The following is a 57,671-nucleotide window of genomic DNA, read 5'->3' on the forward strand; positions in this document are numbered from 1 at the left end:
CATGCCGACGAACAACGACACCTCGCCGATGAACACCCCGCCGGACCACCCACGGCGGGGTGTTCTCATCCCAGATCATCGGCATCCTCAGCGCCTACCTCGTCGGCAATTTCGGCGCCGGGCAACAATCCTGGCGAGGATGGCTGCTCGCTTGGTCATGTCCTGTTCCCTCCGGCTTCGTCGTTGTTGATCCCATTCTACCGAAAAGAACTGTCATATCCCATGGTCGGGTAAGACCACCACGATGCGAGCCCTGCTCGGCCTGAGCGCCCCCACCTCCGGCCGCGCGCTGATCGGCGGGCGGCCGTACGCCTCCCTGAGCCGGCCGATGCGCCAGGTCGGCGCCCTGCTCGACGCCGGGGCGGTGCAGGGAGGCCGCCGGGCCCTCGACCATCTCGGGGCGCTCGCCCGCGCCAACGGCATCGGCCGGGCCCGGGTCACGGAGGTGCTGGAGCAGGCCGGCCTCGCCGGCGTCGCCCGCCACAGGGTCGGCCGCTTCTCCCTCGGCATGCGGCAGCGCCTCGGCATCGCCGCCGCCCTGCTCGGCGACCCCGGCGTGCTGGTGTTCGACGAGCCGGTGAACGGCCTCGACACCGACGGCGTCCGGTGGATCCGCGGGCTCATGCGCGACCTCGCCAGGGGCGGGCGCACCGTCCTGCTCTCCAGCCACCTGATGAGCGAGATGGAGCTCACCGCCGACCGGCTCATCGTCATCGGCCGCGGCCGCCTCATCGCCGACACCTCCGTGCGCGAGCTGGCCGAGCGGTACGGGCGCGGCGTGCTGGTGCGCTCGCCCCGCGCCGCCGAGCTGGCCGCAGTGCTGACCGGTGCCGGGGCCGAGGTGACCGGCGATCCCGGCGGCGGGCTGTCGGTGAGCGGCATGGAGGTGGCCCGCATCGGGGACCTGGCCGTCCGGCATGGCATGGCGGTCCACGAGGTCACCCCGCGCGGCGCTTCCCTGGAGGAGGCGTACCTGGCGCTGACCTCCGGCGAGATGGAGTACCGGCCGGGGCTCGGCGTCCACGGGGGAGACGGGCGATGAGCGGCGAGGGACTCACGCAAGCCGTCCCGGCGGGGGAGGGCGCGGGCCGTTCGGCGGCCGATGTCGTCGCGTCCGAGTGGATCAAGCTGCGGTCGGTGCGCTCGACGTCCTACGTTCTCGGCGCCGCCGCGCTGATCGTGGTGCTGACCGCCCTGCTCACCTGGCAGGCGGTGAGCGCGTGGGACGGCCTCCCGGCGGCGACCCGGGCACGGTGGAAGGGCATCGCGGTCGAGGAGTACTTCCTGCCGTTCGTCCAGCTCGTGATCGGGGTGCTCGGCGTGATCGCGATCACGGGCGAGTACTCGAGCGGAATGATCAGGACCAGCCTCGTCGCCGTTCCCCGCCGGGGACGGCTGCTCGTCGGCAAGGCGGTCGCGCTTGCGGCCGTCTCGCTCGTCGCGGGCACGGCGGTGCTGTTCGCCGTCGTCGCCGTCGAGGCGTGGATCGTGGGGGACCGGGCGTTCCCGGGGCACCCGGTTTCCCTGGCGGCGAAGGCGCCCCTCCTGGTGTGCATGGGACTGTCGGTGATGGTCGTGGCCCTGGTCGGCTTCGGCCTGGGTACTCTGACGCGGTCCACCGCGGCGGCGATCGTGGCGGTGGCGGGCCTGACGTTCGTCCTGCCGGCCCTCGCCCTTGGCGTCCTCCCTGAACCGTGGGGCGTGCGGGTCGCCATGTTCATGCCGGCCAACCTGCCGGACCAGCTCGCCGGATGGACGCCGGACGAGGACATCACGCAGGGCCCCTTCGCGCGAAGCGCCGGGCTGCCCCCGCTCGCCGCGCTGGCCGCGCTCGCCGCCTACGTCGTCGTGTTCGTGGGGACGGCGGCGCTCCGGTTCTCCCGCTCGGACGCCTGACCGGCCTCTCCCGCTCGGAGCCGGACAGGGGGGCGTGGCGTCGCGGGCGCCGGCATGGTGTCCAGGTGCGGACGTGGGTCAGGTGTCGTGGCGGGGAATCCCGGACACCTCGTGGTCGGCGTGGAAGAGGGCCTCGGCGATCAGACGGCGGACATGCGCGTCGCGGGCGCGGTACAGGACGCGGCGCCCCTCCCTGCGGGTGTCGACCAGCCCCGCGAGCCGGAGCTTGGCGAGGTGCTGGGAGACGGAGGGCCTGGCCGTGCCGACGGCCTCGGCCAGTGAGGTCACGTCGTACTCGCCCGAGGCGAGCAGCCACATCAGCCGCAGCCGGGTGGCGTCGCCGAGCATGCGGAAGGCGTCGACGGCGGTCTCGACCTGGGCGGCACTGGGTTGCTCCTGCAACGGATGCGCACCTGATCCGTTGTCGCGTGCGTACATGACTACATATAATGCGCGCGAAGGTCGATCCCCGCAAACGGCCGCGGAAGAGGTGTCCATGTCCGACCACCCGAGGCACGTCTCTCCACCTCCCGACGGCCCTTCGCCCACCGCCCGGGATCACGAGGCCGGGCAGGGAGGAAGCGACGGCCACGGCCACCAAATCGCCGACGGAACCGGCCATGTCGATGCGCATGGACACGGGCACGGGCACGGGCACGGGCACGGACACGGGCATGGGCACGGGCGCAAGGCCGAAGCGGGGGAAGGTGCCCACGGGCCGAGGCCGAAGGTCACGAGGATGCGGGCGGCGGCCGTGCACCTCTTCGCGCCGCACAGTCACGACAGTGCCGCCCGCTCCGACGCCGCCATGGAGTCGAGCCGCCGGGGCATGCGCGTCCTCGCCCTGTCGTTCGCCGTCCTGGTCGCGACCGCCCTGGTCCAGGCCGTGATCGTCGCCTACTCCGGCTCGGTCGCGCTGCTCGGCGACACCCTGCACAACTTCGCCGACGCGCTGACCGCCGTCCCGCTGGCCGTGGCCTTCTCCCTGGGACGGCGCGCGGCGACCCGCCGCTTCACCTACGGCTACGGCAAGGCCGAGGACCTGGCGGGCCTGGCGATCGTCGCCGTGATCACCGCCTCGGCCGTGATGGCCGGCTACGAGGCCGTCCAGCGGCTGCTCGCCCCGCAGGACGTCCGCGCGCTCGGCTGGGTGGCCGCCGCGGGCGTGGCGGGGTTCCTCGGCAACGAGTGGGTGGCCCGCTACCGCATCAGGGTGGGCCGCGAGATCGGCTCGGCGGCGCTGGTCGCCGACGGCCTGCACGCGCGCGCCGACGGCCTGACCTCCCTGGCGGTGCTGCTGGGGGCGGGCGGTTCCGCGCTCGGGTTCCGCGCCGCCGACCCGCTGGTGGGCCTGCTGATCACCGTCGCGATCTGCTTCGTCCTGCGGGACGCCGCGCGGCAGATCTACCACCGGCTGATGGACGCCGTCGACCCGGACCTGCTCGACTCGGCCGAGCAGGTGCTCGCCGCCACGCCCGGCGTCCGGAGCGTCGGCTCCGTCCGCATGCGCTGGATCGGCCACGCCCTGCACGCCGAGGTCGACATCACCGTGGACCACCGCGTGTCGGTGATCGAGGCGCACGCCGTGGCCGTGGAGGCCGAGCACCGGCTCATCCACCGCGTACCGTGCCTGCGCGCGGCCACCGTCCACGCCGATCCCGACGGCCCCCACGCCGCCGACCACCACGCCTCCCTCCTCGGCCACCGCATCCCGAGCCCCCGCTGACCCGGCGCCCGTCCGGCCCGGGACAGGCCGGACGGCGCCGATCGGTCACGTGCGTCGCCGTGGGCGGCCCGCGTGTCCGAAGTCGATCCGCATGACGACCCGCCGTACTGTGGGGGGCCGACCTCCGCGAACCCCGCCTCCTCGAAGACCTGACGGCTCCCACGCGCATCTCGCCCCAGGCGATCTCCCTGCCCGGAGGGGTGGTCATCGACGAGTCCGCGTGGCCGACTCTCTGAACCTGATACGTCGCTCGCCGCGGGGTGAGCAGGAGAGACCTGTCTCACCTGCGCGTATGCCGGTCGTGGGATCCCAAAGCGCTGTCCATGATCGGTCAAAATCCCCTTTTCCTACGCATTAAGTGGGTATGCTGGCCGATGTTGCCGTTCTTCACCGAGGGGATCGGATGGCCCTACCGGACTTCCTGGTGATCGGAGCGCCGAAGGCGGGGACCACCGCCCTGCACGCGGCGCTCGCACGACACCCCGCGCTGTTCATGTCGGCGGTCAAGGAACCGAAGTTCTTCCTCACCGACGGGCCGCCGCCCACGCGGGGAGGGCCGGGCGACGCCCAGACCTTCCGCGAGCACGTCTGGCGCCGCGAGGACTACGAGGCGCTGTTCGAGAAGGCGCCGCCGGGGACGCTGAGGGGCGAGTCCACCCCGTTCTACCTGTACGACCGGGGGGCCCAGCGCCGGATCCACGCGACGATCCCGGACGCCAGGCTGATCGTCGTGCTGCGCGACCCGGTCGAGCGGGCGCACTCGAACTGGACGCACCTGTGGTCGGCGGGGCTGGAGCCGATCGGCGACGTGGTGCGCGCCTGCGCCGAGGAGGAGCGCCGCGTCGCCGCCGGCTGGTCGGCCTTCTGGCACTACGTCGGGCTCGGCCGGTACGGCGAGCAGCTTCGGGACCTGTTCAAGCTGTTCCCCCCGGCCAACGTCCTGGTGCTCCGCTACCGCGACCTCGTGGACGCGCCACGGGCGACCCTGGACCGCATCTGCGGGTTCCTCGGCGTGGAGACCGGGGTGATCGCCGAGGTGCCCCGGGAGAACGTCACCGCCCACCCCGAGCGGACGCTGCGGCACCAGGCGCTGTCACGTGTGATGCGCGCGGGCGCGGCCGTCGGGCGTCACCTGCCGGGCGCGCTGGCGGGCCGCCTCACCGAGTCGCTGGAGGTCGCCCTCCAGGACAACGGCCGCCCGCGCCGCCCCCTGAGCTGGGACGAACGGCAGGCCCTGATCCCCCGGTTCGAAAGGGACGTCGCCCTGCTGCACCAGGTGACGGGCGAGGACTTCAGCGACTGGCTGCGGCCCCGGGAGAGGTCCGGAGGGCTGATGGGCGACCGGCCCCCCGGCCAGCGTCAGGCCCGCAACGGCCGCCCGCGCCTCTCCTGACCGGAAGGCCCGGTCGTCGCCCGGGGCGTCGCCGGGCACCGCCGGCCCGCCGACGCCCACCGCCGCCTCCGGGAGTGGTTCAGCGCAGTTCGGTGCGCAGTTCGTGCGCGCCGTCCTGACGGGTCAGCTCGTAGTACAGCCGCTTGCGGCCGTCCGGGAGCTCCAGGACGTCCAGATAGCGCAGGCCGCCGTACGGGGACTCGGCCAGCGGCTCCTCACCGACGGGCGTGAGCGTCGCGGGGTCGGTGCCCGTGGCCAGGCCCGTGCGCTCCTCGTAGTTCTCCTCGGCCGTCGCCCGCCCGTCGTAGGCGACGTACAGCGTGCCGTCGTGGCGGACGGCCGCGGTGACCCGGGCGCCCCGCGAGTCCCAGCAGCCGGGACGGCCGCTGAGCGCGGTGCCGTGCCACGTCCAGTGCAGCCCGTCGGGGCTGGTGGCGTAGTCGCTGACCATCTGGTCCTCCTCGCCGGGGTCGGCGAGCGGGTGGCAGGAGGCCCACAGGTGCCACATGCCGTCGTGGCGGACGATCACCGGGTCCTTCACCCCGGTCTTGGGGTCGCCGGGGAGGACGACGCGCCGGGTCGAGGCGTCGAACCGCGCGGGGTCGTCCGCCTCGATCAGCTCGACCCGCCAGTGCTTGGAGTCGTGGGTGGCGCAGCTGATGTACAGCCGCCATACGCCCTCCGGCGTGCGGACGAGGGCGGGCCGCTCCAGGGATTCGGTGTCGACCTCCTCGCGGTGGAGGGTGTAGATCGTCTCGAAGCGCTCGCCGTCCAGGGAGCGCGCGACGACGACGGCGTAGCCGCGTCCCTGGCCGATGGGGCGCCTGAGGCGGTAGGCGAGGTGGACGACGCCGTCGGCCAGGACGGCGCTCGGCGCGCCGGCCCAGTGGCCGGGCGCGTCCTCGGGCGGCGCCACGACGAGCACGGAGCGGTCCGGCCGGGGCCGCGGCAACGCCGGACCGGCGTCGTTCTGAGGGTCGTTCGTATTCATCGGCACGTCGAAACAATAGACAACATTCACCCCTGCCGAGGGAAGACGTGGCCGGTCAGGGGCCTTATCGCACCCCTGACCTCCGCCCTTCGCACCCGGGATCGGGACGAAACCCGGCATCGCGCCACCGGCGTGCCCCCCGTCCGGGGTACGCGGCGGCATCATGACCGATCACCCCTGGGAAGGAGGAGGCGCGGCGCCTCAGGTGATCGCCGTGCCCACCAGGCTGCCGATCCCGTACGTGACGGCGGCCGCCGCCGACCCCAGCAGGAGCTGCCTGGCCCCGCCGTACAGCGGCGAACGGCCGGTCAGCCGCGCCACCATCGCGCCGGTCGCCGCGAGCCCCGCCGCCGTCAGCAGCACGGCGGCGAGCACCGAGCCGAAGCCCAGCAGGAAGGGCAGCAGCGGGACGAGCGCGCCGATCGCGAAGGCCAGGAAGGACGACCCGGCCGCCACCCACGGCGAGGGCAGGTCGTCGGGGTCGACGCCGAGCTCCTCGCGGGCGTGCACGCGCCAGGCGACGTCGGTCTGGCGGTGGAGCTGGCGGGCGACCTCGCGGGCCAGCTCGGGGGTGAGCCCGCGCGACTCGTAGAGCTGCGCCAGCTCGTCCTCCTCGGCCTGCGGGTTGCGGGCGATCTCGCGGCGCTCGACGTCGATCTCGGCCATGGTCATCTCCGACTGCGAGCGCACCGAGGTGTACTCGCCCGTGGCCATGGAGAAGGCGCCGGCGGCCAGGCCCGCGAGCCCGGCGATGGTGACCGCGGTGTTGTTCGCGCCTCCGCCGACCACGCCCGCGATGAGCGAGGCGTTGGACACGAGGCCGTCCATCACGCCGAAGACGGCGGGACGCAGCCACCCGCCGGTCACGTCCCGGTGGCTGTGGTGCACTTCGGCGCGCGTGGTGGTCATAGAAGAACTGTACAAATACCCATATTTCCTTGGTGTACGACGGGTAGGGCTTCAGTCCTCGCCCGCGTCCTCAGGCGTGCGCCGGGCGAGGGCCGCGAGGGTGTCCAGCGCCCGGGTCAGGACCGCGATCGTCGGCGACGCGAGCCCGACGCGGACCGCCGGCGGGGCGCTGCGCGCGGCCACGGCGAACGACGCGGCGGGCGTGACCGCGATGCCCCGGCGCGCCGCCGCCGCGACGAAGGTCTCCGCGCGCCAGGGCTCGGGCAGCTCCCACCAGCGGAAGTAGGACTGCGGGTCGGCCCGGGTGGCGAACCCGGCCAGGCACGCGGCGGCGACCCGCTGGCGTTCGCCGGCGTCGCGGCGCTTGGCACGCTCGACGGCGGCCACGGTGCCGCCGGCCATCCAGTGGGTCGCCGCCTCCAGGGCGAACCCGGTGGCCGTCCACGCCCCGGACCGCAGGGCGGCGGCGACCGAGGCGGCCTGCTCGGGCGGGGTGAGCGCGAACCCCACGGTCAGGCCGGGGGCCAGCCGCTTGGACAGGCTGTCGACCAGGACGGTCCGCTCGGGGGCGAGGGCGGCGATCGGCGGCCAGTCGCCCTCGCGCAGGAACGCCCAGACCGCGTCCTCGACGGCGTACAGGCCGAGGTCGCGCAGTGTGTCCGCGATCTCGGCGCGCCGCCGGGCGGGCATGGTGACGGCCATCGGGTTGTGCACGGCGCTCTGCAGGTAGACCGCGCGCAGGGGAGCGCCGCGGTGGGCGGCGGCGAGCGCGTCGGGGCGAACCCCGGCCTCGTCGGTGGCAAGGGGGACGAGCGTGACGCCGAGCCGCGCGGCGATGGCCTTGACCATCGGGTAGGTCAGCGCCTCGACGCCGAGCCGTCCTCCCGCCGGGACCAGCGCGGCGAGGGCGCCCGCGATGGCCTGGCGTCCGTTTCCGGCGAACAGGACACGGGCGGGATCGGGCTCCCAGCCGCCCCGCGCGAGCAGCCGAGCCGCGACTTCGCGCGCCTCGGCGGTGCCGGACGGGCCGACGGGCAGCAGGGAGGCGGCCAGCACGTCGGGGCGCGTCAGGCGGCCGAGGCCCTCGGCGAGCAGAGCGGGCTGCTCGGCCACGACCGGGTAGTTGAGCTCCAGGTCCACGCGGGCGCCGCCGGGCTCGACCAGCGCGTGCCCGGTGGGCCGCTCGCCCGCCCGGACGAACGTGCCCCGCCCGACCTCGCCGACCACCAGCCCGCGCCGGGCGAGCTCGCGGTACACGCGGGCGGCGGTGGAGCCGGCGATGCCCCGGCGGCGGGCGAACGCGCGCTGCGGCGGCAGCCGGTCTCCCGGGCGCAGCCTTCCGGTGGCGATCTCGGCCGCCACGGTGTCGGCGATCCGGCGGTAGTCGTCCATGAACCTCACGCTCACCAGCAAACCCGGCATTGCACCGAGTGCAAAGAGAATATTGCACCGACCGGGGCCGCGCTCCTAGCATCGCGATCAGGACGGCCGCCGCGCCGCGCGAGCGGGCGGCGAAGACAACGGGGGGCACGTGGTGAGCAGGGCCTTCGTCAACGGGATCACGGTCGGGTACGACGACGCGGGCGAGGGGGAGCCGCTGGTGCTGGTGCACGGGCACCCCTTCGACCGCTCGATGTGGGCCCCGCAGCTCGCCGCCCTCGCCGGGCCGGGCCTGCGGGTGATAGCCCCGGACCTGCGCGGCTACGGGGAGAGCACCGTCGTCCCCGGCGTCACGCCGCTGGAGACCTTCGCGCGGGACATCGCGGCGCTGCTCGACCACCTCGGCCTCGGCGAGGTGGTGATCGGCGGCCTCTCCATGGGCGGCCAGATCGTGATGGAGTTCGCCCGCCTGTTCCCCGGCCGGGTGCGCGGCCTGCTGCTCGCCGACACCTTCGCCCAGGCCGAGACTTCGGACGGCAGGACCGCCCGGCACGCTCAGGCCGCTCGCCTGCTGCGCGAGGGCATGGGCCCCTACGCCGAGGAGGTGCTGGCCAAGATGATCGCCCCGTACAATGTCGAGGCGCTGCCCGAAGTCGCCGCGCACGTGCTCGGCATGATGCGCGCGGCCCCGCCCGAGGGCGCCGCCGCCGCGCTGCTCGGCCGGGCCGAGCGCCTCGACTACAGCGACCCGCTCACCGAGGTCACCGTGCCCACGCTGGTCGTCGTCGGCCGAGACGACGCGTTCACGCCCGTCGCCGACGCCGAGTATCTGCGCGACCGCGTGCCCGGGGCGGCGCTCGTGGTGGTCGAGGGCGCCGCCCACATGCCGAACCTCGAACGCCCCGAGCGGTTCGACGCCGCGGTGCGCGCCCTGCTGGCCGCCGTCGGGGCCGTCAGAGCGGCTGGATGAGGAAACCCGGCCCCCGCGTCCCCGTATGCCCCCGGGAGACGGTTCCCTGCCGCCTCCGGCCACGCCGTCCCCGCCGCCCACGGGCCCCGCGGCCGGTCAGACCTGGGCCGGCTCCGGTGTGCGCGTCTCGGCGTCCGCGGTGGCGCGGTTCTCGCGCAGCACCGTGAAGGCCAGGACGAGGGACACGAGCAGCAGACCCGCTCCGACGGCGAAGGCGAGGTGGAAGCCGCCGGTCAGCGCGGCCTCACGCCCGCTACCCGAGGCGGAGAGGGCGTCGGCGCGGGAGGCGGCGAGCGTGGTCAGGACGGCGAGGCCGATCGCGCCGCCGACCTGCTGGGTGGTGTTGAACAGGCCCGAGGCGAGTCCGGCGTCGTCGGGGCGGGCGGCGGACATGCCGAGGGTCGTCAGCGCGGTGATCGAAAGGCCGAACCCGGCGCCGCAGAGCATCGTGGGCAGCAGGTCGGTGACATAGTTCGCGTCCGCGACGGGCAGCCGGGTCAGCAGGCCGATGCCGGCGCTCAGGAGGGCGAGGCCGGCCAGCAGCACCCGGCGCTCGCCGAAGCGGGCGATCACGCGGGCCGCGACCAGCAGCGACACCAGGCCGATCGCCACCGCGCAGGGCAGCATCGCGAGGCCGGTCCGGGCGGCGTCGTAGTGCAGGACGTTCTGCAGGTACAGGGCGATGAGCACCTGGAACCCGAACAGCGCGGAGACCATCAGCATCTGGATGAGGTTGGCGCCGGAGACGTTGCGCGAGGCGAACACGCGCAGCGGCAGCAGGGGCTTGGCGGCCCTGGCCTGGCGCAGGACGAACGCGGCGAGCAGGGCGATCGCCAGGGCGCCGAAGCCGAGGGTGTGCGCGGAGGCCCAGCCGTGGCCCTCGGCCTCGACGATCGTGTAGACGCCCAGCATGAGCCCCGAGGTGACCAGGGCGGCACCGAGGACGTCGGCGCCCTGGCGCAGGCCGAGGCCCCGGTCGGAGGCCAGCACGCGCAGGGCCATCACGATGGCGACCAGGCCGATGGGCACGTTGATGAAGAAGATCCAGTGCCAGCTCAGGCCCTGGGTGAGCACGCCTCCGAGCACCTGGCCGATCGAGGCGCCCCCGGCGCCGACGAAGCTGAACGCGCCGAACGCCTTGGCCCGCTCGGCGGGCTCGGGGAACAGCGTCACGATCATCCCGAGGCTGACGGCCGAGGCCATCGCCCCGCCCGTTCCCTGGAGGAAGCGGGCCACGATCAGCATCTCGGGGCCGGTCGCCAGGCCGCAGAGCACGGAGGCGGCGGTGAAGGCGGTGAGCCCGGCGACGAACACGCGCCTGCGGCCGATCAGGTCGCCGAGCCGCCCGGCCAGCAGCAGGAACCCGCCGAAGGCGATCATGTACGCGTTCATGGTCCACGTGAGGCCCGAGGGGGTGAAGCCGAGGTCGCGCTGCATGGCCGGAAGCGCGACGGTGACGATCACCCCGTCGAGGATGATCATCAACATCCCGGCGCAGAGGATCGCGAGCGCGAGCCGGCGTGAACGAAGGGTGTTCGGCATGGTCTCTCCTGTCCGCAAGAACGACAGAAAAGACCGTAGCAGATACTCTGCTAACAGACTATCTTTCAGAGGATTACTTGCGGGCCTGGCGCGGCCTCCGTACCGGCTTGTCACACTCGATCGGCTTGGCGAGCTCGCCCGCGACCAGGCTCGTCAGCGCCTCGACGAACACCTCGCGCTGCTCCTCCGGCAGGGCCGCCAGCACCTCGCCGTGCACGCGGTCGACGATCTCCTGGCCCCGCCGGACGTTCTCCTCGCCGAGGGGCGTGACGGCGACGATGCGCGCGCGGCGGTCGGTGCTGGACGGGCGCCGCTCGGCCAGTCCCTCGCGCTCCAGTTCGTCCACGGTGACGACCATGGTCGTCTTGTCCAGGTCGGTCATCTCGGCGATCTGGATCTGCGTCCGCTCGGCCTCCATGGCGTGGTAGAGGACGCAGTGCGCGCGCGGGGAGCTGTCGATCTCGGCAAGCGCGGCCGTCAGCCGGGTCGTCAGCACGTGGGCGGCGTGGGCCAGCAGGCCGGTGAGGTCGCGGACGTTCCTGGAGGGTGCTTGCGTGCTCATACCCTCGAGAATACGTTAGGTAGCGGATTGTTTCGTAGCGGAACTAATTCGGCTCCGTACCCCTCCGGTCACCGTCCACCGTCCCCGGTGCGGGGGGCGCGGGCCGATATGATGGGGCCCGAGCCCCGGCCGGGGCCGCGGCGGTGGGGCCCGCCGCCCTCTGCGGAGGCGAACCGCGGATCGACCGCCAACGGTCCCTACCAGATGCGTCGTCACCATGCTGGTAGGAGGACCTATGACCGAGCCCCGCACCGTCGCGGGCGCCGGCACCGGCACGCCGGGCACGGCGCGACCCCGGTCGATCGCGCTCCCGGTGCCGCTGGCCGTCTCCGCCGGAGGCGTGCTCGGGGCGCTGGCCCGGTACGGCCTGTCGGTCGCGCTCCCGCACCCTCGCGGCGCCTTCCCGTGGGCGACCCTCCTCACCAACGTGTCGGGATGCCTGCTGATCGGCGTCCTCATGGTGCTCGTCGGCGAGGTGTGGGCCGGGCGCCGCCTGCTGCGGCCGTTCCTCGGCGTCGGCGTGCTCGGCGGCTACACCACCTTCTCCACCTCGGTCGTGGACGTCCACCAGGCGCTCGCCGCCGGCGCGGCCGGGACGGCGCTCGCGTACCTCGGGGCCACCGTCGCCGGCGCGCTGGCCGGGGTGTGGGCGGGGTCGGCGCTCACCGCCCGTCTGCTCGCCTCGCGGGGGAGGCGGCCATGAGGCACGAGATGCCGGCGCTGCGCCTGACCGTCATCGTCGGCGAGGACGACCAGTGGCGCCACCGTCCGCTCTACCACGAGATCGTCCACCGCGCCCGCGCGGCGGGGCTGGCCGGCGCCACCGTGACGCGTGGCATCGAGGGGTACGGGACGCACGGCCGCATCCACACCACCCGCATCCTGTCGCTGTCGGAGGACCTGCCGGTGGTGGTCGTCATCGTGGACGAGGAAGAGAAGATCCGCGCCTTCCTGCCGCAGATCGACGAGCTGATCGGCGAGGGCCTCGCCGTCCTCGACCCCGTCCACGCGATCCGCTACACCCGGGAGGCGCGATGACGGTCCTGCTCGTCGCGCTGGGGGCGGCGATCGGAGCGCCGCTGCGCTACCTGGTCGACCGGTTCGTCCAGGCCCGTCATGACTCGGTGTTCCCCTGGGGCACCCTCACCGTCAACGTGGCCGGGTCGTTCCTCGCGGGCCTGCTGGCAGGCCTCCCCGCCGGGCAGGTCGTGACCGCGCTGGCCCTGACCGGCTTGTGCGGCGCGCTGACGACCTACTCGACGTTCGGCTACGAGACCCTGCGCCTGGCCCAGGACGGCTCGCGCCTCTACGCCGCCCTCAACGTCGCCGCGAGCCTGCTCGCCGGCCTCGGCGCGGCCTACGCCGGCCTGGCCCTCGCCCGCGTCCTCACCGGCTGAAATTCGTGGGCCCGGCGGGTCTCACGGCCGTCGGGTGAGGCCGGCGGGCGGCCTCTTGCCGAACGCGCCGGCCGAGCCGCGCACCCGCGGCCTGTCGAACTGACATGTTCGACGCATTTCGTCAAGTTGACCACAGGCCCAGGGGATCGCGGACCCGCCCGCCCGCGCTGAGAGACTGGCCGCCATGACCAAGCTCGACCAGTTCGCGGCCAGCCGTCCCCGGTTGCTCGGGCTGGCCTACCGCATGCTCGGCGAGGCGGCCGAGGCCGAGGACGTCGTGCAGGACGCCTACCTGCGCTGGCGCGACAGCGGCGAGGTCGACGTGCCGGAGGCGTGGCTGACCAAGGTCGTCACCAACCTGTGCCTGAACCGGCTCACCTCGGCCCGCGCCCGCCGCGAGCGCTACGTCGGCGTGTGGCTGCCCGAGCCGGTCCTCACCGGCGACGGCGCCCTCGGCCCGCTGGAGACCGTCGAACAGCGCGAGTCCCTCTCCTTCGGCATGCTCCTGCTGCTGGAACGGCTCACCCCGCCGGAGCGGGCCGCCTTCGTTCTGCGCGAGGCGTTCGGGTACGGCCACCGCGAGATCGCCGGCATCCTGGACGTCCAGGAGGCCCACGCCCGCCAGCTCTACCGCAGGGCCCGCGCGCACGTCGGCGACCCGCGCCGGCGGTTCACCGCGACGCCCGAGGAGGCCACGAAGCTGTTCGAACGCTTCCTGGCCGCCGCCTCCCGGGGCGACGTCGCGGGCCTGGAGCGGCTGCTCGCCGAGGACGTCGTCTCCTGGGCCGACGGCGGCGGCAAGGGCCCGGCGGCGTCGCGTCCGATCACCGGCCGCCTGCAGGTGCTGCGGTTCGTGAACGGCCTGGCCCGGCGGTTCCTCAAGGAGGAGGCCGAGGCCGTGATCGGCACGGTCAACGGCGGCCCCGCGATGATCGTCCGGCACCGTGGGGCGCTGATCGCCGTCACCGTGCCGGAGTTCGCCGACGGCCGGATCACCGTCCTGCGCACGATCACCAACCCCGACAAGCTCGCCCTCATGGCGGCGCGGCCGCTGTGACGTGGTTCACACCGGCCCGTTGTCACAGATCGTCCCTCTCGCCGGTTCAAGGGGCGACGAAGGGAGAGAGGAAATGTCACCTCACATCGTGGTCCTGGGCGCGGGCTACTCCGGGCTGGTCACCGCCAAGCTCGTCGCGGGGCACGGGACCAGGGTCACCCTGGTGAACGCACGGGACCGGTTCACCGAGCGCGTGCGGCTGCACCAGCTCGCCGCGGGGGAGAACCTGCGCGACCTGCCGCTGAGGGACCTGCTCGCCGGCACCGGCGTGGAGCTCGTCGTCGGCCGGGTGACCGGCATCGACGCGGGCGACCGCGTCGTGCGGCTCGCGGACGGGTCTGCGGACCTCCGGTACGACGTGCTGGTCTACGCCCTCGGCAGCCGGACCGACCTCGACTCGGTCCCCGGCGCCGCCGAGCACGCCCACGCCGTCAGCGCCCCCGACCAGGCCGAACGCCTGAGGGCCCGCCTGGCGGGGGCCAAGGTCGCCGCGGTGGTCGGCGGCGGGCTGACCGGCATCGAATCCGCCGCCGAGATGGCCGAGGCCCACCCGGGGGTGAAGGTGCGGCTCGTCACCGGGGGCGTCCTCGGCGAGGCCCTGTCCGGGCGCGCCCGGCGGCACCTGTGGCGGGTGTTCACCCGGCTCGGCGTGGACGTCCGCGAGAACGCGCGCGTGCGCGAGGTCCGCGGGGACGGGCTGCTGCTGGAGGACGGCGAGCACGTCGCCGCCGACACCGTCGTCTGGACCACCGGCTTCCGCGTCCCCGGGCTGGCCCGCGAGGCCGGGTTCGCCGTGGACGGCCACGGCCGCATGATCGTCGACAGCACCCTGCGCTCGGAGTCGCACCCGGAGGTGTACGCGGTCGGGGACGCGGCGGCGGCGCGCATGCCCGGCGGCCAGGAGCTGCGCATGGCGTGCGCGACCGGTATCCCCGCCGGGCACCGCGCCGCCCGGGCGATCGCCGCCCGGCTGGCAGGGCGCGAGCCCCGGACGCTGCGCTTCCGCTACTTCAACCAGTGCGTCAGCCTCGGCCGCCACGACGGGCTCGTCCAGTTCGTGCACGCCGACGACCGGCCGCGCGAGGTCGTGCTCACCGGCAGGGCGGCGGCGCTCTACAAGGAGGGCATCGTGCGCGGCACGATCCTGGCGATGCGCCGCCCGTCCATCCTCGGCTCCTGACCCGCGCCGAAGCACACCCGGCACCCGTGGGTGAACGGGGCCACGTTGACCTGGGGCGGATCGCGGCCGTCCGCGCGCCCCTGGAGGACGACGCGGCGAAGGCGTGGGATCGGGCGCCCTCGCAGCGGGGCCCGTGCGCTCAGGCCAGGCCGAAGGCGTCGGCGAGGGTGGTGGTCTCGGCCTCCAGCAGCGTGCCCGGGTCGTGACCCATGGTGGCGAACTGCCCGACGACCTCCAGGCTCACCACCCCGTGCACGCGCGTCCACGTCAGCACCGCCCCGGCCAGCGCCGTCCCCGCGCGGACGCCCGTTCCCGCTCCGGCGGTGCACCGCTCCACCCACTCCGCGGCCTCCGGATCGCCGGCCGTCCAGGTCTCCATCTGCCGGACGACCGGCAGCACCGCCTCCGACGGCCGGGCGTCCCGGAAGACCTCCACGAACGGGGCGAGGGCGTCTCGCGCCCGCACCAGTGTGTCGGGCGGCGCGGCGTACCCCGGCAGCGGCGAGCCCATGATCAGCATGTAGCGGCGCGGCTCGGCGACGGCCCAGTCGCGGTACTCGCGGGCCAGCGCGTGCAGCCGCTCGCGCGGGGTGAGATTCGCCGAGGCCTCCGCGATCCGGGCGAACGTCGCCGCCGCGTCGTCGTAGGCGTCGCGGATCAGCGCGCTCAGCAGATCGTCCCTGCCGGCGAAGTAGCGGTACAGGGCGGGGCCGGAGAGGCCGAGCTCCTTGGCGATGCGCGTGAACGCGACGGCGTCGACGCCGCCCTCGGCGAGCTGCCGCATGGCGATCTGCTTGATCTCGCCGCGGGTCTGCTCGCGGTAGCGGGCCCGCGGTCCCCCCTCCGCCTGCGTCACCACTGCCTCCCTCCGCCGGGCGTCCACGACCCGTGCGTTAATAACTCTAGCAACAGTGACGACCGATAACGTGAATGAGAGGCCGTAGGTGTCAGGTGACGGGTTCGGACGCGGACGCGGGCCCGACCGGCGCCCTGCCGCGCGCGAGCGCCCCGGCCAGCAGCAGCACCGCGACCATGAGGGCGGTCACCACGCCGAACGACACCGACAGGGTGCTCTGGGCGGCGATTCCGCCGATCACGCTCGGCGCGACGAACCCGGAGGTGTAGCTGATCGTCGCCACCCCGGCCACGCCTTCGCTCGGCGTCCGGGCGACATTACCCGCCGCGGTGAACGCCAGCGGCACGACCACTGCCACGCCCACCCCGAGCAGCATGAACCCGGCGATGGCCGGCAGCGGCGTGCGGGCGGCCACCACGAGCACGCCCCCCAGCGTCGCCAGCAGCCCGCTGATCCGCACGGTGAGCACGGGTCCCAGGCGGCGGACCACCATGTCGCCGCACAACCGCCCGGCCGCCATCGTGAACGCGAACGCCGTGTAACTCGCCGCCGCCACACCTGGGGAGGCCTCCGTCACCTGCTTGAGGTAGACGGCGCACCAGTCCGCGCTGGCCGCCTCGCCGAAGACCGCGCAGAAGCCGATGAGGCCGAAGACCAGGATCCGCCGGGACGGCAGCACGAAGTGCGCGGGGGCCTCCTCGTCCTCCTCCGGGCGGATGTCCAGCAGGTTGCGGCCGACCACGATGCCCACCACGAGCAGTAACGCCGCCATGACGGCCAGATGGATCCGCGCGTCGACCTCGAAGTGCGCGGCCAGCGCCCCGAGCCCTCCGCCGGCCAGGCCGCCGACGCTCCACATGCCGTGCAGCCCCGACATGATCGAGCGTCCCATCCGCTGCTCGACCACGATGCCCTGGGCGTTCATCCCGACGTCGCCCATGCCCGCCACCGCCCCGAACACCAGCAGCGTCACCCACAGCACGCCGAGGTTGGGCGCCACGGCGGGGAACGCCAGCATCAGGCACCACAGCGCGAGCAGTACCCGGGTGGAGGGGCGGTTCCCGAACCGGTGGCTGACCCGGCCGGCCATCGGCATCGCGATGAGGGAGCCGACCGCGGGGGCCAGCAGCGCGAGCCCCAGTTCGCCCGGCCCCGCGTGCACGTGGTCCTGGATCCACGGGATGCGGGTGGCGAAGGCGCCGCTGACCGCTCCATGGATGGCGAAGGTCAGCGCGACGGCCACGCGGGCTCGCCCCAGCACGCGTGAGTCCACGGGGAGAACCTAACAGAATTCCCTATTTGGATCACTTGGTTATTGGATCACCTGTTCGTGCTGCCGGACGCCGTCGCGCCGGTGGGATCGCCTCGCGGCCGGGATACGCTCCGTTCCACCGAGATCCGTCCGGCGGGAGGTCTGGCGCATGCCCGAGACGATGGGTGGGCACGGGGGGCTCGTCACCGCGCTGGTGCGGTCCTCGTTCCTTGTGAGCTCCGTGTACGCCGAGGTGGCCCGCGAGTACAAGCTGACCCCGCAACAGGGGCAGCTTCTGTGCGTGCTGATGGGGCAGCCGTACGGCATGGGGGAGCTGAGCGCGACGCTGCGGCTGGCCAAGTCCAGCCTCACCGAGCTCGTCGACCGCACCACCATGCGCGGCCTGGTGCGACGCGAGCCGGACCCGCGGGACGGCCGCGCGATCCGGGTCGTGCTCACCAGGCGGGGCGGCGAGCTGGCCGGGGCGTTCTACACCGCCGCCCGCCACCGGCTCGACGCGCTCACCGAGGACCTCACCCCCGATCAGCGCGCCGCGCTGGCGGACCTGCTCGGCCTGCTGGTGACCCACAACGACGTGCCGATGGTCTTCATGGAGCCGGACGCCCCCACCGCGGCCAGGCAGGCAGGTCCCCGGTGAAGTTGACTCTCCCAGCATGGGAGACCCGAGGGTGGGCGGTGTGCGCGCCGAGGAGACCGGGATGCTGACCATCGGAGAGCTGGCCAGGCGGACCGGCCTGTCGGTGAAGCTGATCCGTCACTGGTCCGACCTCGGCGTGGTGCCTCCCGCCGCCCGTACGGCGGCCGGGTACCGGCTGTACGACGACGAGGCCGTGGCCCGCCTCGAACTCGCGCGGACGCTGCGCGAGCTGGGGCTGGGCATGGCGGCGATCCGCGACGTCGTCACCCGCGAGCGCGGGCTGCCGGAGGTCGCGGCCGTCCACGCCGACGCGCTGGAGGCGCTGATCCGCACGCTCCGATTGCGGCAGGCCGTGCTGCGATCGGCCCATGCCCGAAGGTCGACCACCGAGGAACTCACCCAGATGACCAGACTGGCGCGGCTGTCCGCCGCCGAACGCAACACGATCGTCGAGGAGTTCCTCGCGGAGGCGATGGGGGACCTCGAACCCTCCGCCTACCGTGAGGGAATCCTCGCCGTCATGCCCGACATGCCGGACGAGCCGACGGCCGAGCAGGTCGACGCCTGGATACAGCTCGCCGGGCTCGTCCGCGACCCTGCCCTGCGCGCCGCGATGCGCCGCATGGCCGCCTACGCCGCCGAGCACGCCGCCGGCGGCCCCGGCGACGCCGAGGCGAACGCACGGGGGGAGGCAGAGGCGCGCCGGGTCGCCGAGCTGTGGGTGCGGCTGGCCGGCGAGGCCATGGCCGCCGGCGTCCCCGCCGACTCCCCGGCGGCCGACCCGGTCGTCGCCGAGATCGTGGCGGCGTGGCTGCCCGGCCAGGCGGCAGGCGGCTTCGCGCCGGGCGGCGACGGCGCCGAGGCGCGCCTGCGGCTCCTGGAGCAGTTGGAGATGGCCGCCGACGCCGCCGCCGAGCGGTACTGGCGGCTCATGTGCGTGATCAACGGCAGCCCCGAGCCGCCGAGCATCGCGGCCGAGGGCCGGTGGCTGACGACCGCGCTGCGCGCCAACCCCGAGCCCCGCGCCCGCGCCGCGAGCATCGAGGCCACGCTGGCCCAGGACGCGGCGATCGACCCGTCCCTTATGCCGGAGGTCTGCGCCCGGGTGCTGGCCGAGGTGGACGTTCTCGTCGCCGCAGTGAGCCCCGGGCGGTTCGGCGATCTCACGCCGTGCGACGGCTGGGACGTCCGCAAGCTGCTCGACCACATCGTGTACGAGAACCTGATGTGGGCGAGCCTGGCCGTGGGGACGCCGCGCGCCGACCACGACGCCGACCACCTCGGCGACGACCACGTGGAGGCCTTCCGCGCGGCGGCGCGGGAGTCACTGGCGGCGTTCCGGCGGCCGGGCATGACCGAGCGGATGTACGGGCCCGCGCCGGGCTGGCGGCTGATCGAGCAGCTCGTCATCGAGATGCTCGTGCACGGCTGGGATCTGGCCGTGGCGACCGGGCGGTCCGCCGACCTCGCTCCGGACGTCGCCGAGGCGATCCTGCCCTCGGTGCGCGCCATCTACGGTGACCTGCCGCGCACCCCGGGCGGCTCCTTCGCCCCGGAGCGGCCCGTTCCGCCGGGGGCGTCGCCTGCCGACCGCCTCGCCGCCTACCTGGGGCGAGACGCCTGGAATCTCCGGCGTCTCGAGTGATCGGCCGCGCCCGCCATCCCCGAAGGGTACGGCCTGGCCGGACATCCGGTTCCGGTAGGTTGCGAGGACCGAGGGGATCGCAGGTCGAGCTCGCGGCATGCCCCTCTCCGTGAACCGCCCGGCGAGCCGGGCGCCGGAACCGTGAGGAACGACACGTGAAGTACATGCTGCTGATCTACAACAACCCGGCCACCCTGGACGCCATGTCCGACGAGGAGCGCGACGGCGTCTTCGGCCAGGTCGACACCGTCATCAAGCAGCTGACCGAGTCCGGTGAGTGGGTCGGCGGCGCCGCCCTGGCCGGGCCCGGCGGGGCCAGGACGGTACGCGTGCGCGGCGGCGTGCCCGCCACCACCGACGGGCCGTTCGCCGAGGCCAAGGAACAGCTCGCGGGCTACCTGGTCGTCGACTGCGACAGCGTCGAGCGGGCCACCGAGATCGCCCTGAGCTGGCCGGACGCCCGCTTCGGCGCGATGGAGGTACGCCAGGTCGTCGAAGCGGTCGACACCGAGGTGTGACCCGGGCCCGTAGGGCGGTCAGCGGACGGCGGTGGCCGGCGGCGGGGTGGGGCGCCATTCCTCGGCGAGGAGGCCGTAGAGGAGGTCGTCGGTCCACTCGCCCTTGAACCACATGTTCGTGCGGCGCAGGCCCTCGCGGCGGAAGCCGAGCCGCTCCAGCAGCCGCGCCGAGCGCAGGTTGCGGGCGTCGCATTCGGCCGACACGCGCCGCACGCCGTGGTCGAACAGGTCCTCGATGACGCGTCGCACCGCCTCGGTGGCGTAGCCCTGTCCCTGGTGGGCGGTGGCGAGGGTGTATCCGAGGTCGGCCTGCATCCGGTTGTCGTGCAGCTTGACGCCGACGTCGCCGATCAGCACGCCTTCGCGCTCGATCGCGTACTGGAACCAGCCGGGCAGCCGCGGGTCGCCCGCGGCGTAGATCGCGATCAGCGACCGGGCGCGGTCCAGCGGCACCGGCGCGTCCCAGGACTGGTAACGGGCCACGTCGGGGTCGGAGCGGTAGGCGGAGAGGGTGTCGGCGTCATCGGGGCGGAAATGGCGCAGGATCAGCCGGGAGGTCGACAGCAGCACGGGGCAAGTATGGCCCCGATTCAGCCGATCGGGGTGCTCACATCCCGGAGGATGGAGGTGTGCGCGGAGCGCGGCGCGGCTGCCCAGGTCGCGCGCGCGCCGGGAGGCATGGACGGCAGGTGGATCACCGCCTGGGGGCTGCCGTTGAGGTTGAGCGCGTCCAGCACCAGCAGCGCGGCGCGTCCGAGGGCGGCGTTCCTGGTGACGACCATGATCCAGCCGTTGCCCTCGCCGAGGCCCCGGGCGACGAAGACCGGGAGGTCGGCCGTCCAGCCGGGCGCGAGCTCCCTCACCTGGGCGCTGTTGGCCGCGAGGTCGTGGGCGGCCAGGGCGCGGCCCCCCACGGTGACGCCGAACAGCAACTGGTGCCTTCGGCCGGCTCGGCGCGCGTCCACGGTGGCCGCCGACAGTCCGTCGGCCAGGGGCCGCTCGGCCGCCTGCCCGGTGGCGGGGGCGAGCGTCCACCGGTGCACCGCCGCGTGCGCCTGGCCGGTGCCGGTCATGCCCCCGGCGTAGGCCCGGTCGTGGCGCACGGCCTCGACGACCACGCGCTCGCCGTCGTCGTAGGCGTTCACCACCCGCGAGACGTGGCACGCGCCGATGGTGAACCACAGCGGCTCCGCGCCGGGCCGCCGGGGCAGCAGGCCGATGCGCGCCGGGCGGTCCTGCCGCCACCGGTAGGGGAACCGGACACCGACCAGGGCGGCGGCGCGGTCGTGGACGACCGGCAGGTCGAACACCACGACGTACCGTTCGGTCAGCGCGACCGCGCTCATCAGCGGCGCGCCTTCGAGCGCGAGCGGGCGCGCGGCGCGGACGTCGCCCTCCGGGCCCAGGACCACGTGCACGGCGTGGTCGTAGCCGGGGTAGGTGGCCACCGTGTGCCACTCGCCGGAGACGCGGTCCTCCACCGGCGGGGCGACGCTCGCCCGTCCCGCCCCTCGCCACCCCTTCCCGGCCTGGGAGATCAGCATGGCGGGCGCGGGCGGGCGGGGAGGCGCGTCCTCGCCGGAGGTCCTGAGACGCCGGGCCGTGCCGCCGGAGAACCGCACGCCCGACAGCACGGCGTCGCCGCCGGGCCTGGCCGGGTGCGGGGAGGCCTGCACGAAGGCGCCGTCCAGCTCGGCGGGGACGACCCCGTCGACGCGCAGCGGCTCGTCGTGCGGGAGCCGGGCGGGCGCCGCGGCGGGGACGATCGGTACGGCGTGCTCCGTCACGGTCATGATCGGGCACCTCCTCGCTTGAGCCTGAACCTGTCGGCATAACACCGTCATAACAGCGTTATGAGAAAAAATAACGCCGTTATGCCATACTGTCAAGGTGAGCCCACGACGACGATCGAAACCCCAGACCCGCTCGGCCCTGGTCGACATCGCCGCGCGGCTGCTCGCCGATGAGGGACCCGAGGCCCTGTCCGCCCGCCGCATCGCGGCCGAGGCCGGCAGCTCCACCATGGCGGTGTACACCAACTTCGGGGGCATGAGCGGGCTGGTCCGCGAGATGGTGTACGAAGGCTTCGCCCGCATGGAGAACTACTTCTCGCACGTCGCCCCCACCGGCGACCCGGTGGCGGACATGGCGCTGTTCGGCCGGGCCTACCGGCACAACGCCCTCACCAACCCCCACCTGTACGCGGTCATGTTCGGCGGCGCGTCCCTGGGCGGCTTCTCACTGTCCGCCGAGGACCGCCAGTACGGCCGCTTCACGCTCAGCACGGTCGTCGAGTGCGCGACGCGCTGCATCGAGGCGGGCCGGTTCCGCACCGGCGACGCCGAGCTCGTCGCCCACCAGCTCTGGACGGCCATCCACGGCCTGGTCGCCCTCGAACTGGGCGACTACCTGATCGAGCCGTGCGACGCCGACCGGGTCTTCGAGGCCCAGCTGACCAGCCTGATGATCGGCGTCGGCGACACCCTCGAGGCCGCCACCCGCTCCGTCACCTCCTCCCACGCCCGCCTCGCGACCGAGATCGAACCCGCCGAACCGGCCCCCGTGACCGAAAGACCGGCAGGCGACCGCACGGCCTGACCCGGCCGGACCGGTTCTTACGGCTTGCGAACGTCGGCGCGGGAAACGGCCGCGGTCGCCGGAGCACGGCCTACCGTCGTCCTGTGCGGATTCTGCTCACCGGCTCGGCCGGGTTCATCGGAGGTCACGTCGCCGAAGCGCTGGACGCGGCCGGGCACGACGTCGTCCCCCTCGACCTGCGCACCGGCGTGGACGTGCGCTCAGGCCCCGCCCTGGACGGGCTGATGGGCGGAGTGGACGCCGTCGTCCACCAGGCCGCGAAGGTCGGCCTCGGCGTGGACGTCGCCGACCTGCCGGACTACGCGTCCGTCAACGTCTACGGCACCGCAGAGCTGCTCGCCGCGATGGCGCGCCACGGCGTCGGCAGGCTGGTGCTGGCCTCCTCCATGGTGGTGTACGGCGAGGGCGCCTACGACTGCGCCGCGCACGGGAGGACCCGGCCCCTGCCGCGCGCGGAGGAGGACCTGGCCCGGGGCCGGTTCGAGCCGCGCTGCCCGCAATGCGGCGGCCCGCTCACGTCCGCGACGATCACCGAGGACGCCCCGGCCGACCCCCGCAACGCCTACGCCACCACCAAGCTCGCCCAGGAGCACCTCGCCGCCAACTGGGCGCGCGAGACCGGCGGCGCGGCCGTCGCGTTGCGCTACCACAACGTGTACGGACCCCGGATGCCCCGGGACACGCCGTACTCCGGCGTCGCCGCCATCTTCCGCTCCGCCCTAGAGGCCGGCCGCGCCCCGCGCGTCTTCGAGGACGGCGGCCAGCGCCGCGACTTCGTCCACGTTCGCGATGTCGCCCGCGCCAACCTGGCCGCCCTGACCGGAGGCGAGCCGGGCCGCCTGACCGCCTTCAACATCGCCTCCGGCGAGGCTCGCACGGTGGGGGAGATGGCAGCCGTCCTCGCCACCTGCCACGGCGGCCCACAGCCGATCACCACCGGGGAGTACCGGCTGGGCGACGTCCGCCACATCGTCGCCTCCCCGGCCCGCGCCCGCGAGGCCCTCGGCTTCACCGCCGAAGTCCCGTTCAGAACCGGCATGAAGGAGTTCGCCGCCGCCCCGGGATCAGTCGCGATGCCGTAGCACGAGGAGCATGGCCGCGTCGTCCAGGATCGGACCCCCGACATGGCGCAGCAGGTCGTCGCGGAGTCCGTCGAGGGCGTCCTGCGGGTCGTCTTGAGCGAGCACGCCCACCCGCTCCTCCAGCGGATAGAAACGCCCCTTCCCGTCACGGGCCTCGATGACGCCGTCGGTGTACAGCAGGATCTGGTCCCCCTCCTCGAAGGGGACGCTGTAGGGCTTCGGCCGGGGAGCTCCGAGCGGGCCCAGCCCCAGGGGCGGCGCCTCCTCCGGCGGCAGGGCGCTGAAGACCCTGCCGTCGTGCTTCAGCACGATGGGCGGGGGATGGCCGCAGGCCAGCAGCGTTATCTCGTCGTCGTGCACCTCGGCGAGGAGCGCGGTGACGAACTGCTCGCCGCCCAGATGCCGGGCGAGGCTCGTCTCCAGCCGCTCGCACAGACGCGTCAGCTCCTCTTCCTCGTAGGCGGCCTCACGGAAGGCGCCGAGCGCCCACGCCGCGGTCTCCACCGCTTCCAGACCCTTGCCTTGGACGTCGCCGATCAGCAGGCGAACGCCGGTCGGTGTGGTGACGACCTCGTACAGGTCGCCCCCGATCTGGGACTCCGCGGCCGCGGAGGTGTAGGAGAGGGCGATGCGCAGGTCACCGGCCCTGCGCGGTACCGGGCGCAGCAGCACGCGCTGCGCGGCCTCGGCGACGCGGCGGACGTTGGCGAGCTCGTGCTCACGGCGGATCCGCAGTCTGCCGGCCAGCATGCTGGCCCCGGTCACCGCCCCGATCGTCGCGATGGTGAGGTAGTTCTGCGGCCTGCCCAGCAGGTTGTTGTAGGACGCCAGGGGGACGCAGATGGCGAGCGCGATGCCGCCCGCCATCGCCGTGCGGCCGACGGTTCCCGAGACGGAGGCGAATGTGGGGCCCAGGGTGAGCAGCGGCAGGAACCCGAGTCTCGGACCGGCGAGAACGTCGACCACGGCCACCACCGCCATGACCGCGTACGGCAGCCACCGAAGGATGTCCTGCGATTTCAATCGGACTCCTTCGCTGTCACTGCCAGGGCGGTCTCTCCTCACTCGGGGCCCAACGCTACCCCGCGAGTGATACACGCGGGGCATCGATGGCCGACGAGCGGATTCATGACAGCGGCGGCCGGGTGTCACCGAATCGCCTTGACGCTCAGGTCAGGAGGGTGCGGGCGTAGTGGTCCCGGTCGTCGGTCACGCCCGGCAGGACGAAGAAATACCCTCCGCCGGTCGGGGTGATGAAGGGGACGAGCATCTCGTGCTCCAGCCGCCGCTGCATGTCGACGTAGGTGCGGAGCCTGCGCTGGAAGCAGCAGAAGGCGTGCCCGGCGTCCATGCGCCCGTTGACGTCCGGGGCGCGCATGTACTGGTAGCTGCGGCGCCAGATGTGCACGGGAGGCACCTTGGCCGGCACGTACGGGTTGGGCGCGGCGAAACGGGAGTCGGTGGTCTGCGGGTTGGCGAGGCGGACATGGCAGTTGAACGGCATCACCTCGCCCTCACGGTCGTAGACCACGGGCGAGTTCTCGTCGGTGCCGCCGTTCAACGGGACGCCGGTGACCTTGTGCCGGCCGATGATCTTCTGCTGCCGGGAGACCGGCACCCGATCCCATTCGTCGAGGTCGAATCGGACGATGCGGACCACCTGGTAGGTGCCGCCGGTCGTCCAGGCCGGCTCGGGGGACGGTGGATGCGTCCAGACGAACCTGTCGATGCGGCCCCTGACGTCGGTCAGGAAGTGGTTGGCGACGTCGTCGTGGAACCCGAGCAGGTCACGGGGCGTTCCGCTGGGTCGTTGCGGGCTGCGGAACCCGTCGATGCGCCAGCGTTGCCGCATCAGGTCGCCGGCGTGCGCGTGAAGGTCGATCAGCGCGTTCACCAGGGCGTCGGAGTGGTTGGCGCACAGTTGCACCAGCAGGTCTCCGTGGCATTCGGCTGGATTGAGGTCGTCGTGGGCGAAGGCCCTCATGGGGACCAGTTCGACCGGTTTGTGGCCGGCCAGTCCGAAGCGGCCGTCGAACAGCGAGGAGCCGACCGCGACGGTCATGGTCAGGCCGTCCGGCACCAGGGTGCTCCCCAGGAGCCCGGAGCCGGACGAGTGCGGGGCGGGGTGCGCGGGGCCGCCGCCGGTCAGGAAGCGGGCTCGCGCGGTGAGGGTGCGGAACAGCTCGGTGAGCTCACGGCGGCTCCCCGCGGTCACGTCGTAGGCGACGAAGACGCCCTGTTGCTGCGGGGCCCGCGGGGGCGCGGTGACGCCGGACTGGTGCGCGCCGTGGAAGGGCACCACGTCGCCGGCGATCGGCGAGCTCTGCGTGGCGGGCTTGCCCGCCGCCGCGCCGGCCAGCCCGGCGGCCAGCGTCCCTCCCATGAAGGCACGCCGCGAGTACAGGTGGCCCATGCTGTCAACGCTAAGAAGCCCCTCATCGCCCCCGCAAGGCGAAATGCTACGTTTTGTCGGATATTTGCCGCTACGAGGGCGCAGCCACCCGGTCGGCAGGTCGGCTGATCACACCTCCGGCGCTCCCATCTCCGCCAGCTCGCCGTCGGCCAGCCGCAGCCACCGGTTCACGCCGATCCGCGCGAGAAAGCGCTCGTCGTGGCTGACCACCACGAACGCCCCCTGGTAGGAGCCCAGCGCGCTTTCCAGCTGGCCGGCGCTGACCAGGTCGAGGTTGTTCGTCGGCTCGTCGAGGAGCAGCAGCTGCGGGGCCGGCTCGGCGCACAGGACGCAGGCCAAGGTGGCGCGGAGCCGCTCGCCGCCGGACAGCACCCCCACGGGGAGATGGGCCCGGGGACCCCGGAAGAGGAAGCGGGCGAGCAGGTTCATCCGCTCCGCCTCCGGCCTGTGCGGGGCGAACGCGGTGAAGTTCTCGGCGACCGAGCGGTCGGCGTCCAGCAGGTCCAGTCGCTGCGAGAGGTAGGCGATCCGGCCGCCGGCGCGCCTGATCTGCCCGCCGTCCAGCTCCAGATCGCCGTTGACCAGCCGCAGCAGCGTGGTCTTGCCGGCGCCGTTGGGACCGGTCAGCGCGATGCGTTCGGGGCCTCGTATCGTCAGGTCGACGCCTTCTCCGGCGAACAGGCCGCGTTCGCCGTGGCGGACCCGCATCCGCTCGCCGAGGACGAGGGTGCGTCCAGCGGGCACGCTGGTGTCCGGCAGCTCCAGCGTGAGGCGCTGCTCGTCGCGTACGGCACGCCCCGCCTCGTCCAGCCGGGCCTTGGCCTCGCCGACCCGGGCGGCGTGCGTCTGCCCCGCCCGGCCGGCGGACTCCTGGGCGCCTCGCTTCATGTTCCCGGCGAAGATACGCGGCAGGCCCGCGTTCTTGAGGTTGCGGGCCGCGTTGCTCGCGCGGCGCTCCGCGCGTTCGCGGGCCTGCTGCATCTCCCGTTTCTCCCGCTTCAGCTCCTGCTCGGCGTTGCGGACGTTCTTCTCCGCGACCTCCTGCTCGGCCTGTACGGCCTCCTCGTACGCGGTGAAGTCGCCGCCGTGGAAGCGCAGCTCGCCGCGGTCGAGTTCGGCGATGCGCTCCATGCGGTCGAGCAGCGCGCGGTCATGGCTCACGAGCAGCAGGCAGCCGTTCCAGTCCTCCAGGACGCCGTAGAGCTTGCGGCGGGCGTCGACGTCGAGGTTGTTGGTCGGCTCGTCGAGCAGCAGCACGTCGGGCCGCTTCAGCAACTGCGCCGCCAGGCCGAGGGAGACGACCTGACCGCCGCTGAGCGTGCTCAGGCTCCGGTCGAGGGTGAGGTCGGCCAGGCCGAGCCGGTCCAGCTGGGCGCGGGTGCGTTCCTCGATGTCCCAGTCGTCGCCGATGGTCATGAAGTGGTCCTCGCCGACGTCCCCGGACTCGACGGCGTCGATGGCCCGGATCACCGCGGCGACGTCCAGGACCTCGGCCACCGTCAGGTCACGGGCCAGGGGAAGGCTCTGCGGGAGGTAGCCGAGCGTGCCCTCCACGGACACGGACCCGGTGGCGGGGCGTAGTTCGCCGGCGATCAGCCTGAGCAGGGTGCTCTTACCGGAGCCGTTGGGCGCGACCAGGCCGGTGCGGCCGCCGCCCACGGTGAAGGACAGGTCCTCGAAGACCGGCGTGTCGTCGGGCCAGGAGAAGGACAGGTTCGAGCAGATGATGGAGGTGTCGGACATGAAGGAGACCTCGGAGGAGATGCGGGCAGGCGAAGGCTCATGCCCGGAACATGGACGAAGGGGACGACGCGGCGGCCACGACGGCGATGCTCCTGGGCACCGGCCGGTGGCCTGACGATCCGGGTATCACCCCGAGATGTCGTCGTCACCCGCCATGTCTGGTCTCCTCGATACACGCTCGATGTCGGTGCGAGTCTAACAACACCCGGCGACCTCACGGTCGTGCGGGTCTCCGGTGCGGCGACCGCCCGGGCCGGGAGCGGTCGTGGCGGGGGACGGGTCATCCGGGTGCGGGATCCGCCGCTCTGGGGCGGGTGCTCTGGCGGATCGTCACGTGGGGTTCGAGCAGGGTGGAGTCGGGCACGGTGCCGCCCTCCAGCTTGGTCATGAGCAGCCGGACGGCCTGCCGGCCGACGTCGTCGGCCGGGATCGGCACCGAGGTCAGCGGCGGGCTGGCCCGCTCGGCGACGTCGTCGGGGCAGATCGCGACGACCGAGACGTCCTCGGGCACCCGCCTGCCGAGCGCGCGCAGCGCGCCGAGCACGTGGCCCACGGCCGCCTCGTTGTGGACCACCAGCCCCGAGAGGCCGGGATGCCGCTCCAGCAGCGAGGCCACCGTCGCGGACACCTCGTCGAAGCCCTCCTCGCAGGGCCAGGCGACGGTGGTCAGCCCGCCGACGCGCCCGCCCTCCAGGAACCCCTCCATCGTGCGCTCGGCGTAGCCGGTGCCGCGCCGGTAGACGACCCGCGGGGCGCCGAGCAGGGCGATCTCGCGGTGGCCGAGCGCGGCGAGGTGCTCGGCGCACACGGCGCCGGCGCGGGTGAAGTCGAGGTCGACGCAGGTCAGGCCGGAGGGGTCGGCGGGGAACCCGATGAGCACGCTGGGCTCGCCCATCTCGCGCAGCAGCGGCACGCGCGGGTCGTGGATCTCCACGTCCATGAGCACCAGGCCGTCCACGAGCGCGCTGGCGGCGACGCGGCGGAGGCCGTCGGGCCCTTCGTCGGCGGTCATCAGCAGCACGTCGTGGTCGAACTGGCGGGCCGTGGTCACCACCGAGGTCGCGAACCGCATCAGGACGGGCAGGTGCATGCCGGCGCGCAGCGGCAGGACCAGCGCGATCACGTTGGAGCGCTTGCTGGCCAGGGCACGCGCCCCGGCGTTCGGGTGGTAGCCGAGCGCGCGCACGCTGTCCATCACCCGCTGCGTGGTCGTGGCCGAGATGGCCCGCTTGCCGCTCAGCACGTACGACACGGTGCTGACCGCGACGCCGGCCCGCCTGGCCACGTCGGCGATGGTGACCGTCCTCACCGGGATCCCTCCGGGACCCGCGGTGTGAAGACCAGCTCGCGCACGGTGGTCCCCTCCTTCTCGAACACGACGTACAGATCGTGGATCCCGGTGGCGCCGTCCAGGGGACAACCGGCGCGGACCACGCCGCACCCGTCCCGCGAGGGGGCCACCGCGACCGCGCCGGCCACCCGCCCGTCGAGCGGGTCGTCGAGCCGCAGCGTGAGTACGCCGCCCTCGGTGCCGGCCGTCAGGGCGCAGGCGGCGGCGCCCGCGGCGAAGTCGACGTCACGGAAGGCGATCCAGGCCCCGGCGCAGGCTCCGCGTACCGCGTCCCCCGCGCCTTGGGCCGCCTCACACGGCACGACGCCGTCGTACTCGTCGTTGTCGGCCGCCCGAAGCGGTCGGGCGTACGGATCGCGGGGCGGGATCCGCTCCCCGGCGACCTGGAGGCGCGCCCAGACCCTGATGTCCCCGGCGGACCGGCCGACCAGCACCTTGTGCGGGGCGTCCTCCACCACGAACCTCCCGCGGGTGACGTCCCAGAAGGCCAGGTCGGCGACGTCGATCGCCATCGTCACGACGCGGCTCTCGCCGGGGGCCAGGCGGACCCGCCGGAAGCCGCGCAGCCGGCGCAGGGGCTGCTTCACGCGCGAACGCCGCTGGCGCGTGTACAGCTGCACGACCTCGACGCCTGGCCGCGCGCCGGTGTTGGTCAGCGTGACCTCGACGGTCACGACGTCGCCCGGCCCGGCCGTGTCCGCCGACAGCCGCAGGTCCGAGTATTCGAAGTCGGTGTAGCCGTACCCGTGCCCGAAGGGATAGAGGGGCGTGCCCCGGTAGTACATGTAGGTGGAGTCGGTGGCGATGATGTCGTAGTCGAACAGGTCCGGCAGCTCGCGGGCCGAGCGGTACCAGGTCTGGGTGAGCCGCCCTCCCGGGTCCTCGTCGCCGAAGAGGACGTCGGCCAGCGCGTGCCCGTACTCCTGGCCCCCGTGGGAGGACCACAGGATCGCGGGGAGGTTCTGCTCGGCCCAGGTCACCGCCAACGGGCAACCGCTGCTGAGGACCAGCACCGTGCGCGGGTTCGCGGCGTGGACCGCCCGCAGGAGCGCCTCCTGGGCGGGAGGCAGGCCGAGGTCGCCGCGGTCCTCGGTCTCCCTGCCGTTGATCATGGGGTGGTCGCCGAGCACCACGACGGCGACGTCGGAGGCCGCCGCGAGCTCGGCGGCGTCCCGCGCGCCGTCGCGGACCGGCTCCAGGGTCAGCGCGGCGGCCGCGTCCGGGTCGCCGGTCAGCCGCAGGGTGCCGTCCGCCGCCACCCGCACGTGGCCGCCGGTGGCGATGTGGCGCAGGGCCAGCGTGCCGCGCGGGCGCTCGTCGAGCAGGAACGTCTGGCGCACCTCCCACCCGCCAGGCCCTGACTGGTCGTTGACGAGCACGCCGTCGTCGCCGACCGAGACGTACCTGCCGTTGGCGACGGCGCGCAGCGCGTGGGCGCCGCCGCCCCAGTCGAACACGTCGAACCACGTGAGCCTGGGGTCGGAGCCGTGGCCGGCCCTGAGCGGGGCGCCGGCCGAGTCGTCGGAGGCCGTCACGTGGCCGCCCGCCACGCCCAGGGCCACGCGGTCCACGCCCTCGCGGAACTCGGTGGCGCATCGTCCGGCCAGCCCGTCGCGGGCCGTGACGGCGTAGGGCAGCGTGCCGCTGTACCAGTCCTCCATGAGGGTGTCGCCGAGCGGGCCGATGACGGCGATCCCGACCGGCGGGCTCAGGGGCAGCAGCCCGTCGTTCTTGAGCAGGACCATCGACCGCGCGGCCGCCCGGCGGGCCACCGCCTGGTGCTCGGGCCGGTTGACGACCTCCTGCGTGATGCCGTCGTACGGCGTCCCGGGGTCGAACTCCCCGAGCCGGAAGCGGATCGCCAGCACGTGCCGGGCGGCGGTGTCGATGTCGGCCTCGTCGAGCAGCCCCCGGCGCAGCGCCTCCCTGATATGACGCAGCGTCGCGCCGGGCCGGTCGTCGTCCTGGGTGAAGTTGTCCAGTCCGGCCCTGATCGCCGCGGCGTACGCCTCGGGCAGGCCGGCGTGGTAGCCCTGCGGCTCGACGAGGTTGCCGGGCGCGTGGGCGTCGCTGACCACCAGCAGCTCCTCGCGGGTCCACGACCGCACGACGTCGTTGATGAGCGGGCTGAGCAGCGCGGGACGGCCGTTGACGAGGTTGTAGGACGACATCAGCGACACCGCGGCGCCCGCCTCGATCGCCCGGCGGAAGGCGGGCAGCTCGTACTCGTGCAGCACGCGGGGCGGCAGGTTGCTGGAACCGACGCAGCGGCCGGTCTCGTTGTTGTAGGCCAGGAAGTGCTTGAGGGTCGGCGCGGTCTTCAGGACCCGATGGTCCCCCCGCAGGCCCTGGGCGAACGCCGTGCCCATCACGCCGGTGAGCCAGGGGTCCTCGGAGTACCCCTCCTCGTTGCGCCCCCAGCGCGGGTCGCGAAGGGGGTTGACCACGGGCGCCCACACGTTCAGCCCGGCGCCCGCCGGGTCCTTGTGGTGGAACGCCACCACCTCGTCGCCGGTGGCGGCGCCCACCTCGCGCACGAGCTCGGGGTCCCAGGTGCTGGCGAGGCCGATGGCCTGCGGGAACACGGTGGCGGGCCCGAGCCGGGCGAGCCCGTGCAGGGCCTCGGTGCCCGTGCGGAAGGCGGCGACGCCGAGCCGGGGGACGGCCGCCTGGTACTGGTGCAGCAGGCCCACCTTCTCGTCCAGGGTGAGCCTGCCGAGAAGGTCGGCGACCCGGTCGGGCCAGGGGAGGCCGGGATCGCGGAAGGTGCCTGACGCCGGTTGTTTCATCGGGACCGTCCTTCGTTCACCGGCTGGTGTCGAAGCGCTTCACCTGAACGGCTGGTGCGGGGGACGAAGGCCTCGCCCCCGCGGTCGAGGCGGGGTGTCGAAGCGCTTCGACAAGCTACGAAGATTTCGCGGTTGTTACGTCCGGGGTTCTTTGAAGAGTGCCCGTTCGCGGGCGTGCGGTCAAGACCTCGATTCCGGCAGGTCCCCGTATTCCGGACGGCGTCAGGTCTGGGCGGGGAGGTGGCCGGAGTCGATGGCGTCCATCAGGCGGGCCGCGGCCCCGAGCGCCGCCGCGCCGTATCCGAGGGTGGACTCCACCAGGACGGTGCCCCCGGCCTCGGAGGCGAGGCTGCCGCGGGCGAGCTCGTCCCGCGCCGCGGGCAGCACCCAGGGGGCGAGACGGACGTAGTGGCCGCCCAGGATGACCACGTCGGGGTTGAGCAGGTTGGCGAGGACGGCGACCCCCCTGCCCAGGGCGCCGCCGACGGCGGTGAGCGTGGCGATCGTGGCCGGGTCGCCGGCGCGTGCCAGCCGGACCACCTCGTCCAGCTCCGGTTCGAGCTCGGCCGGGGTGGCGTCGGGGGCGGTGTCGCGCAGGACGGCGCGGACGCCGGCGACGGCCTCCAGGCATCCCCGGCGGCCGCAGCGGCACTCGGCGCCCCCGGGATCGACCGGTATGTGCCCGATCTCACCGGCGAAGCCCCGGCCTCCGCGGCGCAGCCGCCCGTCCATGATCACGCCGGCTCCGACGCCCACCCCGCCGGTCAGGAAGACCACGTTGCCCGCTCCACCGTGCGGTCCGAAGCGATGCTCGGCGAGCACCGCGAGGTTGGCGTCGTTGTCGACCAGAACGGGAAAGCCCGGGTGGCGCAGCGCCCTGGTGAGGTCTCCCGCCAGGTCGACGTCCCGCCAGCCGAGGTTGGGCGCGGTGCGCACCGAGCCGGTCAGGTCGACCAGGCCCGGGACCGCCACGGCGATGCCGAGCACCCGGCGGCCTTCCTTCTCCATGCGGCCGAGCACGCGGCGGGCGAGCGCGGCGACGGCGGCGACGGCCTGGCCCGGGGTCGCGGTGGCGCCCGGGAACGAGCGCCGCCAGGACAGCAGCTCGGTGCCGGCCAGGTCGATGGCGACCGCGGTCAGGTGGTCGGCGTTCACCTCGATGCCGATGGCGGCGTACGGCGAGCCGTCCAGGACCAGCATGGTGGCGGGGCGGCCCACGCGGTTCTCCGTGAGGCCGGTCTCCCGGAGCAGGCGGCGGTCGACGAGGTCGGCGACCAGGCTGGAGACCGTGGCCTTGTTGAGGCCCGTGGAGGCCGCGATGTCGGCCCGGGAGCAGGGCGCGTTCTCTCGCACGAATCGCAGCACGACCGCGAGGTTGGCGGCCCTGACGTCGGTGAAGTCCGCCGGTTGAGGGCCGGTGTGCGTGTTGATCAATATCAGCCCCGTTCCCGCTGAGCCCCGGTGGGGTCATCATGCCGCATCGCCGCGCGCGGGGTGATACGGCCGCCGGAGAACCGGCCGAGGTTCCGGCCGTTCAGGAACACCGGCACGCGGTGGCCCCGGGGGGAATCGCCGATGAGGTCCTCCGGTTCGGGCGACGACGCCGGGTGCGCGGATGACGGCGCCCCGCACCCGGCGGGGCGGGGCGCCGTCCCCTCCCGCCGGGCGCGGGGCGCGGCTACTCGGTGAGGGTCAGGTCCTTGACGCGCAGGTCGCCGGTGAAGACCAGGTAGAGGTCGTGGATGCCGCCCGCCCTGGCCAGCGAGGCCGTGACCGTCCTGTAGGAGTACACCCCGCCGGTGGCCGGGACCTGGAGGGTGCCGAGCACCCTGCCGGTGGGGGAGCCGAGACGCACCTCGATCCTCCCGGCGGCCGTCGCGGCCACCCCGGCGCTGACACCGGTGGCCCCGGCCCGCAGGGCGACGTCCTTGAAGGCGATCCAGTCGCCGGCGCCGGTCCTGCCGACCGCGTCGCCGGACGCCTTGGTCTCGTCGACCAGCTCGACGCCCGCGTAGTCGTCGAAGTCGGCCGCCCGGGTGGGCCGGAACAGGTCACGGGGCGGGATCTTCTCGCCTCGCACGTCCAGCGTGGTCCGCTGCCGGACGGCGCCGGAGGAGCTTCCGACCATGAGGTCGTGCGCGGACTTCTCGACCGTCCACCTGCCGCGGGTGACGTCCCACAAAGCCAGGTCGGCGGCCTTGAAGGTGAGGGTGACGGTCTTGGTCCCGCCCGGGTCGAGGTGGACGCGCTGGAAGGCGCGCAGCTGCCTGACGGGCTGGGTCACCCGTGAGGTGCGCTGGTGGGTGTAGAGCTGGACCACCTCGTCGCCGGCCCGCCTGCCCGTGTTGGTGACCTGGACCGTGGCCGTGACCGTCCCGCCCGGATCCACCGTGCGCGAGCTCAGGGTGAGGCCCCGGTAGGCGAACGTCGTGTAGCTCAGCCCGTGGCCGAACGGGTACAGCGGCGAGCCCTTGTAGTACAGGTACGTGTGGCCGGTCTTGGTGATGTCGTAGTCGAGGATGTCCGGCAGGCCGTCCTCGGACCTGTACCAGGTCTGGGTGAGCCGCCCGCCCGGGCCGGTGTCCCCGAAGATCACGTCGGCGAGGGCGTTGCCGGTCTCCGCGCCGGCGTGGGTCGTCCACAGCAGCGTGCCGACCTTGTCCTGGACCTTCGGCATGGTGGTCGGGTAGCCGTCCTCCAGCACGACCACGGTGTTGGGGTTGGCCTTGGTCACGGCGGCGATGAGGTCCTGCTGGCTCTCGCCGAGCGCGAGCCCGGTGCGGTCGTGGTTCTCCCGGCCGGCGACGAACGGGTCGCTGCCGACCACCACGACGGCGGCGTCGGCGGCCCTGGCCTGATCGGCGGCGGTCCGCGCGCCGCTGGTGAGGACCTCCTTGGCGAAGCGGGCGGCGTCGGCCTTGGCCCCCATGCCGAGCGTGCCGTCGGCGGCGACGGTCACGTAGTGCTCCGGGATCGACCACCAGCTCTCGTTGACCTCGTACCCGGCGTACTGGATCAGGTACGTGCCGTCCGGCTGCCGCTCCTGCCGGAACTGCTGCTGGACGAACCAGCCGCCGGGCGTGTCGGAGTTGGCGAGGAAGGTGCCCCAGTTGCCGGTGAGGAGCTTGCCGGTGCCGGTGTCGCGCAGGGTGGACACCCCGTCGGTCCAGTCGGTGACGTCGAACTTCGACGCCCCGGCCTGGGTGGCGGCGGTCGCCCTGACCGGGTCGGCGGTGCCGGTGACGGTGATGTACCGGCCGCTCGCGACGTCCTTAAAGGCGACGCGGTCCAGGGCGGCGGCGCCGGTGACGTCGGCGCCGGAGCCGAGCCGTGTCCTGATGCCGTCCAGCGGGGTGACCTTGTAGGGCATCGTCCCGCCGTACCAGTCGCTGAGCAGGGTGTCGTGCAGCGGCCCGATGACGGCCACCTTCCTGGTCCGCTTCGGGTCGAGCGGCAGCGTGCCCGCGGAGTTCTTCAGCAGCACCATGGCCCTGCCCGCGGTCTCGCGGTTGAGGCGCCGGTGAGCAGGGCTGTCGATCACGTCCTTGCCGATCCTGGCGTACGGTCCGCCGTCCGGGTCGAAGTGGCCGAGACGGAAGCGGATGGAGAGGGCGTTGCGTATGGACCGGTCGATGTCGGATTCGGCCAGCAGGCCCTTGGCGAGCGCGTCCTTGATGAGCGCGGTCATCGTGGCGGGTTTGTCGTCGTCGACGGTGAAGCTGTCGATGCCCGCCTTGAGCGTGGCGGCGAACGCCTCGGTCTCGTTGTCGAAATAGTGCTCGGGGTCGGTGAGCGCGTGCGGCGCCCAGGCGTCGCTGACGTTGTACAGGGTCTTGCCGGTCCAGCTCCGCACCAGGCCGCCGAGGTCGGGGTTGACGGTGTTGGGCCGCCCGTTGACCAGGTTGTAGGAGCCCATCACGCCGGTGGCGGCGCCGGAGGCGATGGCGGGCTTGAACGCCATCTCGTCGTACTCGTGCTTGACGCGCGGCGGCAGGTTGGAGGAGGTCAGGCTCCGCCGGTACTCGTTGTTGTTCGCCAAGTAGTGCTTGAGCACGGGCGCGGTCTTCAGGTAGAAGGGGTCGTCGCCCTGCAGGCCCTTGCCGTAGGCGGTGGAGATCGCGCCGGTGAGCAGGGGGTCCTCGGAGTACCCCTCCTCGTTGCGGCCCCAGCGCGGGTCCCGCAGCAGGTTGACGACGGGCGCCCAGACCTGCGTGCCCCACACCACCGGGTCGGCGGAGTTGTGGCCGCGCACCTCGTCGCCGACGGCGGAGCCGACCTTCCTGACGAGCTCGGGGTCCCAGGTGCTCGCCAGGCCGACCGCCTGCGGGAAGACCGTGCCGCGCGCCAGGGTCTGGGTCCAGCCGTTCTTGTGGTCGTTGGACCAGGCGACGCCGTGCAACGCCTCGGTGCCGTTCTTGTGGTACGGCACGCCGAGGCGCGGGATGGCCTCCTGGGACTGGTGGAGCAGGGAGATCTTCTCGTCGAGGGTGAGGCGTCCGAGCAGGTCGCCGACGCGAGTCTCCAAAGGCAGGGCGGGATCACGGAACGGCGGGTCCGCGGCCGCCACGGCGGCGGGGGCCGCCAGCAGCGTCGTGAGCAGGCCGAGGACGGCCGCCAGGGATAACGGTCGCCGGGGGGACATGGCGCCTCCAGGTCAGGGGGTGCGGGGCCGGCCAGGACCGAGGCCGCCGATCACCGTCACTTGACGGCGCCGACGGTGATCCCGCGGGTCAGCGTGCGCTGGAAGATCAGGAAGAAGGCGACGGCCGGGACGATGCCGAGCAACGCCGAGGCGCTCGACATGGTGGCGTCCATCATCTTCTCGCCCTGCAGCACGCCGAGGACCACGGGCACGGTCTGGTTGTCGTTGGAGATCAGGAAGATCAGCGGCAGGAAGAACTCGTTCCACGTCCAGATGAAGAAGAAGATCAGCAGAACCGACAGGGTCGGGCGGCTGATCGGCACGACGATCCACCACAGGATCCGCCACCGGCTCGCGCCGTCCATGGCCGCCGCCTCGATGATCGCCTTGGGGAAGCCGCCGAGCACGGCCGCCAGCAGGTACGTCCCGAACGCGGCCTGGATGACCGTGAAGATGATGATCACCGCGAGCCGGCTGTCGTACAGGCCGGCGGCCTTGGCGAGGTAGTACAACGGGTAGACCAGGGCCTCCTGGGGGAGGGTGTTGGCGAGCAGGAACAGCACCAGCACCCACAGCCGCCCCCGCACCCGTCCGATGCCGAGGGCGTAGGCGTTGAGCACGGAAAGGATCACGGCCAGCACCGCCACCGAGCCGCTGATCACCAGGCTGTTGAGCAGCTTCTCGCCGAAGTCGACCCGCTGCCAGAACTGGACGATGCCGTCGAGGTGGACGCCGTGCGGCAGGCCGAGCGGCCCGTTGGAGGAATAGTCCGCCGGGCTCTTGAGGGCGTTCAGCGTGACGAGGGCGAACGGCAGCAGCATCGCCACGGCGAGCAGGGCCATGGCGGCGAGGACGGCCCATCTGCCGGGCCCGGCACCGGTGACCCTGCCGTGCTCCCGGCGCTCCCGGCGCGCCCGCCGGGCCGACGCCGCGCGGCGTACCGAAAGGGACGTCATGCGGCACGCTCCCCGGCGCGCGTCCGCGCCGTCATCGCTCGCGCTCCTGGACGCGCAGGAAGAGGAAGGTGACGACCACGATGATCACCGCCAGCACGGTGGCGATGGCCGAGCCGTAGCCGACGTTCGCCTTCTGGAAGAAGTTCTGGTAGCTGAAGTAGGACGGCACGTTCGTGGCACGGCCGGGACCTCCCCGGGTGAGCACGAAGATCGGGCCGAAGACTTTGAGCGCGGCGATCGTGCAGGTCAGGAGCACCACGAAGAGCTCGGGTCTGATCTGCGGCACGGTGATGTGCCAGAACCGCCGCCACCAGGAGGCCCCGTCGATCTCCGCGGCCTCGTACAACCCCGGGTCGACCCGCTGCAGACCGGCCATGAAGATCACGACCGGGTAGCCGAGCTGGAACCACACCATGACGGCCATCACGGTCGCGAGCGCGAGATCGGGGTCGCCCAGCCAGTCCCGCGCCAGCGAGCCGAGGCCCACGGTTTCGAGCAGTTGGTTCAGCGCGCCGAAGGAGGGGTTGAGCATCCATCCCCACACCACCCCGGCGACGGCCACCGGGAGCACCTGCGGCAGGTAGTACGCGGCCCGCAGCGCGCTCGCCGTGCGCGCGCCGAACCACCTGCCGATGTAGTCGAACAGCGCGGCGGCCAGGACCAGGCCGACCACGGTGGGGACGACCGCCATGGCGACGATCAGGGCGACGTTGTGCCGGAAGGAGGTCCAGAAGATCTCGTCCCGCAGCAGCCGCGCGTAGTTGTCCAACCCGATCCACCGGGGCGTGCCGACGCCGGTCCACCGCGTGAAGCTGGTCACGACGTTCATCAGGAAGGGGACGATCACGACCGCGAGGAACAGGACCGCGCTGGGCGCCAGGTAGATCCAGTACCCGCCGCCCCCGCGCGGCCGGCCGGTGGACCCCGGCGTCCGGGCGCCCTTCGGGGGACGCGTCGCCGAAGCTTGCGCTGCCATCAGCTCAGCCGCCGATGTCGGCGAGGTTCTCGTCGTACGGGCGCGCGAACTCGTCCAGCACCTGGGACGGCGTCTTGGCGCCGTTGATCAGCTCCTGGGCGCCCGCCACCATGACGTCGTAGTAGCCGGGAGCCGGCCAGTCGGGGTAGTAGGCGAGCCCGTCCTCGGCGGTGAGCTTGTTGAAGTTCTCGATCAGTTCCTTGTTCTTCTCGTCGGTGATCGCCGCGGGGTCGGCCGCCACCGGCACGCCGCCCGCGTTCCCGAGCCTGTTCTGGATGTCCTTCTTCATCGTGATGTCGATGAAGTCGTAGGCCAGGTCCTTGTTCTTCGACTTCTCCGGCACCACCCACAGGTTGCCGCTGGAGCCGGCGTGCAGCCGGTTGCCCGGCCACAGGAAGCTGCCCCACGTGAAGTTCTTGACCTCGCCGGCCACCCGGCCGTACCACCAGCTGCCGGAGACCATGATGGGGTACTTGCCGGAGATGAACCCCACGCCCATGTCCTCGGCCTTGAGGCTCGCCGAGTCCTTGGCGATGTACCCCTTCTTCACCCAGTCGGCGAAGGTGGTCGCGCCGTAGGTCCACTCGGGACCGTGGAAGTCGACCCTGCCCTTGTAGAGCTCGAAGGCGTCCACCCAGGGACGCTGCGCCTTGCTCAGCGCGAGCTGGTACATGATCTGCTGCGCGGGGTACTCGGCGCCGCCGACCGCGATCGGGGTGATGCCGGCCTTGACGAACGTGTCCAGCGCGGCCGTGAACTCGTCCAGCGTCGTGGGCACCTTGACGCCCTGCTTCTCGAAGGCGTCCTTGTTGTAGTACACCATCACGTACTCGGCGTAGTTCGGAATGCCGTACCAGTTCCCCGAGCCCATGACGCCGCGCTCGTCGTACCGCGCCGTGGTCCGCAGGCTTGGGCTGAGCAGCTTGTCCCAGCCGCGCTTGGTGACCTGCTCGGTCAGGTCGGTCAGCAGCCCCTGCTTGGACAGCAGGCCGGCGGTGGCGTTGCCCTTGTTGTACTCCATGATGTCGGGAGCCTGGTCGGACCCGAGGACCATGCCGGCGGTCTTCTGGATCTGCTCGAAGCCCTTCTCCTCGACCTTCACCTTGACGTTCGGGTGGCCGGCCTCGAACTGCCTGATCGCCTCGGTCCAGGCGACGCCCATGGCGCTGTCGGCCGACTCGTAGTGCCACAGGGTCAGCGTCCTGGGCTCGCCGGAACCGCCGCCCCCGCCCGGGGGATCCGAGGAGCCGCAGGCGGCCAGTGCCAGCGCGGCCGCGGCGAGCGCGGCGGCGAATGCTGTTCCGGGTCCTTTGCTGGACATGGTGGTTCTCCCGTTCGTCAGCCGACGACCGCCGCGGCGGGGGCGCCGGCGACGGGGGCGATCTCGCAGTGGGTGATGGGCAGGGGACCGGTGACGCTGACGCGCAGCACGTCACCCTCCTGCGTGGCGGTGACCGTCGTGTCACCGTCGACGTCGCGGATGACGGCCCGGCCCTCGCCGCCGTAGGCGACGACGCTCACGTTCGTGAACGGCCCGCCGCCCGTGGTCGGGCGGACCTCGGTCACCGGGATGAGCGAGCCGCGGCGGACGAAGAGCGGGATCTGCTCCAGCGGCTTGGTGACCTGGACGTACCGGCCGCCGGTGCGGACCTCGTGGGTCCAGTAGTCGACCCACTCGCCCGCGGGCAGGTACACCCGCCGGGTGCCCTCGGGGGCCGTCATCGGAGCGACGAGCAGGTCCGGTCCGAGCAGGTACTGGAGGTCCGCCTGCCAGGCCACCGGGTCGTCGGGGTGGTCGACGCACAGCGCGCGCATCATGGGCGCGCCGGTCCGCGCGGCCTCCACCGCCGCGGAGTAGATGTACGGCATGAGCCGGTACCGCAGCCGCACCGCCTTGACCGCCAGGTGCTCGACCGCGGGGAACTCCCAGGGCTCGCGGCTGGTGGTGCCGTGGAACCGCACCAGCGGCGACAGCGCCCCGAACTGCGCCCACCGCACGTACAGGTCGTCGGTGGGCGTGCCGGTGAAGCCGCCCGCGTCGTGGCTCCAGAACGGGACGCCCGACAGGCCGTGTGACAGCCCGCCGCGCAGCGTGCTGCCCATCGCCGCGTAGGAGGTGTAGGTGTCGCCGCCCCACTGGGCCGCGTGCCGCTGCCCGCCCAGGTACGACGAGCGCGCCCACACCATGCCGTGCCCGTTCACCTCCCGGGTGACATCCGAGACGAGGTCGTTGAACAGCAGCGCGTAGACGTTGTGCAGCTCGGTGCCGCTCATGCCGTTGCGGGCGACCGCGCCCGCCGGGACGCCTTCGCCGAAGTCGGTCTTGAACAGTGCGACCCCCTGCCGCAGCAGCGGGCGGAGCAGATCCCTGAACCATTCGGCGGCGTCGGGGTTGGTGAAGTCGACGATGCCGCAGGCCGGGTGGGAGCCGTGCCAGACGTCGGAGACGTACGCCCCGCCGTCCTGGTCCTTCAGGAAGTAGCCCTTGGCGGCGGCCTCGGCGAAGAGCGGGCTGAGGTGGGAGATGTACGGGTTCATCCACAGGCAGACCCGGAAACCCTGCTCCGCCAGCTCGGCCAGCATGCCCTCGGGGTCGGGGAAGCCCTCGGCGTCCCACCGGAGGTCAGACCAGTGCTCCACGACCTGCCAGTAGCAGTCCAGGTGCAGCACGTCGCAGGGGATCCCCCTCTCACGGATCTTCCTGGCCCGCGCCAGCACCCGCTCCTGGCTGTCCTTGAAGAAGCCCGAGGAGATCCAGGCGCCGAACGCCCACTTCGGCGGAAGCGCCGGCGCGCAGGTCAGCCGGTCGTACCGGGCGAGGACCTCCGGCACGGTCGGCCCGGCGATGACGTAGTAGTCGATGAGGTCGTCCGGGACGACGATCTCGACACAGCTGTGGGTCGAGCGGCAGACGTCGAACTCCACCGGCATGCCGCTGTCCACCAGGACGCCGTATCCCTCGCTCGACACGAAGAACGGGACGTTCTTGTACGAACGCTCGGACTCCGCGCCGAAGGCGTCGAAGTTCCACGCGAGCGGGCGCTGGCCCCGCTTGTCGAGCGGCGTGAAACTCTCGCCGAAGCCGCCGAAGTGCTCGTCGGGCCGGGCGGCCAGGCTCTCGTGGTAGGCGACCGTGACGCCGTCGACCTGGGAGCGGCCGAAGGGCAGCGTGCGCAGGCGCCCGCTGATGTCCACGTGACCGCGGTCCTGCTCGGTCAGCACACGGCCGTCCGGCCCGGTGAAGCGCAGGTGCCAGGGGTCCGGCGTGATCTCGGCGCGCACGCCTCCGGCGTCCACCACGACCCGGCCGCCGGTGGTGTCGACCCGGGCGGTGTGGGCCCCCGGCCGCACCATCTGGATGGCCCGCGCCGAGCGGGTGCGTGCCGCCGTGTCCTCGCCCAGGCGCACGCGGATCACGCCCTCGCCCGCGGCGGTCACCTGGACGACCAGCGCCTCGCCCGCCGAGGTGGAGGCCTTGAGGACCACGCCCCCCTCGTCGGCCGCCAGCACCTCGGCCCGGCTCAGCGCCGACAGCCCCTGCTCTCCCCGTGCGCGCACCGGAAGCTCCGGGGGATCGGCGCTGGTGTACTCGTGCGCGACCAGTGGAGGACGGTACGGCATCGATGCGCTCCTGGCGTTCGGGGACTGCCTTAGGAGTTAGTTTGGCGTCCATCCCAACAAACGTCAACGCCCCAATGCCCCCGCGCCGGAGGGGGCCGCCGGGTCGGACACCTGTCGCGCCACGCGTCTCGCCGGGTTCGTCCCCACGGGGCGCGACGGAGGCCATGGCCCGCATCCTCCGCCTGACGCCGGTCGCATCTCGTCATCCCGCAGGCGTATCGGAACGGTAATAGAAACGATTATCATTATCGATGCCATCTCGGCCTCGTTCACCCCTGGGGGCCGGGCGTGGCCGTCGCGAGGTCGGCCGCCGCCTGGCGACGTGCAGGGACGAAGCCCCGTAGAGGGCGGGGAAGAGGTCGCCCCCATGACCGCCGTACCGGCCCACCGGCCTTCACCATCTCGCCGGGACGTCGCCAGGACCGCACGCCGTCCGCGCGAGCGGTCCTCCGCTCCCGTCCTGCCGCCCGGAAGCGGGACGCTTCCCTATCAAGGAGAAACCCATGCCTCACTCTTTCGACCGCCGCCGCTTCCTGCGCCAAGGAACCCTGGCCGCCGTGGCCCTCGCCGCCGGACCCGGCCTGATCACGGCCTGCGCCTCCGGCGGGACCACCGCCTCGCCGAAGGCCGGCGCCTCTTCCGGGGCACGCCGGGCCGGGGGCACGCTCCGCGCCGCCTTCGTCGGCGGCGGCGCGTCCGAGACCCTCGACTTCTTCAACGGCCCCACTCCGCTGGACCTCGTGCGGGCCCGCGCCTGGCACGGCACCCTCGGCAACCTCGACCCCACCGCCGAGTACGGCGTCCGGTACGGCGTGCTGGAGGCCATCGACGTGTCCGAGGACCTCACGACGTACACCCTGCGCCTGCGCAGCGGCGTCCGCTTCACGGACGGCTCCACGCTGACCTCGGCTGACGTCCTGCACTCCCTGGCCACGCTCGCGGCGGGCAGCAAGCTGCCGGTGTTCCGGATGGCCTCGCTCAACTTCGATCTCGCTCACGCGAAGGCGGACGGCGACCTCAAGGTGGTGTTGCCGGCGGTCCGCCCGATCGCGGACGGACGGCTGATCCTCTGCCAGGGCAACTTCCTGGTCGTCAAGAACGGGACGAGGACGTTCTCGACCGCGACGCCCACATGCGGCCCCTTCAAGCTCACCGAGTTCACGGCCGGGCAGGGCGCCGCCTTCACCCGCAACGACGACTACTACGGCGCGGCCCTGGGCCAGGGGCCGTACCTCGACGGCCTGGAACTGCGCTCGATCGCCGACTCCGAGGCCCGGGCCGGCGCGCTGACGAGCGGCGCGGCCGACTTCGTGCACGACCTCGCCCCTGTCACCGCGCGCACGCTGGCCGCCGATGACTCCGTCGACGTCGTCCCCTCCAGGAGCCCCTACCTGGTCGGGCTGTCCTTCCGGATGAACATGAACGTCAAGCCGTTCGACGACGAGCGGGTTCGCGAGGCCTTCAAGCTGGCCGTGGACCGCGAGGCCATGGTGAGCACCGTGTTCTACGGCAACGCCACCGTGGGCAACGACCTGCCCGCGATGGGCTTCCCCGACTACGCCGACGGCCTCCCGCAGCGGGCGCACGACCCCGAGAAGGCGCGCGCCCTGCTCAAGGCCGCGGGCGCCGAGGGGATGGAGGTCGTGCTGACCACGGGGCCGGAGACCCCCGGCATGGTCGAGGCGGCCACGCTCTACGTCGAGGACCTCAAGAAGGTGGGGGTGAAGGCCTCGCTCAAGGAGCTGCCCGCCGGGCAGCTCTTCGCCGACTTCGCCGCCTACACCCGGCTGCCGCTGGCCGCCTCGTACCAGGTGCCGGTCCCGGCCCTGTCGACCTACCAGATCGGCACGGCCGGCGGCTCCCCGGCCGCGTTCGGCTGGAAGCGCCCCGAGGTCGACGCGCTGGTCTCCAACGCCCGCGCCCAGAGCGACGCGGCCACGGCGAGCAGGCTCGGCACCGACGCGCAGCGGACGCTGTGGGAGGAGGGCAACACGGTGCTGCCGGTCTTCAAGCCCTACCTCAACGCCCAGGTGAAGGGCCTCACCGGGATCGACGCCGACCTCTTCGAGCAGTTCCCCGGCTTCTCCCGCGCGGCCCTTCCGTGAGCTGGGCGGTCTACTTGGGCCGCCGCCTCGCCGGTGCGGCCGTGACGCTGGTGCTGCTGTCCTGCGCGGTCTTCGCCGCCACGGCCGTGCTGCCGGGGGACGCGGTCAGCGCCGTCGCGGGCCCCGACGCCTCGGCGGCCGAGCGCGCCCGGGTCCGCGCCGCCCTGGGCCTGGACCGGCCCGTGGCCGCGCGGTACGCCGACTGGGCGTACCGCGCGGTCCACGGCGACCTGGGCACCGGGTTCGTCGGCCACCGGCCGGTCGCGGACGTGCTGGCCGGCCGGCTTCCCAACAGCCTGCTGCTGGCGGGGCTGACCCTCGCCCTCGCCGCCCCGCTCGCGGTCGGCCTCGGCCTGTCGGCCGGACTGCGGGCGGGCCGGGGCGCCGACCGCCTGATCTCGACCCTCGCCCAGGTCGCGGCCGGGGTGCCGGAGTTCGTGGCTGCCGCGCTGCTGATCGCCGTGCTGTCGGTGCGGCTGGACCTGCTGCCACGGGTCTCCCTGGTGCCGCTGGGCGGCGGCCCGCTCGACGCCCCTCGGGGCCTGGTGCTGCCCGTCCTCACCCTCGCCGCGGTGGGGACGGCCGTGGCCACCCGGCTCATCCGCGTCTCCGCCGCGGACGTCGCGACGTCCCCGTACGTGGAGACGGCCCGGCTCAACGGCGTGCGCGGTGTCCGCCTGGCGCTGCGCCACGTGCTGCCCAACGCCGCCGGCCCCGCCGTGCAGGCGCTCACGCTCACCACCGGTGTGCTGGTGGGCGGCGCCGTGGTCGTGGAGAGCGTCTTCGACTACCCGGGGATCGGCCGCGAGCTTCAGCGGGCCGTCGCGGCCAGGGACGTCCCCATGGTGCAGGGGATCGCCACGACCCTGGTCGCGGTGATGCTGCTGATCCTCCTGCTGGGCGACGTCTGCGGGTGGCTGCTCGACCCGGCGCGCGGGGAGCCGCGATGACCGGCGTCCAGGCGGGAGGGGAGAGGCTCCTGGCGGAGCACACCCCCGCGCGCCCCCGCCGCCGTCCCCTGCCGTTGCTCGCCGCGGCGGGGGCGTCGTTCGTGGTCGCCGTGGCGCTGGCCGGGCCGCTGCTGGCTCCGTACGGCCCGGCCGAACGGCTCGGCCTGCCCTTCCAGGCGCCGGGCGGGGCGCACCCGCTGGGCACCGACCTCCTCGGCAGGGACGTGCTGAGCCGCGTGCTGTGGGGTGGCCGGGTGATCGTCCTCACCGGGGTCGGCGCGACGCTGGCCGCCGGGGCCGTGGGCATGGCCGCGGGTGTGCTGGCGGGGCTCGCGCCCCGCCACACCGGCGATCTGGTGCTGCGGCTCGTGGACGCGCTGACGGTGCTCCCCGCGTTGCTGCTCATGCTCGTGCTGGCGGCCGGCTTCCCGGGGAGCGACCTGGCCGTCGTGGCCGCAGTCGCCCTCGCCACCACGCCGTTCTCGGTGCGCGTGCTGCGCGCGGCCACCCGGCGGGTCGCGGCCACCGGCTACGCCGAAACCGCGTACGCCCGCGGCGACGGCAGGTGGGCCGTGCTGGTCCACGACATCCTGCCCAACATCGCCGGGCCGGCCCTGGTGGACACGGCCCTGCGGCTGGTCGCGTCCGTCCATCTCACCGCCACCGCCGGCTTCCTCGGTCTCGGCCGCGGCGCGCCGGCCCCGAACTGGGGACGCATGGTCAACGAGAACCTGCCCGGCGCGTCTCTGTCCGCCGCGGCCTTCCTGGCACCCACGTCGCTGCTCGTGCTGCTCTCGGTCTGCGTCGGCCTGCTGGCCGACCGGGCGGCCGGGGTCGTGTCCGGGGAGGGCCGGTGAACGGGGGGAGCGGCGAGGCGCTGGTGCGTGTGGCCGGGCTGACGGTGGGTCCCGCCGGGGGTGGCCCGCCTGTGCTCAGGGACGCGACGCTGACGCTCGCGCCCGGGCGGGTTCTGGGCGTGGCCGGGCGGTCGGGGTCCGGGAAGAGCAGCCTGGCGCTGAGCCTGCTCGGCCATGTGCGGCCCGGCCTGGAACGGCGCTCCGGGACGGTGCGGGTGGGCGGACTCGATCCCTTCGCCAGGGCGGGCGCGCGCCGATTGCGCGGCCGGGTGGTGTCGTTCATGGGGCAGGAGCCGGCGGCCTCCCTCAACCCCGCCCTGGGGATCGGGGCCCAGGTCGCCGAGGCGGTGCGGCTGCGCTCGCCCGGAACCGCCGACGTCACCGGCCAGGTCCGGGCGCTTCTCGCGGCGGTGGGGCTGCCGTCCGACCGGGCGTTCCTGCGGCGCCGTCCCCACCAGGTCTCCGGCGGGCAGGCGCAGCGGGTGGCACTCGCCGCCGCGCTGGCGGGCGCGCCGCGGCTGCTGGTCCTGGACGAGCCGACGGGCAGCCTGGACACCGTGCTGGCCCACCGGATGCGTGAGCTGGTGGCGGAGGTGCTCAGGGACGGGGAGCGCGCGGCCGTGGTCGTCAGCCATGACACGGGCTGGCTCGCGGCCCTTGCCGACGCGGTGATCCGCCTGGACGGCGGACGGATCACCGCCACCGGTCCGCCGGCCGTCCCGCGCGCCGGCCGGCCGCGGGTCCCGCCGTCCGCGATGGGGGCGCAGCGGCCGTCCGGGCCGGAGGCGGACCGGACGCGGGTCCCGCAGGTCACGACGCCCCCGGACGCGTCACGGGTCCCGCCGCCGGTGGGGCACGGGGACGCCGGGGTGGCCGGCGCCGGGGAGACTCGGGCCGGGCTGGTGGTGCGCGGCCTGTCGGCCGCGCACGGCCGCGTCACCGTCCTGCGCGACGTCTCGCTGACCGTCCCCGGTGGCACGTGCACGGCGCTGGTGGGGCCGTCCGGGTCCGGGAAGACCACGCTCGCCCGCTGCCTGGCCGGGCTGCACCCGCTCACGCGCGGCACGGCCGGGTGGCGGGACGAGCCGGGCCGGCCCCCCGGGCGCACCCGCGCGGTGCAGTTGGTGCCCCAGGACGTCGGCGGGGCGCTCAACCCCCGGGAGTCCGTGCGCACCACCCTGACGCGGCCCATGACCGGGCTGCGCGGCATGCCGGCCGAGGACGCCGCCGCCGAGGCCGCGCGGCTGCTCGGGCTCGTGGGGCTCTCGCCCGCGATGATGCCGCGCAGGCCGGGCGAGCTGTCCGGCGGGGAGCGCCAGCGGGTCACCGTGGCCCGCGCTCTGGCGGGGGCGCCGCGGGCGCTGGTCTGCGACGAGGTCACCTCGGCGCTGGACCGCGAGGTCGCGTCCGAGGTCCTGGACCTGCTGGCCTCGCTGCGCCGGGCGCTCGGGCTGACGCTGCTGCTGGTGACCCACGACCTGGCCGCGGCGGCGCGGTACGCGGACCGGGTCGTCGTCCTCGACGGCGGGACGGTGGTCGAGTCGGGCCCGCCGGACCGGGTGCTGAGCCGTCCGGAGCACGCGGTGACCCGCGAACTCGTCGCCTGCTCCGGCGCGAACCGGGCGAAGTAGCGCGACACGAGAGGAGGGCGGCCAAGGAACCCTTCCCGCTCGCGTACGCCCAGGGGAGCCGGCGGGCACGGCACCTCTGCCGCTCGTGTCACCCCGGGGAGAGCATCCCGGCCAGCGCGTTCTTGTCGATCTTGCCGACGGCGGTCAGGGGCATGGCGGCGATCGGGACCACCTGGTCGGGGGCCTTGTAGGCCGCCAGTCCTCGCTCGTTGAGGAAGGCGGCCAGCTCCCGGGGCGCCGGGGGAGGTCCCGCGCAGACGAGGAACGCCACGGACCGCTCGCCCCTCTTCTCGTCCGGGGCGGCCACCAGGGCCGCCTGCGTGATCGCCGGGTGGGTGAGCAGATGCTCCTCCACCTCGGTCGCGGCGATCTTCTCGCCGCCGCGGTTGATCTGGTCCTTGATCCGCCCGACGACGACCAGATGGCCCGAGGGGAGACGCCGGACGACGTCGCCGCTGCGGTAGAAGCCGTCGGGGGTGAAGGCGATCCGGTTGTGCGCCTTGGCCCGGTAGTAGCCGCGCGGGGTGTACGGGCCCCGGGTGAGCAGCTCGCCGGGGGCGCCGTCCGGCACCGGCCGGCCGTCGGGGCCGACGACGAGGATCTCGTCGTCCGGGGAGATCGGGCGGCCCTGGGTGGTGTGGACGAGCTCCTCCGGGTCGTCGAGCCGGGTGACGTTGATGAGCCCCTCGGCCATGCCGAAGACCTGCTGGACGGTCACGCCAATCGCGGGGCCGAGCGCGCGGGCGACGTCGTCGGGGAGCCGCGCCCCGCCGACCTGGAGCACCTTCAGGCTGCCGAGATCGGCTTCGCCGGACGCGGCCTCGTCCATCCAGTGCGGGACCAGGGGCGGGGTGAGCGAGGTGATGGTCACCCGCTCGCGCTCGACGAGGGCGAACGCGGTCTGCGGGCTCGGATCGGGCGACACCACGACGGTGCCGCCCGCGGTGAGCGTGCCGAGCACGCCGGGACACGCCAGCGTGAAGTTGAAGGCGAGCGGGAGGACGGCGAGGTAGACGCAGTCCTCGCCGAGACCGCACACCTCGGCGGCGGCGCGGGCGTTGTAGGCGTAGTCGTCGTGGGTCCGCGGGATGAGCTTGGGCAGCCCGGTGGTGCCGCCGGAGTGCAGCAGCAGGGCCAGGTCACCGGAGGCGGCGTCACCGTCGCCGGGGTCCACCCGCCCGGTGGCGGAGGCGTCCCCCAGCAGGTCGTCCAGGCGGACGAAGTCCCGATGATCTCCCGGGTCGCCGGCCACCACCACGTGCCGCAGCGTGCCGCTCCCCGCCTGCTCGGCGAGCAGTTCGCGCAGCATCGCGCGGTGGTCGAAGCGGGCGTGCCGGTCGGGGATCACGCAGGCCACCGCCTCCGAGACGCGCACCAGGTGGCCGATCTCGGTGCGGCGGTGTCCCGGCATGGCGTGCACGGGAACCGCGCCGAGACGCTGGAGGGCGAACCAGAGCAGGACGAACTCCGCACGGTTGGGGAGCTGGACGACCACGCGGTCGCCGCGGCGCAGCCCCAGCCGCCGTAGTCCCGCCGCGAGCACGTCCACCTCGGCGTCGAGACGGGCGTACGTCCAGCGGCGGTCGCCGTCGACGAGAGCGGTCCGCCCGGGACGGTCCTCGGCCCAGGAGCGCAACAGGGCGCCGAAGGTCCGCCCGCTCCAGTGACCCGCGCGGCGGTAACGCTCCGCGTAGGCCTCCGGCCAGCCCGGATGGGTCTGCGTCATGGTGGTCCCTTTCCTCGTTCACCGGCCGGTGGTGGCGCGGGCCCCGCTGGTGTGCTTAGTATTCGCTATCCGAAATGATAATCATTTCTACTACCTTATCCCTATCGGTCCGCCCTGCCCGGGGCGCGACACCGACGGGAGCGGCACGACCATCCGAGAGCCCGACCGGAGGGGAACCATCAGTGAGCGACCAACGGCGCGTCATGGATCAGGCGTCACACCATGCGGAGCCGTCATCCCAGGCCCTCGCGCCGACGGCGGACGAGATACGCGAGGCCGTCGCCCGGGCGCTGCGGATACCCGCGGACGAGATCGACGACGACCGTGATCTCTTCGAGCTCGGCCTCGACTCGCTCACCCTGATGGGGCTCGCCGGAGCCTGGCGCCGCCTCGGCAGCGCCGTCACCTTCCAGGAACTGGCCGAGCGGCCGGTGCTCGGCGCCTGGTCCACGCTGCTGCGCGAGAAGGCGGGGCGACCGGCCTCCGCGGCCGACGTTCCGGGCGAAACGCCGGACACGGCCCCCGGTCTCGAAGAGGACGCGCCGTTCCCGCTGGCGACGATGCAGCACGCCTACTGGATCGGCCGGCAGGACGGCCAGCCGCTGGGCGGTGTCGCCGCCCACTTCTACGTCGAGCTCGACGGCGCGGACGTCGACCCCGTACGGCTGGACGGAGCCGTGCGCGCCCTGACCGAACGTCATGGCATGCTGCGGGCCCGCTTCGACGACGAGGGCCGCCAGCGTTACGGCCCCGCCTCCGGCGGCCTGGTCGTCCACGACCTCCGGGAACTGCCCGCCGATGACGTCGCGGGCACGCTGGAGACGCTGCGCGAGCGGAACACCCACGGCCGCCTGGACATCGCCGCGGGCGAGGTCTTCCGGGTCTTCCTCTGCCTGCTGCCCGGCGGGGAGACCCGGCTCCAACTGGACCTGGACATGATGGCCGGCGACGCGCTCAGCCTGCGCGTCCTGCTCACCGACCTGCGCCGGCTGTACGAGCGTCCCGGCGAGGCCCTGCCCGCGCTCACCCTCGGGTACGGCCGCTACCTGGCCGAGCGCGCCCGGCGCCGCGGCCCCGAACGCGAACGGGCCGCCGGATGGTGGCGGGAGCGGCTCCCCGAGCTGCCCCGCGCGCCCCGGCTGCCCACCACCGTGGACCCGCTGCAGCCCGTGTCCGCGTCCGACTCCGCGCTCACCCACTCCCGGCGCCTGCACCACTGGCTCGACCCGGACGCCAAGGCGACGCTCCTGGCCCGGGCACGCGAGCACGGCGTCACCCCGGCCGCCGCGCTCGCCACCGCGTTCGCCGAGGTCATCGCCGCCTGGAGCGACGGCGAGCGCTTCCTGCTCAACCTCCCGCTGTTCGACCGGGAGCTGGTCACTCCCGACGTCGCCGGGCTCGTCGGCGACTTCAGCGGCTCGATCCTGCTCGACGCCGATATGCGCGCCGCCCTGCCGTTCGCCGAGCAGGCCCGGCGGTTGCAGGACGGGCTGCGCGCCGCCATCTCCCACGGCGCGTACGGCGGCGTCGAGGTGCTGCGCGACCTCGCGCGCCTGGAGGGCGGCCCGGTGCTCGCGCCGGTCGTGTACACCAGCGCCATCGGCCTCGGCGAGATCTTCACGCGGGACGTCCAGGCGACCTTCGGCCGCCCGGTGTGGATCATCTCCCAGGGTCCGCAGGTGTACCTCGACGCCCAGGTCACCGAGCTCGACGGCGGTCTCCTGCTCAACTGGGACGTCCGCGACGGCGTGCTCGCCCCCGGCGTGCCGGACGCCGCGTTCGCCGCCTACCGCCGCCTGGTCACCGGCCTCCTGACCACCGGGGAGGCCTGGCTGCGCCCGGTCGGATCGCTGCTGGACGAGGACAGGCTTCCCGCCCGCGCCGTCGCCGCCCTGCCGCCTTCCCCGCCGCCCGGCCATGTCCTGCACACCCGCTTCTTCCGGCTCGCCGAGCAGCGGCCCGGACGGGTCGCCGTCGTCCGGGAGGACGGGTCCACGCTGACCTACGGCGAGCTGGCCCCGATGGCGCGAAGGGTCGCCGCCCTGCTGCGCCACCACGGCGTGCGGGAGGGCGACATCGTGACGGTCACCCTGCCCAAGGGCGCCGACCAGGTCACCGCCGTCCTCGGCGTGCTCGCCGCGGGCGCCGCGTACGCGCCCATCGGGGTGGAGCAGCCGGCCGTCCGGCGCGCCCGCATCCACGCCGCCGCCGGCGCGGCCGTCGCACTCACCGACGACGCCCACGCCCACCTGTGCGCGGACGTCCCGGGGGTCACCGTGCTGCGGCTGGCCGACGCCGAGCGCCACGCCCCCGCGAACGTGGCCCATCCAGGACCGGACGGCCCCGCCTACCTGCTCTTCACCTCCGGCTCGACCGGAACGCCCAAGGGCGTGGAGGTGTCGCACCGCGCCGTCGTCAACACCATCGACGCGATGGGCGACCAGTTCGGCGTCGGCCCCGGCGACCGCACGCTCGCGATCTCCGCCCTGGACTTCGACCTGGCGACCTACGACATCTTCGCCCCGCTCTCGGCCGGCGGGGCGGTGGTCGCCGTCGGCCAGGAGCACCGGCGCGACGCCCACCACTGGGCCCGCCTCGTCCGCGAGCACGGCGTGACCATCGTCCAGTGCGTACCCGCGCTCCTGGACCTGCTCATGACGGCGGGCGCCGACACCGGCCTCGGTGGCACGCCGCGCCTCGTCCTGCTCGGCGGTGACTGGGTCGGGCTCGACCAGCCCGCCCGGCTGCGGTCCCTCGTGCCCGGCTGCCGCTTCGTGGCCCTCGGCGGCATGACCGAGGCGGCGGTGCACTCCACCGTCTTCGAGGTCGGCGACGTCGACCCCGCGTGGCGGTCCATCCCGTACGGCGTGCCGCTGCGGAACATGCGGGCCCGGGTCGTGGACGGGCGCGGGCGCGACCGCCCCGACCACGTGCCGGGCGAGCTGTGGATCGGCGGGCCGGGCGTGGCCACGGGCTACCGCGGCGATCCCCAGCGCACCGCGTCCCGGTTCGTCGAGCACGACGGCGAGCGCTGGTACCGCAGCGGCGACCTGGCCCGCTACCGGCCGGACGGCGTCCTGGAGTTCCTCGGCCGCGCGGACCACCAGGTGAAGATCGGCGGGCACCGCATCGAGCTCGGCGAGGTCGAGGCGGTGCTGGAGGAGCATCCGGACGTGCTGCACGCGGTGGCGGCGGTCGTGGAGACCCCGGCCCGCCGCCTCGCCGCCGCCGTGTCGCCCGCGGGGGACGGCCGCCTGGACCCCGAGGCCCTGCGCGGCCGCGCGTCCGAACGGCTGCCCGCGTACATGCTCCCCGAGCCGATCCTGGTGCTGGACGCGATGCCGCTCACCGCCAACGGCAAGCTCGACCGCGCCGCGGTGCGACGGGCCCTGACGGCCGCCGCCGGTGACCACCCCGCGGCGTCGGAGCCCCCGGAAAGCCCGGTCGAGACCGCGGTCGCCCGGGTGTGGGCCGGACTCCTCGGCGTCACCGAGGTGGGCCGTGGCGACGGCTTCTTCGCGCTCGGCGGCGACTCGCTCATCGCGACCCGCATGATCGGCCGCCTGCGCGCCGCCGGCCTCGGCGGCGCCCGCGTGGCCACGCTGTTCGCCAACCCGGTCCTGCGCGACTTCGCCGCGCTGCTGACGCTCCGGCCGGACGCGCCGGGACCGGACGACCCGGACGGACCGGCCGCCGTCCTGCGCCCCGACCCCGCCCATGCCCACGAGCCGTTCCCGCTCACCGACGTCCAGGCGGCCTACCACACCGGACGTGACCCGGGCTTCACCCTGGGCGGCGTCGGGACCTGGCACTACAGCGAGTTCGACGGCGCGGACGTCGACCTCGAGCGGCTCGAACGGGCGTGGGCGAGGCTGGTCGCGCGGCACGGCATGCTGCGCGCCGTCGTCGAGGACGGCGCGCAGCGGGTGCTCGAAACCGTCCCGCCGTACCGGATCCGCCGCGAGGAGGCGGACGCGGCCGGAGCCGAGGAGGCCCTCACCGCGCTGCGCGAGCGGATGTCGCGGCAGGTCCGCGACCCCGCCGAATGGCCCCTCTTCGCCATCGCGGCGGTCCGCTACCCCGATCCCTCGGGGACGATCCGGACCAGGCTCGCCATCGGCCTCGACTACCTCGTCCTGGACGCGCTGTCGATCACCACCCTGTACGCCGAGCTCAACGCCCTCTACGCCGACCCGGGCGCCTCGCTTCCCCCGATCGAGCCGTCGTTCCGCGACTACCTCACCCAGCTGCCGGCCGACCCGGCGTCCGCCGAGCGCGCCCGGGACCACTGGCGGTCGCGGCTGGACGAGCTGCCACCCGCCCCCGCCCTGCCCTTCGCCCGGGACCCGGCGCTGCTGGGGACGCCGAGGTTCACCCGGCGGCAGTCGCGCCTGGACGCCGGCCGCTGGCGTCGCCTCCGGGAGCGCGCCGCGGCGCACGGCCTGACCCCGTCCACCGTCCTGCTCGCCGCCTACGGGGAGATCCTCGCGACCTGGAGCGGAACCGACGCGGTCACCGTCACCCTCACCCTGTTCAATCGGCGCGACCTGCACCCGCACGTGCACCGGATTCTCGGCGACTTCACCTCCCTGTCCCTGGCCGCGTACCACCGCACGGAGGGCGGCTGGCTGCCCGCCGCCGTCGCGCTGCAACGGCGGCAGGCCGAGGACCTGGACCACCAGGACGTGCCGATCGCCTGGCTGCTGCGCGAGTTCGCCCGCCGTACCGGCGCCTTCGACGCCGCCGCGCCGGTGGTGTTCACCAGCGCGCTCGGCGTCGGCGACGCCGCGCTCACCGACCCCGCCACCGGGTTCCCCGGGAAGGTGTGGGGGATCTCCCAGTCGCCCCAGGTCTGCCTCGACCACCAGGTGACCGAGGAGTCCGGCGAGCTGGTCGTCACCTGGGACGCCGTGGAGGAGCTGTTCCGCGACGGCGTCCTCGACGCGATGTTCGCCGCCCACACCCGGCTGCTCCACCACCTCGCCGACGGCGACTGGGCCGCGCCGCTCCCCGACCCGCTGCCCGCCGCGCAACGGGAGCGGCGGGCAGCGGCCGCGGTGGAGGAGGAGGGCGCGCCCATCGCGCCACGCCTGCTGCACGAGGCGTTCTTCGCGCGCGCCTTGACCGAACCGGGCAGGACGGCGCTGGTCACCGCCGAGGGCGAGACCACCACGTACGGCGCGCTGGCGGAGGGGGCGCTGCGCACCGCCGCCGCGCTGCTGGCCCGCGGCGTGCGGGAGGGCGACCTCGTCGCGGTCACGCTTCCCAAGGGACCCGGGCAGATCACCGCCGTGCTGGGCGTCCTCGCGGCCGGCGCGACCTACGTCCCCATCGGCCTCGACCAGCCCGCGGACCGCCGCGACCGGATACGCGCCGCCGCGGGGATCCGGCTCACCCTGGGGGAGCGGCCCGCCGACGAGAACCCCCCGGCGGGCTCCGCGCCGCATCCGGTGATGTCCCTCCAGGAGGCGCTGGGCCACCCCCCGCTGGACGGGCCGCTCCGCCCGCCGGTCGGCGCGCTCGCCTATGTGATCTTCACGTCCGGCTCGACCGGCGAGCCCAAGGGGGTGGAGATCACCCACGCCGCCGCCTGGAACACCGTCGCCGACATCGGGGCCCGCCACGACATCGGCCCGGGCGACCGCGTGTTCGCGCTGTCCGCGCTGGATTTCGACCTGTCGGTCTACGACGTCTTCGGCCCGCTGTCCGCCGGCGGGTCGCTGCTGCTGCCCACCGACGAGCTGCGGCGCGAACCCGGGCGGTGGCCCGTGCTGCTGCGCCGCCACGACGTCACGGTGTGGAACACGGTTCCGGCGCTGCTCGACCTGCTCCTGGACGCCGAGGAGCACGCCCCGACGGGCGCCGGGGCGCTGCGGGGCCTGCGCGTCGCGCTGGTCTCCGGCGACTGGATCGGCCTGGACCTGCCGGGCCGGCTGCGGGACGCCGCCCCCCGGTGCCGGTTCGTCGCCATGGGCGGCGCGACCGAGGCGTCGGTGTGGTCCAACACCTTCACCGTCGACAAGGTGGACCCCGGCTGGGCGTCCATCCCGTACGGGCGGCCGCTCACCGGGCAGCGGTACCGGGTCGTGGACGGCGCCGGCCGCGACTGTCCCGACTGGACGCCCGGAGAGCTCTGGATCGGCGGCGCCGGCCTGGCCGCCGGATACCTGGGCGACCCGGAGCGCACGGCGCAGAAGTTCGTCGTCCAGGACGGGCGGCGCTGGTACCGCACCGGCGACCTCGGCCGCTACCGGCCGGACGGGCTGCTGGAGTTCCTCGGCCGGATGGACACCCAGCTCAAGATCGCGGGGCATCGGATCGAGGCCGGCGAGGTCGAGGCGGCGGCCGAGGCCCATCCCGGCGTCGCCCGGGCCGCAGTGGTCGCGGTGGGGGAGCGGACCGCCCGGCGTATGGTCGCCTTCGCCGTCCCCCGCCATGCCCAGGACCCGCCTCCGGGCGACGACGGCGACCGCGATCCGGCGGAGCTCGCCGACCGGCTCCATCGCTGGTTCGGCGAGCGCCTGCCCGCCTACGCCGTGCCCTCCCGGGTGCTCGTCCTGGCCGACCTGCCGCTCACGGCCAACGGCAAGGTCGACCGCGGCGCGCTGGCCCGGCTCGCCGCGCGGGACACCTCCGCCGCCGGGGCCGAGCCGCCTCGGGGCGAGATGGAGACGGCCCTCGCCGAAGTGTGGGACGCCCTGCTGCCCGGCACGGCGCGGGACCGGAACGCCAACTTCTTCACCATCGGCGGAGACAGTCTGTCCGCGATCCGCCTGATGGCCGCGGTCGAGCGCCGCTTCGGGGCGGGCATCCCGGTCCGCACCCTCTTCGCGGCCCCGACCATCGCCGCCCTCGGCGCGGAGATCACCAGAACACTCGCCGCCGGCGCGACCGACTTCGAGATCGGAGAGCTGTGAACATCACCGAACTGCTGGCCGGATACGCCCGGGACGGCGTGGTCCTGTGGGCGCAGGACGGGCACCTGCGCTTCCGCGCGCCCAAGGGGTATCTCACCGACGAGAGGCGCGCCGAGCTCCGCGAGCACAAGGACGCGATCCTGCGGCACCTGGCCGAGGCAGAGCGGGTCCACGCCCTGCGGCACGACGAGGAGGGACGCCACGACCCGTTCCCCCTGACCGGCATCCAGGCGGCCTACCTGATCGGCCGGGCCGACGCCTACGCCTACGGCGGCGTCGCCTGCCACGCCTACGTCGAGCTGGAGTACCCCGAACTCGACGTGGACCGCGTCGCCGCCGTCTGGCGCGACATGGTAGGACGGCACGACATGCTGCGGGCGGTGGTCCACACCGACGGGTACCAGCGGGTGCTCCCCGAAGTCCCCGACGTGGAGGTCACCGTCACCGATGCCGGCGCGGCCGACGCCGGTGCCGCCGTGGAGGGCGTCCGGGCCAGGATGTCCACGCGCCAGGCGTCCCCCGGCCGCTGGCCGCTGTTCGACGTCCACCTCACCCGGGCCCCCGGGCGCGCGGTGCTGCACCTGTCGTTCGACATGCTCGCCGTCGACCACGCCAGCCTGCGCATCCTGCTCGCCGAGTTCCACGCCCTGTATCGCGGCGACGGCGATGCGCCCGCCCCGCCCGGCATCACCTTCCGTGACTACGTGCTGGCCCGGCGGGCCCTGACGGAGACCCCCGCGTACGCCCGGGACCGCGAGTACTGGACGGCCAGGCTGGAGGACCTGCCGCCGGCGCCGGAGCTGCCGGCCGCCGAGCCCTGGGCCGCGGCCTACGGCGATGTCCCCGCCGAAGGTTCCGGCGGAGGGCCGGACGAGCCCCGCGTCCGCTTCCGCCGCCTGGAGCGGGCGCTCCCCCCGGCGGCCCGCGAGCGCCTGGCCGAGCGCGCCGGGCGGCGCGGGCTGACCGTCTCGACGGTGCTGCTCACCGCGTACGCCGAGGTCGTCGGCCGCTGGTCGCGCACCCCGCGCTTCACCCTGAACATGCCGACGGTGGACCGCCCGCCCCTGCACGAGGACATCGGCCGTCTCGTCGGCGACTTCACGTCGCTGGAACTGCTCGCCGTGGACCTCACCGAGCCCGCCTCCTTCACCGAGCGGGTCCGGGCGACGGGGGCCCGGCTGCTGGAGGATCTGGAGCACCCGCTGTTCACCGGCTCGGAGGTGCTGGCCGAGCTGTCCCGCCGGGCCGGCACGCCGGTGCTGATGCCGGTGGTCTTCACCAGCGCCCTGGCGACCGCCGGAGCCCCCGCCGGCGTCCCGCCCGAGGTCGCGTACGCGGTCACCCAGACCCCGCAGGTGTGGCTGGACTGCCAGGTCATGGAG

At 73.7% G+C, this 57,671-nt stretch carries 43 protein-coding genes (1 of these 43 running past the window's edge); 21 read left to right on the forward strand and 22 right to left on the reverse strand.

Annotated features, from left to right (window positions below):
• Positions 1 to 217: 217 nt before the first annotated feature.
• Positions 218 to 1,042 (forward strand): ATP-binding cassette domain-containing protein, encoded by an 825-nt coding sequence (locus tag DQ384_RS22535; RefSeq protein WP_281274092.1) that lies wholly within the window; start codon positions 218 to 220, stop codon positions 1,040 to 1,042.
• Positions 1,039 to 1,896: an ABC transporter permease subunit gene (locus tag DQ384_RS22540; protein ID WP_114030863.1), complete on the forward strand. Its 858-nt coding sequence runs from the start codon at positions 1,039 to 1,041 to the stop codon at positions 1,894 to 1,896. Before DQ384_RS22535 ends, DQ384_RS22540 begins: the two co-directional genes overlap by 4 nt.
• Positions 1,897 to 1,974: 78 nt before the next feature.
• Here the strand turns inward: DQ384_RS22540 and DQ384_RS22545 are convergent, their stop codons facing one another.
• Positions 1,975 to 2,334 carry an ArsR/SmtB family transcription factor gene (locus DQ384_RS22545; RefSeq protein ID WP_114030864.1) on the reverse strand — a complete coding sequence of 120 codons (360 nt, stop codon included), beginning with the start codon at positions 2,332 to 2,334 and terminating at the stop codon, positions 1,975 to 1,977.
• A 301-nt stretch (positions 2,335 to 2,635) separates the two neighbouring features.
• Between DQ384_RS22545 and DQ384_RS22550 the strand changes: the two genes are divergently transcribed.
• Both DQ384_RS22550 and DQ384_RS22555 read left to right on the forward strand, forming a co-directional pair.
• Positions 2,636 to 3,622 (forward strand): cation diffusion facilitator family transporter, encoded by a 987-nt coding sequence (locus DQ384_RS22550; RefSeq protein ID WP_220183070.1) that lies wholly within the window; start codon positions 2,636 to 2,638, stop codon positions 3,620 to 3,622.
• 403 nt (positions 3,623 to 4,025) lie between these two features.
• On the forward strand, positions 4,026 to 5,015 hold the full coding sequence (locus DQ384_RS22555; RefSeq protein ID WP_114030866.1) for a sulfotransferase family protein: 990 nt from the start codon (positions 4,026 to 4,028) through the stop codon (positions 5,013 to 5,015).
• Between the two features lie 79 nt (positions 5,016 to 5,094).
• Here DQ384_RS22555 and DQ384_RS22560 read toward each other — a convergent pair whose 3' ends face one another.
• The 3 genes from DQ384_RS22560 to DQ384_RS22570 all read right to left on the reverse strand — a co-directional run bounded on the left by DQ384_RS22560 (position 5,095) and on the right by DQ384_RS22570 (position 8,322).
• Complete coding sequence (locus tag DQ384_RS22560) at positions 5,095 to 6,006, reverse strand: glycoside hydrolase family protein (RefSeq protein ID WP_114030867.1); 912 nt, start codon at positions 6,004 to 6,006, stop codon at positions 5,095 to 5,097.
• A gap of 201 nt (positions 6,007 to 6,207) precedes the next feature.
• Entirely contained in the window at positions 6,208 to 6,915 is a 708-nt protein-coding gene (locus tag DQ384_RS22565) for a VIT1/CCC1 transporter family protein (RefSeq protein WP_114030868.1), read from the reverse strand.
• Between the two features lie 51 nt (positions 6,916 to 6,966).
• On the reverse strand, positions 6,967 to 8,322 hold the full coding sequence (locus tag DQ384_RS22570) for an aminotransferase-like domain-containing protein (RefSeq protein ID WP_245966699.1): 1,356 nt from the start codon (positions 8,320 to 8,322) through the stop codon (positions 6,967 to 6,969).
• A 127-nt stretch (positions 8,323 to 8,449) separates the two neighbouring features.
• On the opposite strand from DQ384_RS22570, the gene DQ384_RS22575 reads away from it, so the two are divergent.
• Complete coding sequence (locus DQ384_RS22575; protein ID WP_220183071.1) at positions 8,450 to 9,265, forward strand: alpha/beta fold hydrolase; 816 nt, start codon at positions 8,450 to 8,452, stop codon at positions 9,263 to 9,265.
• A gap of 96 nt (positions 9,266 to 9,361) precedes the next feature.
• Here DQ384_RS22575 and DQ384_RS22580 read toward each other — a convergent pair whose 3' ends face one another.
• Together DQ384_RS22580 and DQ384_RS22585 are read right to left on the reverse strand one after the other, a co-directional pair.
• Positions 9,362 to 10,807: an MFS transporter gene (locus tag DQ384_RS22580; RefSeq protein WP_114030871.1), complete on the reverse strand. Its 1,446-nt coding sequence runs from the start codon at positions 10,805 to 10,807 to the stop codon at positions 9,362 to 9,364.
• Between the two features lie 73 nt (positions 10,808 to 10,880).
• Positions 10,881 to 11,369 carry a MarR family winged helix-turn-helix transcriptional regulator gene (locus tag DQ384_RS22585; protein WP_114030872.1) on the reverse strand — a complete coding sequence of 163 codons (489 nt, stop codon included), beginning with the start codon at positions 11,367 to 11,369 and terminating at the stop codon, positions 10,881 to 10,883.
• Positions 11,370 to 11,604: 235 nt separating this feature from the next.
• On the opposite strand from DQ384_RS22585, the gene DQ384_RS22590 reads away from it, so the two are divergent.
• From DQ384_RS22590 to DQ384_RS22610, 5 genes are all read left to right on the forward strand, one after another.
• A complete protein-coding gene (locus DQ384_RS22590) occupies positions 11,605 to 12,072 on the forward strand; it encodes a fluoride efflux transporter FluC (protein WP_114030873.1) in 468 nt (155 codons plus the stop codon).
• On the forward strand, positions 12,069 to 12,407 hold the full coding sequence (locus DQ384_RS22595) for a DUF190 domain-containing protein (RefSeq protein WP_220183072.1): 339 nt from the start codon (positions 12,069 to 12,071) through the stop codon (positions 12,405 to 12,407). Before DQ384_RS22590 ends, DQ384_RS22595 begins: the two co-directional genes overlap by 4 nt.
• Positions 12,404 to 12,766, forward strand: a complete 363-nt coding sequence (locus DQ384_RS22600) for a fluoride efflux transporter FluC (protein WP_114030875.1) — start codon at positions 12,404 to 12,406, stop codon at positions 12,764 to 12,766. Before DQ384_RS22595 ends, DQ384_RS22600 begins: the two co-directional genes overlap by 4 nt.
• 184 nt (positions 12,767 to 12,950) lie before the next feature.
• On the forward strand, positions 12,951 to 13,823 hold the full coding sequence (gene sigJ, locus DQ384_RS22605; protein ID WP_114030876.1) for an RNA polymerase sigma factor SigJ: 873 nt from the start codon (positions 12,951 to 12,953) through the stop codon (positions 13,821 to 13,823).
• 73 nt (positions 13,824 to 13,896) lie between these two features.
• Entirely contained in the window at positions 13,897 to 15,003 is a 1,107-nt protein-coding gene (locus DQ384_RS22610) for an NAD(P)/FAD-dependent oxidoreductase (RefSeq protein ID WP_114030877.1), read from the forward strand.
• Positions 15,004 to 15,142: 139 nt separating this feature from the next.
• On the opposite strand, the gene DQ384_RS22615 is transcribed toward DQ384_RS22610, so the two are convergent.
• Both DQ384_RS22615 and DQ384_RS22620 read right to left on the reverse strand, forming a co-directional pair.
• Positions 15,143 to 15,859: a TetR/AcrR family transcriptional regulator gene (locus DQ384_RS22615; protein ID WP_114031058.1), complete on the reverse strand. Its 717-nt coding sequence runs from the start codon at positions 15,857 to 15,859 to the stop codon at positions 15,143 to 15,145.
• Between the two features lie 91 nt (positions 15,860 to 15,950).
• Positions 15,951 to 17,132: an MFS transporter gene (locus tag DQ384_RS22620; RefSeq protein WP_114030878.1), complete on the reverse strand. Its 1,182-nt coding sequence runs from the start codon at positions 17,130 to 17,132 to the stop codon at positions 15,951 to 15,953.
• A gap of 148 nt (positions 17,133 to 17,280) precedes the next feature.
• Between DQ384_RS22620 and DQ384_RS22625 the strand changes: the two genes are divergently transcribed.
• From DQ384_RS22625 to DQ384_RS22635, 3 genes are all read left to right on the forward strand, one after another.
• The gene (locus DQ384_RS22625) at positions 17,281 to 17,769 is read left to right on the forward strand and encodes a MarR family winged helix-turn-helix transcriptional regulator (protein WP_114030879.1); all 489 of its coding nucleotides are present in this window, start codon (positions 17,281 to 17,283) and stop codon (positions 17,767 to 17,769) included.
• A gap of 16 nt (positions 17,770 to 17,785) precedes the next feature.
• Positions 17,786 to 19,414: a TIGR03086 family metal-binding protein gene (locus tag DQ384_RS22630; RefSeq protein ID WP_114030880.1), complete on the forward strand. Its 1,629-nt coding sequence runs from the start codon at positions 17,786 to 17,788 to the stop codon at positions 19,412 to 19,414.
• 164 nt (positions 19,415 to 19,578) lie between these two features.
• Complete coding sequence (locus DQ384_RS22635; RefSeq protein WP_245966718.1) at positions 19,579 to 19,932, forward strand: YciI family protein; 354 nt, start codon at positions 19,579 to 19,581, stop codon at positions 19,930 to 19,932.
• A gap of 18 nt (positions 19,933 to 19,950) precedes the next feature.
• On the opposite strand, the gene DQ384_RS22640 is transcribed toward DQ384_RS22635, so the two are convergent.
• Together DQ384_RS22640 and DQ384_RS22645 are read right to left on the reverse strand one after the other, a co-directional pair.
• Positions 19,951 to 20,502: a GNAT family N-acetyltransferase gene (locus DQ384_RS22640; RefSeq protein WP_114030882.1), complete on the reverse strand. Its 552-nt coding sequence runs from the start codon at positions 20,500 to 20,502 to the stop codon at positions 19,951 to 19,953.
• Positions 20,503 to 20,522: 20 nt separating this feature from the next.
• Complete coding sequence (locus DQ384_RS22645; protein WP_114030883.1) at positions 20,523 to 21,725, reverse strand: carotenoid oxygenase family protein; 1,203 nt, start codon at positions 21,723 to 21,725, stop codon at positions 20,523 to 20,525.
• A gap of 97 nt (positions 21,726 to 21,822) precedes the next feature.
• Here DQ384_RS22645 and DQ384_RS22650 point away from each other — a divergent pair, with 97 nt between their 5' ends.
• Complete coding sequence (locus DQ384_RS22650; protein ID WP_114030884.1) at positions 21,823 to 22,530, forward strand: TetR/AcrR family transcriptional regulator; 708 nt, start codon at positions 21,823 to 21,825, stop codon at positions 22,528 to 22,530.
• Between the two features lie 83 nt (positions 22,531 to 22,613).
• Positions 22,614 to 23,612, forward strand: a complete 999-nt coding sequence (locus tag DQ384_RS22655; RefSeq protein WP_114030885.1) for an NAD-dependent epimerase/dehydratase family protein — start codon at positions 22,614 to 22,616, stop codon at positions 23,610 to 23,612.
• Here the strand turns inward: DQ384_RS22655 and DQ384_RS22660 are convergent.
• The 11 genes from DQ384_RS22660 to DQ384_RS22710 form a co-directional block, all read right to left on the reverse strand.
• Positions 23,595 to 24,635: a PP2C family protein-serine/threonine phosphatase gene (locus tag DQ384_RS22660; RefSeq protein WP_245966700.1), complete on the reverse strand. Its 1,041-nt coding sequence runs from the start codon at positions 24,633 to 24,635 to the stop codon at positions 23,595 to 23,597. The two genes, DQ384_RS22655 and DQ384_RS22660, sit on opposite strands and share 18 nt — an antisense overlap.
• A gap of 145 nt (positions 24,636 to 24,780) precedes the next feature.
• On the reverse strand, positions 24,781 to 26,025 hold the full coding sequence (locus DQ384_RS22665; protein ID WP_114030887.1) for a Dyp-type peroxidase: 1,245 nt from the start codon (positions 26,023 to 26,025) through the stop codon (positions 24,781 to 24,783).
• Between the two features lie 108 nt (positions 26,026 to 26,133).
• Entirely contained in the window at positions 26,134 to 27,768 is a 1,635-nt protein-coding gene (gene abc-f / locus DQ384_RS22670) for a ribosomal protection-like ABC-F family protein (RefSeq protein ID WP_114030888.1), read from the reverse strand.
• Between the two features lie 280 nt (positions 27,769 to 28,048).
• Positions 28,049 to 29,083: a LacI family DNA-binding transcriptional regulator gene (locus tag DQ384_RS22675; RefSeq protein WP_114031059.1), complete on the reverse strand. Its 1,035-nt coding sequence runs from the start codon at positions 29,081 to 29,083 to the stop codon at positions 28,049 to 28,051.
• A complete protein-coding gene (locus DQ384_RS22680; protein WP_114030889.1) occupies positions 29,074 to 31,908 on the reverse strand; it encodes a glycoside hydrolase family 3 protein in 2,835 nt (944 codons plus the stop codon). The genes DQ384_RS22675 and DQ384_RS22680 overlap by 10 nt, the downstream gene beginning before the upstream one ends.
• A 222-nt stretch (positions 31,909 to 32,130) precedes the next feature.
• Entirely contained in the window at positions 32,131 to 33,342 is a 1,212-nt protein-coding gene (locus DQ384_RS22685) for an ROK family transcriptional regulator (protein WP_114030890.1), read from the reverse strand.
• A 244-nt stretch (positions 33,343 to 33,586) separates the two neighbouring features.
• A complete protein-coding gene (locus DQ384_RS22690) occupies positions 33,587 to 36,550 on the reverse strand; it encodes a glycoside hydrolase family 3 protein (protein WP_114030891.1) in 2,964 nt (987 codons plus the stop codon).
• Between the two features lie 56 nt (positions 36,551 to 36,606).
• Complete coding sequence (locus tag DQ384_RS22695) at positions 36,607 to 37,506, reverse strand: carbohydrate ABC transporter permease (RefSeq protein WP_114030892.1); 900 nt, start codon at positions 37,504 to 37,506, stop codon at positions 36,607 to 36,609.
• A gap of 31 nt (positions 37,507 to 37,537) precedes the next feature.
• Positions 37,538 to 38,482, reverse strand: a complete 945-nt coding sequence (locus tag DQ384_RS22700; protein WP_114030893.1) for a carbohydrate ABC transporter permease — start codon at positions 38,480 to 38,482, stop codon at positions 37,538 to 37,540.
• A 4-nt stretch (positions 38,483 to 38,486) separates the two neighbouring features.
• Entirely contained in the window at positions 38,487 to 39,803 is a 1,317-nt protein-coding gene (locus DQ384_RS22705; RefSeq protein WP_114030894.1) for an ABC transporter substrate-binding protein, read from the reverse strand.
• A 17-nt stretch (positions 39,804 to 39,820) separates the two neighbouring features.
• Entirely contained in the window at positions 39,821 to 42,103 is a 2,283-nt protein-coding gene (locus DQ384_RS22710) for a TIM-barrel domain-containing protein (RefSeq protein ID WP_114030895.1), read from the reverse strand.
• Between the two features lie 503 nt (positions 42,104 to 42,606).
• Here DQ384_RS22710 and DQ384_RS22715 point away from each other — a divergent pair.
• From DQ384_RS22715 to DQ384_RS22730, 4 genes are read left to right on the forward strand one after another with little or no spacing between them, the layout of a single operon-like run.
• The gene (locus tag DQ384_RS22715) at positions 42,607 to 44,208 is read left to right on the forward strand and encodes an ABC transporter substrate-binding protein (protein ID WP_114030896.1); all 1,602 of its coding nucleotides are present in this window, start codon (positions 42,607 to 42,609) and stop codon (positions 44,206 to 44,208) included.
• Positions 44,205 to 45,158, forward strand: coding sequence for an ABC transporter permease (locus DQ384_RS22720; RefSeq protein WP_114030897.1), 954 nt, complete (start codon positions 44,205 to 44,207; stop codon positions 45,156 to 45,158). Before DQ384_RS22715 ends, DQ384_RS22720 begins: the two co-directional genes overlap by 4 nt.
• Positions 45,155 to 46,015: an ABC transporter permease gene (locus tag DQ384_RS22725; protein ID WP_114030898.1), complete on the forward strand. Its 861-nt coding sequence runs from the start codon at positions 45,155 to 45,157 to the stop codon at positions 46,013 to 46,015. Before DQ384_RS22720 ends, DQ384_RS22725 begins: the two co-directional genes overlap by 4 nt.
• The gene (locus tag DQ384_RS22730; protein ID WP_114030899.1) at positions 46,012 to 47,646 is read left to right on the forward strand and encodes an ABC transporter ATP-binding protein; all 1,635 of its coding nucleotides are present in this window, start codon (positions 46,012 to 46,014) and stop codon (positions 47,644 to 47,646) included. Before DQ384_RS22725 ends, DQ384_RS22730 begins: the two co-directional genes overlap by 4 nt.
• 88 nt (positions 47,647 to 47,734) lie before the next feature.
• On the opposite strand, the gene DQ384_RS22735 is transcribed toward DQ384_RS22730, so the two are convergent.
• Positions 47,735 to 49,372, reverse strand: a complete 1,638-nt coding sequence (locus DQ384_RS22735; protein ID WP_114030900.1) for a (2,3-dihydroxybenzoyl)adenylate synthase — start codon at positions 49,370 to 49,372, stop codon at positions 47,735 to 47,737.
• A 182-nt stretch (positions 49,373 to 49,554) separates the two neighbouring features.
• Here DQ384_RS22735 and DQ384_RS22740 point away from each other — a divergent pair, with 182 nt between their 5' ends.
• Positions 49,555 to 56,289: a non-ribosomal peptide synthetase gene (locus DQ384_RS22740; protein ID WP_245966701.1), complete on the forward strand. Its 6,735-nt coding sequence runs from the start codon at positions 49,555 to 49,557 to the stop codon at positions 56,287 to 56,289.
• Positions 56,286 to 57,671: the 5' portion of a non-ribosomal peptide synthetase gene (locus DQ384_RS22745; protein WP_114030902.1), read on the forward strand. It continues 4,152 nt past the right edge of the window; the window shows 1,386 of its 5,538 coding nt (coding positions 1-1,386); the start codon lies at positions 56,286 to 56,288; its stop codon lies beyond the right edge, outside the window. Before DQ384_RS22740 ends, DQ384_RS22745 begins: the two co-directional genes overlap by 4 nt.

The organism is Sphaerisporangium album (assembly GCF_003323745.1).
In the GTDB taxonomy this organism is placed as follows: Bacteria; Actinomycetota; Actinomycetes; order Streptosporangiales; family Streptosporangiaceae; genus Sphaerisporangium; species Sphaerisporangium album.

What these genes read in the sequence shown, in the direction of transcription:
- DQ384_RS22560 (WP_114030867.1), bottom strand. Translation starts at nt 6,006, where the DNA reads ATGAATACGAACGACCCTCAGAACGACGCCGGTCCGGCGTTGCCGCGG.
- DQ384_RS22735 (WP_114030900.1), bottom strand. Translation starts at nt 49,372, where the DNA reads ATGACGCAGACCCATCCGGGCTGGCCGGAGGCCTACGCGGAGCGTTAC.
- DQ384_RS22565 (WP_114030868.1), bottom strand. Translation starts at nt 6,915, where the DNA reads ATGACCACCACGCGCGCCGAAGTGCACCACAGCCACCGGGACGTGACC.
- DQ384_RS22555 (WP_114030866.1), top strand. Translation starts at nt 4,026, where the DNA reads ATGGCCCTACCGGACTTCCTGGTGATCGGAGCGCCGAAGGCGGGGACC.
- DQ384_RS22595 (WP_220183072.1), top strand. Translation starts at nt 12,069, where the DNA reads ATGAGGCACGAGATGCCGGCGCTGCGCCTGACCGTCATCGTCGGCGAG.
- DQ384_RS22645 (WP_114030883.1), bottom strand. Translation starts at nt 21,725, where the DNA reads ATGACCGTGACGGAGCACGCCGTACCGATCGTCCCCGCCGCGGCGCCC.
- abc-f (WP_114030888.1), bottom strand. Translation starts at nt 27,768, where the DNA reads ATGTCCGACACCTCCATCATCTGCTCGAACCTGTCCTTCTCCTGGCCC.
- DQ384_RS22690 (WP_114030891.1), bottom strand. Translation starts at nt 36,550, where the DNA reads ATGTCCCCCCGGCGACCGTTATCCCTGGCGGCCGTCCTCGGCCTGCTC.
- DQ384_RS22545 (WP_114030864.1), bottom strand. Translation starts at nt 2,334, where the DNA reads ATGTACGCACGCGACAACGGATCAGGTGCGCATCCGTTGCAGGAGCAA.
- DQ384_RS22540 (WP_114030863.1), top strand. Translation starts at nt 1,039, where the DNA reads ATGAGCGGCGAGGGACTCACGCAAGCCGTCCCGGCGGGGGAGGGCGCG.
- DQ384_RS22600 (WP_114030875.1), top strand. Translation starts at nt 12,404, where the DNA reads ATGACGGTCCTGCTCGTCGCGCTGGGGGCGGCGATCGGAGCGCCGCTG.
- DQ384_RS22725 (WP_114030898.1), top strand. Translation starts at nt 45,155, where the DNA reads ATGACCGGCGTCCAGGCGGGAGGGGAGAGGCTCCTGGCGGAGCACACC.
- DQ384_RS22625 (WP_114030879.1), top strand. Translation starts at nt 17,281, where the DNA reads ATGCCCGAGACGATGGGTGGGCACGGGGGGCTCGTCACCGCGCTGGTG.
- DQ384_RS22550 (WP_220183070.1), top strand. Translation starts at nt 2,636, where the DNA reads ATGCGGGCGGCGGCCGTGCACCTCTTCGCGCCGCACAGTCACGACAGT.
- DQ384_RS22680 (WP_114030889.1), bottom strand. Translation starts at nt 31,908, where the DNA reads ATGAAACAACCGGCGTCAGGCACCTTCCGCGATCCCGGCCTCCCCTGG.
- DQ384_RS22610 (WP_114030877.1), top strand. Translation starts at nt 13,897, where the DNA reads ATGTCACCTCACATCGTGGTCCTGGGCGCGGGCTACTCCGGGCTGGTC.
- DQ384_RS22700 (WP_114030893.1), bottom strand. Translation starts at nt 38,482, where the DNA reads ATGGCAGCGCAAGCTTCGGCGACGCGTCCCCCGAAGGGCGCCCGGACG.
- DQ384_RS22695 (WP_114030892.1), bottom strand. Translation starts at nt 37,506, where the DNA reads ATGACGTCCCTTTCGGTACGCCGCGCGGCGTCGGCCCGGCGGGCGCGC.
- DQ384_RS22585 (WP_114030872.1), bottom strand. Translation starts at nt 11,369, where the DNA reads ATGAGCACGCAAGCACCCTCCAGGAACGTCCGCGACCTCACCGGCCTG.
- DQ384_RS22580 (WP_114030871.1), bottom strand. Translation starts at nt 10,807, where the DNA reads ATGCCGAACACCCTTCGTTCACGCCGGCTCGCGCTCGCGATCCTCTGC.
- DQ384_RS22715 (WP_114030896.1), top strand. Translation starts at nt 42,607, where the DNA reads ATGCCTCACTCTTTCGACCGCCGCCGCTTCCTGCGCCAAGGAACCCTG.
- sigJ (WP_114030876.1), top strand. Translation starts at nt 12,951, where the DNA reads ATGACCAAGCTCGACCAGTTCGCGGCCAGCCGTCCCCGGTTGCTCGGG.
- DQ384_RS22705 (WP_114030894.1), bottom strand. Translation starts at nt 39,803, where the DNA reads ATGTCCAGCAAAGGACCCGGAACAGCATTCGCCGCCGCGCTCGCCGCG.
- DQ384_RS22630 (WP_114030880.1), top strand. Translation starts at nt 17,786, where the DNA reads ATGGGAGACCCGAGGGTGGGCGGTGTGCGCGCCGAGGAGACCGGGATG.
- DQ384_RS22665 (WP_114030887.1), bottom strand. Translation starts at nt 26,025, where the DNA reads ATGGGCCACCTGTACTCGCGGCGTGCCTTCATGGGAGGGACGCTGGCC.
- DQ384_RS22635 (WP_245966718.1), top strand. Translation starts at nt 19,579, where the DNA reads ATGCTGCTGATCTACAACAACCCGGCCACCCTGGACGCCATGTCCGAC.
- DQ384_RS22710 (WP_114030895.1), bottom strand. Translation starts at nt 42,103, where the DNA reads ATGCCGTACCGTCCTCCACTGGTCGCGCACGAGTACACCAGCGCCGAT.
- DQ384_RS22590 (WP_114030873.1), top strand. Translation starts at nt 11,605, where the DNA reads ATGACCGAGCCCCGCACCGTCGCGGGCGCCGGCACCGGCACGCCGGGC.